This window comes from Actinomadura violacea, assembly GCF_017573465.1.
GTDB lineage: Bacteria > Actinomycetota > Actinomycetes > Streptosporangiales > Streptosporangiaceae > Spirillospora > Spirillospora violacea.
Map to the genome: position 1 here is coordinate 1 of NZ_JAGEPF010000038.1, position 56838 is coordinate 56838.

At 73.9% G+C, this 56838-nt stretch carries 52 protein-coding genes, 3 tRNA genes and 1 riboswitch (1 of these 56 only partly in view); of the genes, 26 read left to right on the forward strand and 29 right to left on the reverse strand.

The window, feature by feature from the left end; translation table 11 throughout:
• From J4709_RS44850 to J4709_RS44870, 5 genes are all read right to left on the reverse strand, one after another.
• The coding region (locus J4709_RS44850) for a serine/threonine-protein kinase (RefSeq protein ID WP_208251496.1) at window positions 1-950 on the reverse strand (950 nt) is incomplete at its 3' end.
• On the reverse strand, window positions 951-2993 hold the full coding sequence (locus J4709_RS44855; RefSeq protein WP_208251497.1) for a serine/threonine-protein kinase: 2043 nt from the start codon (window positions 2991-2993) through the stop codon (window positions 951-953).
• 126 nt (window positions 2994-3119) lie between these two features.
• Window positions 3120-3404: a DUF6295 family protein gene (locus tag J4709_RS44860; RefSeq protein ID WP_208251498.1), complete on the reverse strand. Its 285-nt coding sequence runs from the start codon at window positions 3402-3404 to the stop codon at window positions 3120-3122.
• A 14-nt stretch (window positions 3405-3418) separates the two neighbouring features.
• Window positions 3419-4162: a dienelactone hydrolase family protein gene (locus J4709_RS44865; RefSeq protein WP_208251499.1), complete on the reverse strand. Its 744-nt coding sequence runs from the start codon at window positions 4160-4162 to the stop codon at window positions 3419-3421.
• 163 nt (window positions 4163-4325) lie between these two features.
• Entirely contained in the window at window positions 4326-5156 is an 831-nt protein-coding gene (locus tag J4709_RS44870) for an undecaprenyl-diphosphate phosphatase (RefSeq protein WP_307802085.1), read from the reverse strand.
• A 151-nt stretch (window positions 5157-5307) separates the two neighbouring features.
• On the opposite strand from J4709_RS44870, the gene J4709_RS44875 reads away from it, so the two are divergent.
• The 8 genes from J4709_RS44875 (at window position 5308) to J4709_RS44910 (ending at window position 14048) form a co-directional block, all read left to right on the forward strand.
• Window positions 5308-5469 (forward strand): hypothetical protein, encoded by a 162-nt coding sequence (locus tag J4709_RS44875; RefSeq protein ID WP_208251502.1) that lies wholly within the window; start codon window positions 5308-5310, stop codon window positions 5467-5469.
• Window positions 5466-5555: a K(+)-transporting ATPase subunit F gene (kdpF, locus tag J4709_RS54205; RefSeq protein ID WP_208251503.1), complete on the forward strand. Its 90-nt coding sequence runs from the start codon at window positions 5466-5468 to the stop codon at window positions 5553-5555. The genes J4709_RS44875 and kdpF overlap by 4 nt, the downstream gene beginning before the upstream one ends.
• Entirely contained in the window at window positions 5555-7216 is a 1662-nt protein-coding gene (gene kdpA / locus J4709_RS44885; protein ID WP_208251504.1) for a potassium-transporting ATPase subunit KdpA, read from the forward strand. The genes kdpF and kdpA overlap by 1 nt, the downstream gene beginning before the upstream one ends.
• Window positions 7216-9312 carry a potassium-transporting ATPase subunit KdpB gene (gene kdpB, locus J4709_RS44890; RefSeq protein WP_208251508.1) on the forward strand — a complete coding sequence of 699 codons (2097 nt, stop codon included), beginning with the start codon at window positions 7216-7218 and terminating at the stop codon, window positions 9310-9312. The genes kdpA and kdpB overlap by 1 nt, the downstream gene beginning before the upstream one ends.
• Window positions 9312-10184: a potassium-transporting ATPase subunit C gene (locus J4709_RS44895; protein WP_208251509.1), complete on the forward strand. Its 873-nt coding sequence runs from the start codon at window positions 9312-9314 to the stop codon at window positions 10182-10184. The genes kdpB and J4709_RS44895 overlap by 1 nt, the downstream gene beginning before the upstream one ends.
• A 16-nt stretch (window positions 10185-10200) precedes the next feature.
• On the forward strand, window positions 10201-12726 hold the full coding sequence (locus J4709_RS44900) for a DUF4118 domain-containing protein (RefSeq protein WP_208251511.1): 2526 nt from the start codon (window positions 10201-10203) through the stop codon (window positions 12724-12726).
• Window positions 12723-13400, forward strand: coding sequence for a response regulator (locus J4709_RS44905; protein ID WP_208251513.1), 678 nt, complete (start codon window positions 12723-12725; stop codon window positions 13398-13400). The genes J4709_RS44900 and J4709_RS44905 overlap by 4 nt, the downstream gene beginning before the upstream one ends.
• Before the next feature lie 114 nt (window positions 13401-13514).
• Complete coding sequence (locus tag J4709_RS44910; RefSeq protein ID WP_208251515.1) at window positions 13515-14048, forward strand: HU family DNA-binding protein; 534 nt, start codon at window positions 13515-13517, stop codon at window positions 14046-14048.
• 10 nt (window positions 14049-14058) lie between these two features.
• On the opposite strand, the gene J4709_RS44915 is transcribed toward J4709_RS44910, so the two are convergent.
• Window positions 14059-14574, reverse strand: coding sequence for a cupin domain-containing protein (locus tag J4709_RS44915; RefSeq protein ID WP_208251516.1), 516 nt, complete (start codon window positions 14572-14574; stop codon window positions 14059-14061).
• A 149-nt stretch (window positions 14575-14723) separates the two neighbouring features.
• Between J4709_RS44915 and J4709_RS44920 the strand changes: the two genes are divergently transcribed.
• From J4709_RS44920 to J4709_RS44935, 4 genes are all read left to right on the forward strand, one after another.
• The gene (locus tag J4709_RS44920) at window positions 14724-15227 is read left to right on the forward strand and encodes a SigE family RNA polymerase sigma factor (RefSeq protein WP_208251517.1); all 504 of its coding nucleotides are present in this window, start codon (window positions 14724-14726) and stop codon (window positions 15225-15227) included.
• Window positions 15228-15229: 2 nt separating this feature from the next.
• The gene (locus tag J4709_RS44925; RefSeq protein ID WP_208251519.1) at window positions 15230-16255 is read left to right on the forward strand and encodes a hypothetical protein; all 1026 of its coding nucleotides are present in this window, start codon (window positions 15230-15232) and stop codon (window positions 16253-16255) included.
• An 88-nt stretch (window positions 16256-16343) separates the two neighbouring features.
• A complete protein-coding gene (locus J4709_RS44930; RefSeq protein ID WP_307802081.1) occupies window positions 16344-17834 on the forward strand; it encodes an alkaline phosphatase family protein in 1491 nt (496 codons plus the stop codon).
• Window positions 17835-17862: 28 nt separating this feature from the next.
• A complete protein-coding gene (locus J4709_RS44935) occupies window positions 17863-19059 on the forward strand; it encodes a YncE family protein (protein ID WP_208251524.1) in 1197 nt (398 codons plus the stop codon).
• Window positions 19060-19125: 66 nt separating this feature from the next.
• Here J4709_RS44935 and nhaA read toward each other — a convergent pair whose 3' ends face one another.
• From nhaA to J4709_RS44965, 6 genes are all read right to left on the reverse strand, one after another.
• Window positions 19126-21030 carry a Na+/H+ antiporter NhaA gene (nhaA, locus tag J4709_RS44940; protein WP_208251527.1) on the reverse strand — a complete coding sequence of 635 codons (1905 nt, stop codon included), beginning with the start codon at window positions 21028-21030 and terminating at the stop codon, window positions 19126-19128.
• A gap of 112 nt (window positions 21031-21142) precedes the next feature.
• The gene (locus J4709_RS44945; protein WP_208251529.1) at window positions 21143-21739 is read right to left on the reverse strand and encodes an Rv1733c family protein; all 597 of its coding nucleotides are present in this window, start codon (window positions 21737-21739) and stop codon (window positions 21143-21145) included.
• 27 nt (window positions 21740-21766) lie between these two features.
• Window positions 21767-22396, reverse strand: coding sequence for a CBS domain-containing protein (locus J4709_RS44950; protein WP_208251539.1), 630 nt, complete (start codon window positions 22394-22396; stop codon window positions 21767-21769).
• A gap of 74 nt (window positions 22397-22470) precedes the next feature.
• On the reverse strand, window positions 22471-24072 hold the full coding sequence (locus tag J4709_RS44955; protein WP_208251541.1) for an ArnT family glycosyltransferase: 1602 nt from the start codon (window positions 24070-24072) through the stop codon (window positions 22471-22473).
• Window positions 24073-24103: 31 nt separating this feature from the next.
• Window positions 24104-25813, reverse strand: coding sequence for an alkaline phosphatase family protein (locus tag J4709_RS44960; RefSeq protein ID WP_208251543.1), 1710 nt, complete (start codon window positions 25811-25813; stop codon window positions 24104-24106).
• Between the two features lie 281 nt (window positions 25814-26094).
• Window positions 26095-27243, reverse strand: coding sequence for an NDMA-dependent alcohol dehydrogenase (locus J4709_RS44965; RefSeq protein WP_173094754.1), 1149 nt, complete (start codon window positions 27241-27243; stop codon window positions 26095-26097).
• 299 nt (window positions 27244-27542) lie between these two features.
• Here J4709_RS44965 and J4709_RS44970 point away from each other — a divergent pair, with 299 nt between their 5' ends.
• Window positions 27543-28091 carry an ATP-binding protein gene (locus J4709_RS44970; RefSeq protein WP_208251545.1) on the forward strand — a complete coding sequence of 183 codons (549 nt, stop codon included), beginning with the start codon at window positions 27543-27545 and terminating at the stop codon, window positions 28089-28091.
• Here J4709_RS44970 and J4709_RS44975 read toward each other — a convergent pair.
• The 6 genes from J4709_RS44975 to J4709_RS45000 form a co-directional block, all read right to left on the reverse strand.
• Window positions 28088-28726: a DsbA family oxidoreductase gene (locus J4709_RS44975; protein ID WP_208251548.1), complete on the reverse strand. Its 639-nt coding sequence runs from the start codon at window positions 28724-28726 to the stop codon at window positions 28088-28090. The genes J4709_RS44970 and J4709_RS44975 overlap by 4 nt on opposite strands.
• A gap of 62 nt (window positions 28727-28788) precedes the next feature.
• Window positions 28789-29847, reverse strand: a complete 1059-nt coding sequence (locus J4709_RS44980; RefSeq protein ID WP_208251555.1) for an alcohol dehydrogenase catalytic domain-containing protein — start codon at window positions 29845-29847, stop codon at window positions 28789-28791.
• A 64-nt stretch (window positions 29848-29911) separates the two neighbouring features.
• A complete protein-coding gene (locus J4709_RS44985; RefSeq protein WP_208251557.1) occupies window positions 29912-30676 on the reverse strand; it encodes a PhnE/PtxC family ABC transporter permease in 765 nt (254 codons plus the stop codon).
• Window positions 30673-31434 carry a phosphonate ABC transporter ATP-binding protein gene (locus J4709_RS44990; protein WP_208251564.1) on the reverse strand — a complete coding sequence of 254 codons (762 nt, stop codon included), beginning with the start codon at window positions 31432-31434 and terminating at the stop codon, window positions 30673-30675. The genes J4709_RS44985 and J4709_RS44990 overlap by 4 nt, the downstream gene beginning before the upstream one ends.
• Before the next feature lie 5 nt (window positions 31435-31439).
• Window positions 31440-32354, reverse strand: a complete 915-nt coding sequence (locus tag J4709_RS44995) for a phosphate/phosphite/phosphonate ABC transporter substrate-binding protein (RefSeq protein WP_208251565.1) — start codon at window positions 32352-32354, stop codon at window positions 31440-31442.
• Complete coding sequence (locus J4709_RS45000) at window positions 32351-33475, reverse strand: TIGR03364 family FAD-dependent oxidoreductase (RefSeq protein ID WP_208251566.1); 1125 nt, start codon at window positions 33473-33475, stop codon at window positions 32351-32353. Before J4709_RS45000 ends, J4709_RS44995 begins: the two co-directional genes overlap by 4 nt.
• A gap of 144 nt (window positions 33476-33619) precedes the next feature.
• Here J4709_RS45000 and J4709_RS45005 point away from each other — a divergent pair, with 144 nt between their 5' ends.
• Both J4709_RS45005 and J4709_RS45010 read left to right on the forward strand, forming a co-directional pair.
• Window positions 33620-34381, forward strand: coding sequence for a GntR family transcriptional regulator (locus J4709_RS45005; protein ID WP_208251567.1), 762 nt, complete (start codon window positions 33620-33622; stop codon window positions 34379-34381).
• Window positions 34378-35049, forward strand: coding sequence for a phosphonatase-like hydrolase (locus tag J4709_RS45010; RefSeq protein WP_208251569.1), 672 nt, complete (start codon window positions 34378-34380; stop codon window positions 35047-35049). The genes J4709_RS45005 and J4709_RS45010 overlap by 4 nt, the downstream gene beginning before the upstream one ends.
• Here the strand turns inward: J4709_RS45010 and J4709_RS45015 are convergent, their stop codons facing one another.
• From J4709_RS45015 to J4709_RS45040, 6 genes are all read right to left on the reverse strand, one after another.
• Entirely contained in the window at window positions 35050-35367 is a 318-nt protein-coding gene (locus J4709_RS45015) for a DMT family transporter (protein WP_208251571.1), read from the reverse strand.
• A 412-nt stretch (window positions 35368-35779) separates the two neighbouring features.
• Window positions 35780-35851: transfer RNA gene (locus J4709_RS45020), tRNA-Val, on the reverse strand.
• 14 nt (window positions 35852-35865) lie between these two features.
• Window positions 35866-35936 (reverse strand) — tRNA-Cys (locus J4709_RS45025).
• A gap of 25 nt (window positions 35937-35961) precedes the next feature.
• Window positions 35962-36034, reverse strand: a tRNA-Gly gene (locus J4709_RS45030).
• Between the two features lie 40 nt (window positions 36035-36074).
• Window positions 36075-37049 carry a CHAP domain-containing protein gene (locus J4709_RS55220; RefSeq protein WP_208251573.1) on the reverse strand — a complete coding sequence of 325 codons (975 nt, stop codon included), beginning with the start codon at window positions 37047-37049 and terminating at the stop codon, window positions 36075-36077.
• A 169-nt stretch (window positions 37050-37218) separates the two neighbouring features.
• A complete protein-coding gene (locus J4709_RS45040; protein ID WP_208251575.1) occupies window positions 37219-38022 on the reverse strand; it encodes a universal stress protein in 804 nt (267 codons plus the stop codon).
• 102 nt (window positions 38023-38124) lie between these two features.
• Here J4709_RS45040 and J4709_RS45045 point away from each other — a divergent pair, with 102 nt between their 5' ends.
• Window positions 38125-38691, forward strand: coding sequence for a YceI family protein (locus tag J4709_RS45045; protein ID WP_208251577.1), 567 nt, complete (start codon window positions 38125-38127; stop codon window positions 38689-38691).
• 4 nt (window positions 38692-38695) lie between these two features.
• Here the strand turns inward: J4709_RS45045 and J4709_RS45050 are convergent, their stop codons facing one another.
• The 4 genes from J4709_RS45050 to J4709_RS45065 form a co-directional block, all read right to left on the reverse strand.
• Window positions 38696-39604 carry a hypothetical protein gene (locus J4709_RS45050; RefSeq protein ID WP_208251580.1) on the reverse strand — a complete coding sequence of 303 codons (909 nt, stop codon included), beginning with the start codon at window positions 39602-39604 and terminating at the stop codon, window positions 38696-38698.
• Window positions 39605-39760: 156 nt separating this feature from the next.
• Window positions 39761-40981: a M20 metallopeptidase family protein gene (locus tag J4709_RS45055; protein WP_232385036.1), complete on the reverse strand. Its 1221-nt coding sequence runs from the start codon at window positions 40979-40981 to the stop codon at window positions 39761-39763.
• Between the two features lie 86 nt (window positions 40982-41067).
• Window positions 41068-41787: a hypothetical protein gene (locus tag J4709_RS45060; RefSeq protein ID WP_208251581.1), complete on the reverse strand. Its 720-nt coding sequence runs from the start codon at window positions 41785-41787 to the stop codon at window positions 41068-41070.
• A 16-nt stretch (window positions 41788-41803) separates the two neighbouring features.
• On the reverse strand, window positions 41804-42574 hold the full coding sequence (locus J4709_RS45065) for a maleylpyruvate isomerase family mycothiol-dependent enzyme (RefSeq protein ID WP_208251582.1): 771 nt from the start codon (window positions 42572-42574) through the stop codon (window positions 41804-41806).
• A gap of 222 nt (window positions 42575-42796) precedes the next feature.
• Between J4709_RS45065 and J4709_RS45070 the strand changes: the two genes are divergently transcribed.
• From J4709_RS45070 to hypF, 8 genes are all read left to right on the forward strand, one after another.
• Window positions 42797-43675, forward strand: coding sequence for an RNA-guided endonuclease TnpB family protein (locus tag J4709_RS45070; RefSeq protein ID WP_443608762.1), 879 nt, complete (start codon window positions 42797-42799; stop codon window positions 43673-43675).
• Window position 43676: 1 nt separating this feature from the next.
• Window positions 43677-44600 (forward strand): MerR family transcriptional regulator, encoded by a 924-nt coding sequence (locus tag J4709_RS45075; RefSeq protein WP_208251583.1) that lies wholly within the window; start codon window positions 43677-43679, stop codon window positions 44598-44600.
• A gap of 80 nt (window positions 44601-44680) precedes the next feature.
• The gene (locus J4709_RS45080) at window positions 44681-45805 is read left to right on the forward strand and encodes an LLM class flavin-dependent oxidoreductase (protein ID WP_208251585.1); all 1125 of its coding nucleotides are present in this window, start codon (window positions 44681-44683) and stop codon (window positions 45803-45805) included.
• Window positions 45802-46395, forward strand: a complete 594-nt coding sequence (locus tag J4709_RS45085) for a CE1759 family FMN reductase (RefSeq protein ID WP_208251587.1) — start codon at window positions 45802-45804, stop codon at window positions 46393-46395. Before J4709_RS45080 ends, J4709_RS45085 begins: the two co-directional genes overlap by 4 nt.
• Before the next feature lie 50 nt (window positions 46396-46445).
• On the forward strand, window positions 46446-46787 hold the full coding sequence (locus J4709_RS45090; RefSeq protein ID WP_173094737.1) for an ArsR/SmtB family transcription factor: 342 nt from the start codon (window positions 46446-46448) through the stop codon (window positions 46785-46787).
• On the forward strand, window positions 46784-47416 hold the full coding sequence (locus J4709_RS45095) for an SRPBCC family protein (RefSeq protein WP_208251589.1): 633 nt from the start codon (window positions 46784-46786) through the stop codon (window positions 47414-47416). Before J4709_RS45090 ends, J4709_RS45095 begins: the two co-directional genes overlap by 4 nt.
• A gap of 10 nt (window positions 47417-47426) precedes the next feature.
• Window positions 47427-49352, forward strand: coding sequence for a HEAT repeat domain-containing protein (locus J4709_RS45100; protein WP_208251591.1), 1926 nt, complete (start codon window positions 47427-47429; stop codon window positions 49350-49352).
• Between the two features lie 27 nt (window positions 49353-49379).
• Window positions 49380-51614: a carbamoyltransferase HypF gene (gene hypF, locus J4709_RS45105; RefSeq protein ID WP_307802082.1), complete on the forward strand. Its 2235-nt coding sequence runs from the start codon at window positions 49380-49382 to the stop codon at window positions 51612-51614.
• Here the strand turns inward: hypF and cobN are convergent.
• Complete coding sequence (gene cobN / locus J4709_RS45110; protein WP_307802083.1) at window positions 51575-55126, reverse strand: cobaltochelatase subunit CobN; 3552 nt, start codon at window positions 55124-55126, stop codon at window positions 51575-51577. The genes hypF and cobN overlap by 40 nt on opposite strands.
• 63 nt (window positions 55127-55189) lie before the next feature.
• Window positions 55190-55307: riboswitch (cobalamin riboswitch) on the reverse strand.
• Between the two features lie 93 nt (window positions 55308-55400).
• Between cobN and J4709_RS45115 the strand changes: the two genes are divergently transcribed.
• Together J4709_RS45115 and J4709_RS45120 are read left to right on the forward strand one after the other, a co-directional pair.
• Window positions 55401-56486 carry a hypothetical protein gene (locus J4709_RS45115; protein WP_208251592.1) on the forward strand — a complete coding sequence of 362 codons (1086 nt, stop codon included), beginning with the start codon at window positions 55401-55403 and terminating at the stop codon, window positions 56484-56486.
• A 61-nt stretch (window positions 56487-56547) separates the two neighbouring features.
• Window positions 56548-56838: the start of a ferredoxin-like domain-containing protein gene (locus J4709_RS45120; RefSeq protein ID WP_208251593.1), read on the forward strand. Its footprint extends 858 nt past the window's final position; only the first 291 of its 1149 coding nucleotides appear in the window; the start codon lies at window positions 56548-56550; its stop codon lies beyond the right edge, outside the window.

A 56838-nucleotide genomic window follows, 5' to 3' on the forward strand; every position in this document is an offset into this window, starting at 1 on the left:
GCGCCGCCGGCGAGCAGGCGCCGCCGCGCCGGCGAGGCGGGCCCGCCGCCCGCCGCGTCCCGGGTCTCGGCCGGCATCGGGACCGGGCGGGTGATGTAGGACGCGACCGGCGGCGGCAGCCACGCCACCCCGTGCGGCGCGGCCGGCGCCAGCGCCGCCAGCCGCTCCAGCACGGCCGCGGCGGACGGCCGCAGCTCCGGGTCCTTCGCCAGGCAGGCGGCGATCGCGGCGTGCAGGTCCGGGTCGGTGACGCCGTCCAGCCGCGGCGGCTCGTGGACCACCCGGTAGACCAGCTCGTGCACCGCGCCGCGCCCGAACGGCCCGGTCCCGGTCGCGGCGAACGCCAGCACCGCGCCGAGCGCGAACACGTCCCCGGCGGGCCCCGCCCCCGGCCCGGCGGCCTGCTCGGGCGGCATGTAGCCGGGCGAGCCGACGGCGGTGCCGGTCCGGGTCACCGTCGCCGCCTCCGCCGCCCGCGCGATGCCGAAGTCGATGACGCGGGCGCCGTCCGGCGTCAGCATCACGTTGGACGGCTTGAGGTCGCGGTGCACCACCCCGGCCCGGTGGATCGCCACGAGCGCCTCGGCCAGGCCCGCGCCGAGCGCCCGCACCGACGCCGGCGGCAGCGGCCCGTGCCCGTCCACCGCCTCCTGCAGCGACCGGCCCGGCAGGTACGCCGTCACCAGCCAGGGGCGCGCCGCGCCGGTGTCCGCGTCGATCAGCGGCGCGGTGAACGCGCCGCCGACCGCGCGCGCCGCCGCGACCTCCCGCGCGAACCGCGCCCGGAACCCCGGGTCGCCGGCGAGGTCGGGGTGCACCACCTTCACCGCGACGGGCCGTCCCGCCGCCGACCGGCCGAGGAACACCTGCCCCATGCCGCCCGTCCCGAGCCGGGCCAGCAGCCGGATCCCGCCGATCCGCGACGGATCGCCCGCGCGCAGCGGATCCATTCACTTCCCCTTCACGGCGAGCGTCATGATCTGACCGCTCTCGAACCCGATGTGGTACAGCCCGCCCGCGGCCACGTCGGCGCGGACGCCGTTGCCGACGGCCGTCTTCCACAGCGCCCTGCCGGACGCGGCGTCCACCCCGAACCCCCAGTTCTTGGTGAGGAAGCAGAGCACCCCGCCGTCGACGGACGGCTCTCCGACGTTCTCGTCGCCGGTCGCGAACCGCCAGCGCGTGGCGCCGGTCCGCGCGTCGAGCGCGTTCATGTTGCCGCTGCCGTCCCCCACGAACACCGCGCCTCCGGCGACGGCGGGGTCGCCTACCGCGGTGCCGCCGAGGAAGTGCCAGCGCTCCGCGCCCGACGCCGCGTCCAGCGCGACGAGCGTCGCGTCGCCCGACCCGCAGAACACCATGCCGCCGGACGCCACGGGGCTGTTCCGCGCGTACTGGTCGCCGCCCGAGCCGATGTGGTGGCGCCACCGGACGTGCCCGTCGCCGGCGTCGAGCGCGTACACCGTGCTCGCGTCGGCGGTGAACACCGCGCCGCCGGCGACGGCCGGGGTGACGTCCTGGACGTTCCCGACGTTCCGGTGCCACCGCCGGGACCCGTCCGAGGCGCGCAGCGCGACGAGGTCACCCGCGTCGACCACGACCAGCCCGCCGCCGGCGCCCGGTTCGCGCGGGTCGCCGGGCAGGACGGTCCGCCACCTCTCCTTGCCGGTCTTCACGTCGTAGGCGTAGAGCGTTCCATCGGTGTCGGGCCACCCGACGTACAGGACGCCGCCGGACGCGACGGGCGTGCGCCAGCCCGCGGCGCCGCCGTCCCGCCCGGACTTCTTGTGCTGCCACCTCTGCTTGCCGGTCCGCGCGTCCAGTGCGATCAGCCGGCCGTCGTCGGCGCTGATGAGCAGCATCCCGTCCGCCACGGCGATGCCGCCGAACGGGTCGGTGCCGATGTCGTGCTGCCACACCTGCACGGCGTCCGGCGGCGTGGCCGGCGTCGAGGCGGCGGACGGCGACGTCCCCGCGGCGGCCTTCTTCGGGGAGCCGTGCCCGCGGGCCAGCACCGTGCCGGCGGCGGCGGCGCCGGCGAGCACCGCGACCGCGCCCGCCGCCGCGCCCGCCTTGAGGAACGCGCGCCGGTCCCGGCCGAGCCCCGCGAGGGACCGCTCCGCCGCGCCGATCTCGTCGGCGACCGGCGCGGGCAGCCAGCTCGTGCCCTGCAGCACCTCGACGGCGGGCGCCCGCGCCGCGAACCGGGGCACCAGGTCCGCCGCGGCCGGCCGCAGCTCCGGGCGCTTGGCCAGGCAGCCGGCGACCAGCTCGCGCAGCCCGGCGTCGGGCACCGCGTCCAGCCGGGGCGGGTCGTGCACCACCCGGTAGATCAGCACCTCCGCGCGGCTGCGCCCGAACGGCCCCTCGCCCGTCGCCGCGAACGCCAGCACGGCGCCGAGCGCGAACACGTCCGCGGCCGGGCCCGTCCCGTCGCCGACGGCCTGCTCGGGCGCCAGGTAGCCGGGCGAGCCGACCATGTGCCCGGTGCGGGTGACCACCGCCTCGCCCGCCGCGTGCGCGATGCCGAAGTCGATCAGCCGCGGGCCGTCCGGCGCCAGCATCACGTTCGCCGGCTTCAGGTCGCGGTGCACGACCCCGGCGCGGTGCACCGACACCAGCGCCTCGGCGAGGCTCGCGCCGAGGCCGAACACCGCCGGCACCGGCAGCGGCCCGTGCTCGGCGACCGCCTGCTGCAGCGACATCCCCGGAAGGTAGGCGGTGACGAGCCACGGGTCCTCCGCCGCCGGGTCCGCGTCGATCACCGGCGCGGTGAACGCGCCGCTGACCGCGCGGGCCGCGGTCACCTCGCGGGCGAACCGGGCCCGGAAGGCCGCCTCGCCCGACCGGCCGGCGTGGATCACCTTGATCGCCACCGGCAGCCCGGACGCGGACCGGCCGAGGTACACCGTCCCCATGCCGCCGGCGCCGAGCCGCTCGACCACCGTGTACCCGCCGATCCGCCGGGGGTCCTCCGCAAGCAGCGGCGCCATCCCGCTCCCTTCCGCGTCGCGCGTCCGGGCCCGTCCCGCACTGGGCACAGACCCGGTCGGCGATCATCCCGCATCGGGGTACACGTTCGGTATACGCCCCCGGGCGGGAAGCCGCGGCGCGAAGGGTCAGGCGCTGCGCGGCCCGGCGGCGGAGGCCATGCCGGGCGGCGCCGACGCGAGGGCCTTCTGGATGGCCTCGACGAGCGCGAGCGCCGCCTCCTCCGTCAGCTCCACCGCGACCCGCGCGGACGGCCCCTCGGACGGGTTCGTGAAGTCGATGTTCAGCGTGTGCTCGTGCGTGGAGTGGAACGGGTGGTCGACGTAGACCGCGCCGTCCGTCAGCGTGAACCAGCCGGACGCGCCCTTGGCGGCCCCGGCCAGCTCGACCTTGTGGGTCTGATAGGTGCACATGCGAGGGTCTCCCTTCAGGACGCGAGGTGCCGGCCGTAGAAGTCGAAGATGCGCTTCCAGCCGTCGACCGCCGCCTCGGGCCGGTAGGCGGTGCGCTCGACGGAGAAGAACGCGTGCCCGGCGCCCGGGTAGCTGTGGAACTCGTGCTCCTTGCCGAGCCTGGTCAGCTCCGCGTCCAGCTCGGCGACCTCGTCCGGCGCGGGGAACTGGTCGTCCTCGCCGAACAGGCCGAGCAGCGGGCAGGACAGGTCGGCGGCCCGCGACACCAGCGGCCCCGCCTTCAGCGGGAACTCCGCCGGCGGCTCCTTCACCACGAACGCGCCGTAGCAGTCGACGGCCGCGTCGAGGTCCAGCGACACCGCGGCGAGGAACGACTGCCGCCCGCCCGAGCAGTACCCGATGACGCCGACCCTGCCGTTGGCGCCCTCCAGCGAGTTGAGGTGCGCGGCGGCGCCCGCGACATCGCCGACGAGCTGCTCGTCGGGGACGCCGCCCTTGGCGCGGGCGGCGGCGGCCTGGTCGTCGGGGCTGACGCCCTTGCCCTCCCGCGAGTACAGGTTCGGGAGGATCGCGGCGTAGCCGCGGGCGGCGAACGTGCGGGTGATCTGCTTGGTGCCCTCGTCGTAGCCGGGCAGGTGGTGGATCACGACGACGCCGCCGCGCGGCCGGTCGCCGAGCGGGCGGGCCAGGTACGCCTCGAGCTCGGCGCCCTCGTGGCCGGTGATCGCGACGGTCCCGGCCTGCATCTGGTCTGTCATGGGTGCGCAACGCTCCGTATGCGGATGGGGACACGGTCGGGCGCGCGGTCCGCGAGCCGGCCGTGCGGACCGTGCCAGTCTGCCCCACGCCCGTCCCGCCGCACCGGCCGCCCCGCCGCGACCCGCTCAGCGTCCATCTGCGGGGACGCCCCCGGACTCCCTGTCAGCCGTTCAGCGTTCCGGCTCCGAGCAGGCCGAACAGCAGGAGGCCGACGGCGACCCGGTACACCACGAACGCGGTGAAGGTGTGGCGCGCGACGTAGCGCAGCAGCCAGGCGATCGAGGCGTAGGCGACGACGAACGACACCGCCGTGCCGACCGCGAGCGGCAGCACGTCCGCGCCGGACCCGAGCGCGCCGGGCAGCTCGTACAGGCCGGCGCCGGTCAGCGCGGGGATGCCCATGAAGAACGACAGGCGGGTGGCGGCGAGGCGGTCGAGGTTCAGCAGCAGCCCCGTCGAGATCGTCGCGCCGGACCGGGAGAACCCGGGGAACAGCAGCGCGAGGATCTGCGAGGAGCCGACGAGCATCGCGTCCCAGAAGCCGGTGTCGTCCTCGCCGCGCTTGTTGCGGCCGAACCGGTCGGCGAGCCACATCACGACGCTGCCGACGATCAGCGAGCCGGCCACCACCCACAGCGACGCGAGCGGGCCCTCGATGAGCGGTTTGGCGGCGACCCCGACGACGACGACGGGGATCGTCGCGAAGATGACCCACCACGCGAAATTGTAGTCGTGGTGGTACCGCTCCTCCTTGTTCGCCAGGCCCTTGAACCAGGCGCCGACGATCCGGACGATGTCGGAGAAGAAGTAGACCAGGACGGCGGCGATGGCGCCGACCTGGATGACGGCGGTGAACCCGACGACGCCCTTGTCGTCCACCGGGACGTCCATCAGCCCTTCGGCGATCTTCAGGTGCCCGGTCGAGGAGACCGGGAGGAACTCGGTCAGGCCCTCGACGATGCCGAGGACGATCGACTGGCCGACGTTGATCACGCTCAATGGACCGTTCCCTCACGCCTCGTCACCGGCTCGGTGACGCGAGCCTACCTCCGGCGGCGCCGCCGGAGGCGGGTCTGGCCGGACCCGGCGCGCCGTCCACCGGGGCTCGCGGGCGGGGCCCGCGGGCGAGGCGCGTAGGGAACACGTGAAGATCGGCGGCGGCGGCGTAGGGAACGCGTCAAGACGCCGTATTTGCCCAGGTAGCGGGTGTTTTCTGAGCTCCATGACTGATCTGCTGCTCGTGGCGCTGACCGTCGCGGTCTTCGCGCTGCTCGGCCTGGCCGCGAAGGCGGTGGGGCGGCTGTGACCGTCGACAACGCCGTCGGCCTGGTGCTGGCCGTGCTCCTGGTGGTCTTCCTCGTCGTGGCCCTGCTCTTCCCGGAGCGGTTCTGATGGGCGCCACGACCGCCGGGGTCGTGTTCATCGGCTCCCTGCTGCTCGCGCTGGCCGCCGTCCACGTGCCGCTGGGCGACCACATGTACCGCGTCTACTCGTCCACGAGGCATCGCCGGGTGGAGCGGGCCCTCTACCGGACGATGGGCGTGGACCCCGACGCCGAGCAGGGATGGGGCGCCTACGCGCGCAGCGTCCTGGCGTTCTCCCTCGTCTCGGTGCTCCTGCTCTACGGGCTGCAGCGGTTGCAGAGCCACCTGCTGCTGAGCCTCGGCATGAAGAACGTCCCGGACCACGTCGCGTGGAACACCGCCGTCAGCTTCGTGACGAACACGAACTGGCAGTCGTACTCGGGCGAGTCCACGATGGGCCACCTGGTGCAGATGGCCGGCCTGGCCGTGCAGAACTTCGTGTCGGCGGCCGTCGGGATGGCCGTCGCGATGGCGTTCGTGCGCGGCCTCGCCCGCAAGCGCACCGGGGACCTCGGCAACTTCTGGGTGGACCTGACCCGCGGCGTCCTGCGGATCCTGCTGCCGATCGCCGTCGTCGCGGCGGTAGTGCTGGTCGCGGGCGGCGCCGTGCAGAACTTCGCCGGCCCGCACACCGTCGGGACGCTCGCGGGACACCCCCAGACCCTCACCGGCGGACCGGTCGCGTCCCAGGAGGCCATCAAGGAGCTCGGCACCAACGGCGGCGGCTTCTACAACGCCAACTCCGCCCACCCGTTCGAGAACCCGACCGCCTGGACGAACTGGATCGAGATCTTCCTGCTGGTGGTCATCGCGTCCGCGCTGCCCCGCACGTTCGGCCGGATGGCCGGGCAGAAGCGGCAGGGTTACGCGATCGTCGCGGTGATGGGGGTGCTCGCGGTGCTGAGCATCTGCGCCACCACCGCCGCGCAGGTCGCGCACCACGGCACCGTCCCGCAGGCCGTCGGATCGGCGGCCGAGGGCACCGAGGCGCGGTTCGGGATCGTCGACTCGGCGATGTTCGCCACCGCCACCACGCTCACCTCGACGGGGGCCGTCGACTCCTTCCACGACTCCTACACCAGCCTCGGCGGCGGCATGGCGATGCTGAACATGATGCTCGGCGAGGTCGCGCCGGGCGGCGTCGGCTCCGGCCTCTACGGGATGCTGATCCTCGCGATCATCACGGTGTTCGTCGCGGGGCTGATGGTCGGCCGGACGCCGGAGTACCTCGGCAAGAAGATCGGCGCCCGGGAGATGAAGCTCGCGTCGCTGTACTTCCTGGTCACCCCGGGGCTCGTCCTGACCGGGACGGCGATCGCGATGGCGTTCCCCGGGCCGCGCGCGTCCATGCTGAACGGCGGCCCGCACGGCTTCTCCGAGGTGCTGTACGCGTTCACCTCCGCCTCCAACAACAACGGGTCCGCGTTCGCGGGCCTCACCGTGAACACCCCGTTCTACGACGTCGCGCTCGGGCTCGCGATGCTGCTCGGCCGCTTCCTGCCGATCGTCCTGGTGCTGGCCCTCGCCGGCTCGCTCGCCCGGCAGACGCCCGTCCCGGTGTCCGCCGGGACGCTGCCGACGCACCGCCTCCAGTTCGTCGGCATGGTCGCCGGCGTGACGCTCGTCCTCGTCGCGCTCACGTTCTTCCCGGCGCTGGCCCTCGGCCCGCTGGCAGAAGGGATCCGCTGATGTCCGCCCCCGTACGTTCCGGCAGCGTGCCGCCCGCCGTCCGGGCCGCGCTCCCGGACGCGTTCCGCAAGCTCGACCCGCGGGCCATGTGGCGCAACCCCGTGATGCTGATCGTGGAGATCGGCGCGGTCTGGACGACGGTCCTCGCCGTCCGCGACGTCTCGGTGTTCGCCGTGGCCACCGCGGTGTGGCTGTGGCTGACCGTGCTGTTCGCCAACATGGCCGAGGCGGTCGCCGAGGGCCGCGGCAAGGCGCAGGCCGACTCGCTGCGCCGCACCCGCCAGGACACCACGGCCCGCCGGCTCACCGGCTGGAGGCCCGGCTCCGCCGGTACCGAGGAGGAGGTCGCGGCCACCGAGCTGCGGCAGGGCGACGTCGTCGTGGTGGAGGCCGGGCAGACCGTCCCCGGCGACGGTGACGTCGTCGAGGGCATCGCCAGCGTGGACGAGTCGGCGATCACCGGCGAGTCGGCGCCGGTCATCCGCGAGTCCGGCGGCGACCGCAGCGCCGTCACCGGCGGCACCCGGGTGCTGTCCGACCGGATCGTCGTGAAGATCACGCAGCGGCCCGGCGAGTCGTTCGTGGACCGGATGATCGCGCTCGTCGAGGGCGCGTCGCGGCGCAGGACGCCGAACGAGATCGCGCTGAACATCCTGCTCGCGGCGCTGACCATCGCGTTCCTCATCGCCACCGCGACGCTCCAACCCTTCGCGATCTTCGCGTGGGCGCAGCACCCCGGCTCGTCCGCCGGCGCCGCCCTCGGCCCGCACGGCGTCACCGGGATCGTGCTGGTGTCGCTGCTGGTCTGCCTGATCCCGACCACGATCGGGGCGCTGCTGTCGGCGATCGGCATCGCGGGCATGGACCGGCTGGTGCGGCGCAATGTCCTCGCCATGTCCGGACGCGCCGTCGAGGCCGCCGGCGACGTCAACACGCTGCTGCTCGACAAGACCGGCACGATCACCCTCGGCGACCGGCAGGCGTCGGAGTTCATCCCCGTCGGCGGTGTGACCGCCGCCGAGCTGGCCGACGCGGCGCAGCTGTCGAGCCTGGCGGACGAGACGCCGGAGGGCCGCTCGGTCGTCGTGCACGCCAAGACCGCCTACGGGCTGCGCGAGCGGCACCCGGGGGAGCCAGCGCACGCCGAGTGGATCCCGTTCGCCGCGCAGACCCGGATGTCCGGCGTGGACGTCGGCGGGCGGCGGCTCCGCAAGGGCGCGGCGAGCGCGGTGTCCGCGTGGATCCGCGAGCACGGCGGCACCGTCCCGCCCGAGCTGGGCGGCGTCGTCGACGGCATCTCCGCGGCGGGCGGCACCCCGCTCGTCGTCGGCGAGTCCGAACGGGGCGGCAAGGCGCGCGTGCTCGGCGTCGTCCACCTCAAGGACGTCGTCAAGCAGGGCATGCGCGAGCGGTTCGACCGGATGCGCGCCATGGGCATCCGCACGGTCATGGTCACCGGCGACAACCCGCTGACGGCCAAGGCCATCGCCGACGAGGCCGGGGTGGACGACTTCCTCGCCGAGGCCAAGCCGGAGGACAAGATGGCCCTGATCAGGCGGGAGCAGGCCGGCGGCCGGATGGTCGCGATGACCGGCGACGGTACCAACGACGCGCCCGCGCTCGCGCAGGCCGACGTCGGCGTCGCGATGAACACCGGCACCTCGGCCGCCAAGGAGGCCGGGAACATGGTCGACCTGGACTCCGACCCGACCAAGCTCATCGAGATCGTGGAGATCGGCAAGCAGCTGCTCATCACCCGCGGCGCGCTGACGACCTTCTCGATCTCCAACGACATCGCCAAGTACTTCGCGATCATCCCGGCGCTGTTCGCCGGGCTCTACCCCGGCCTGGACGCGCTCAACGTCATGCGGCTGCACAGCCCGCAGTCGGCGATCCTGTCCGCCGTCGTGTTCAACGCGCTGGTGATCGTCGCGCTGATCCCCCTCGCCCTGCGCGGCGTCCGGTACCGGCCCGGCTCGGCGTCCAAGCTCCTCAACCGCAACCTGCTCGTCTACGGGCTCGGCGGCGTCCTGGCCCCGTTCGCCGGGATCAAGGCCGTCGACCTGCTCGTCCAACTCGTTCCGGGGATCTCCTGATGGGCATGTTCCAGAACCTGCTGCGCCGGCACGCCGCCGCGCTGCGGGCCCTCCTCGTCCTCACCGCCGTCTGCGGCGTCCTGTACCCGCTGGCCGTCACCGCGGTCGCGCAGCTGCCCGGCCTGAAGGCCAAGGCCGACGGCTCCTACGTCAGCGCGGACGGCCGCCGGGCCGGCAGCGCGCTGATCGGGCAGTCGTTCACCGACGCGCAGGGACGGCCGCTGAAGCAGTACTTCCAGAGCCGCCCGTCCGCGGCGGGCGACGGCTACGACCCGGCCTCGTCCGGCGCGAGCAACCTCGGCCCGGAGAACGTCGTCGATACCAAGGACGGCCCGAGCCTGCTGTCCCAGGTGTGCGCGCGGAGCAAGGCCGTCGGCGAACTCGAAGGCGTGGACGGCCGCCGCCCCTACTGCACGCCCGGCGGCGCGGGCGCCGTGCTCGCGGTCTTCGGCCCCCGCGACACCGCCGGGACCGTCGTCCACCCGACCCGTGTGATCAGCGTCAACGAGCCCTGCCCGGCGGCGCCGTTCCGGTCCGAATACCGTGGTGCCAGGGTCGAATGCGCCGCCGGTGGACAGGATTACCGCGACGGCGTGATCGTGCCCGTGCGGGGGGACGCCCCCGCGCGGCCGGCCGTCCCGTCCGACGCCGTCACCGCCAGTGGCAGCGGACTGGACCCGGACATCTCGCCCGCCTACGCGCGGTTGCAGGCCCCGCGCATCGCCCGCGAGCGCGGCCTGCCCGCCGCGCAGGTGGAACGGCTGATCCGCGCGAACACCACCGGGCGCGCCGCCGGGTTCATGGGGGACCCGGTGGTCAACGTCCTGAAGCTCAACATCGCGCTCGATAAGGCCGCCCCGTTCCGGGGCTGAGAGGGGAGACGACGCCATGGCCAGGGGGCAGCTCCGCGTCTACCTCGGGGCCGCCCCCGGCGTGGGCAAGACCTACGCGATGCTCTGCGAGGGCCGGCGCCGGCTGGAGCGCGGCACCGACGTCGTCGTCGGCTACGTCGAGACGCACGGGCGGCCGCGCACCGCCGCGCTCCTGGACGGCCTGGAGGTCGTCCCGCGCCGCACCCTGACCCACCGCGGCGCGTCCTTCACCGAGCTGGACGCGCAGGCCGTCATCGACCGGGCGCCCGCGGTCGCGCTGGTCGACGAGCTGGCGCACACCAACGTCCCGGGCAGCCGCGACGCCAAGCGCTGGCAGGACGTCCAGCGGATCCTCGACGCCGGCATCGACGTGATCTCCACCGTCAACGTCCAGCACCTGGAGTCGGTCAACGACGTCGTGGAGGAGATCACCGGGATCGCGCAGCGCGAGACGCTGCCGGACGAGGTGGTCCGCCGCGCCGACCAGGTCGAGCTGGTCGACATGGCGCCGGAGGCGCTGCGCCGCCGGATGGCGCACGGCAACGTCTACGCGCCGGAGAAGGTCGACGCGGCGCTGTCGAACTACTTCCGCGTCGGGAACCTCACCGCGCTGCGCGAGCTGGCGCTGCTGTGGCTGGCGGGCAAGGTCGACGAGCAGCTCGACCGGTACCGCGCCGACCACGGCATCGCCCGGACGTGGGAGGCGCGCGAGCGCGTCGTCGTCGCGCTCACCGGCGGCCCGGAGGGCGACACCCTCATCCGCCGCGCCGCCCGGATCGCCGACCGCACCAAGGGCACCGACCTGCTGGCCGTGCACGTCACCCGCGGCGACGGCCTCGCCGGCGCCGGACCGGCGCTGCTCGCCCGCCAGCGCAACCTCGTCGAGGGCCTCGGCGGCACCTACCACCAGGTCGTCGGCGACGACGTGCCGCGCGCGCTCCTGGAGTTCGCGACCGCGGTGAACGCGACGCAGCTGGTCATGGGCGTGTCGCGGCGCAGCCGGCTGTCGCGGGCGCTGCTGCCCGGCGTCGGCGTCACCACGACCGCGCTGTCCGGGCCGATCGACGTGCACATGGTCACCCACGAGCACGCGCACCGCAGCCTGCGCCGCCCGAAGGACGGCGGCCCGAACCTGCCGCTGCGGCGCCGCCTCGCCGGGTACGCGCTCGCCGTGTTCGGGCTGCCGCTGCTCACCTTCGTGCTCACCGAGCTGCGCGGCTCGTTCTCCCTGCCCACGCAGATCATGTTCTTCCTCGCGACGGTCGTCGCGGTCGCGCTCGCCGGCGGGCTGTGGCCCGCGCTGCTCGCCGCCGTCGCGGGCTCGCTGCTGCTCAACTTCTTCTTCGCGCCGCCGCTGCACACCCTCACCATCGCCCAGCACGAGAACCTCATCGCGCTCGCGGTGTTCCTGCTGGTCGCGGCCGGTGTCAGCGGGGTCGTCGACCTCGCCGCGCGGCGCTCGCGGGAGGCCGCCCGGTTCGGCGCCGACGCCGAGGTGCTGTCCACCCTCGCCGGCAACGTGCTGCGCGGCGAGCGCGCCCTCGACGCGCTGCTCGGCCGGCTCCGCGAGACGTTCGGCCTCGACTCGGTGACCCTGCTGGAGCGCACCGCCGGACGCGGCGGCGACCCGCCGCGCTGGCAGGTCGTCACGACCGTCGGCGGGCGGCCCTGCACCGTCCCCGAGGAGGGCGACACCGAGATCCCCGTCGGCGACGACCTCGCGCTCGCGCTGCGCGGCCGCCCGCTGCCCGCCGGGGACCGGCGGATCCTCGAGGCGTTCGCCGCGCAGGCCGCCGCCGCGCTGCGGCGCCGCCGGCTGGAGGCCGAGGCCGAGCGGGCCCGCCCGCTGGAGGCCGTCGACCGGATGCGCACCGCGCTGCTCAGCGCCGTCAGCCACGACCTGCGCACCCCGCTGTCGTCCGCCAAGGCCGCCGTCGAGAGCCTGCGCAACACCGAGATCGACTGGACGGCCGGGGAGCGCGCCGAGCTCGCCGACACCGCGGGGGAGTCCCTCGACCGGCTCGACCGGCTCGTCGCCAACCTGCTCGACATGAGCCGGCTGCAGGCGGGCGTGCTCGGCATGGCCGCCCGCCCGCTCGCGCTCGACGAGGTCGTCCCGCGCGCCCTGGACGAGATCGGCGCCGCCGCCCGGCACGTCAGCGTCGCGATCCCCGGCGACCTGCCGGAGATCGAGGCGGACCCGGCGCTGCTGGAGCGGGTGCTCGTCAACCTGATCTCCAACGCGCTGCGCTACAACCCGCCGGGCCCGCCCGTCCTGATCACGGCGGGCGCGCTGCGCGACCGGGTCGAGCTGCGCATCGCCGACCGCGGCCCCGGCATCCCCGCCGCCGACCGCGACCGCGTCTTCCAGCCGTTCCAGCGGCTCGACGACCGCGACAACCACACCGGCGTGGGGCTCGGCCTCGCCCTCGCGCGGGGCCTGACCGAGGCGATGGGCGGGGAGCTGATCCCCGAGGACACCCCCGGCGGCGGCCTGACGATGATCGTCGTGCTGCCCGCCGGACGGAAGGGAGCGCCATGACGCGCGTGCTGGTGGTCGACGACGAGCCGCAGATCCTGCGGGCGCTGCGCATCAACCTGCGCGCCCGGCACTACGAGGTGGAGACCGCCGCGGACGGCACCACCGCGCTGCGCCGCGCCGGCGACTGGCATCCCGACCTGATCGTCCTGGACCTCGGGCTCCCCGACATCGAGGGACTGGAGGTGATCCACGGGCTGCGCGGCTGGACCCGCACCCCGATCATCGTGCTGTCCGGGCGCGCCGGCAGCCAGGACAAGGTGGAGGCCCTGGAGGCGGGCGCCGACGACTACGTCACCAAGCCGTTCACCATCGAGGAGCTGATCGCCCGGATCCGCGCCGTCGGCCGCCGCGCCGCGCCCGGCGAGGACGCGCCCACCGCCGCCGTCGGCGCGCACACCGTCGACCTCGCCGCCAAGACCATCACCGCGGCGGACGGCACCCCGGTCCGCCTCACCCCGACCGAATGGCACCTGCTGGAGATCCTGCTGCGCAACCCCGGCAAGCTCATCAGCCAGGGCCAGCTGCTCACCGAGGTGTGGGGCCCGTCGTACACCCGCGAGACGCACTACCTGCGGCAGTACATGGCGCAGCTGCGCCGCAAGCTGGAGCCCGATCCGACCCGTCCCCGGCATCTGCTCACCGAGCCCGGCATGGGGTACCGCTACCAACCGTGACGCGCCGCCGCATCCGGCCCGCCGTCCAGCACGGAATCCGGCCGTATCCAGGGATTTCAGCCATCACGCTGGGCTAGCCTGAGCGCACGAAACGCCGCAATGGAGGCAGGGCGCATGAATCGCAGCGAGTTGGTCAAGGCCGTGGCGGAGCGGGCGGACGGCGACGAGGCGGTCGCGCGCCGGCACGTCGACGCCGTGTTCGAGGCGGTCATGGACGCGGTGTCCGCCGGGGAGCGCGTCGTCGTCACCGGCTTCGGCGCGTTCGACCGGTCCTCCCGCGCGGCCCGCAGCGCCCGCAACCCGCGCACCGGCGCGCCCGTCGAGGTGCCCGCCGCGCTCGTCCCGACGTTCCGGTTCGGCCAGACGTTCCGCAACCGCGTCGCCGGGACCACCGCCGCCGAGTCCGCCACCCCCGCCGAGGCCGCGGCCCCGGTCGAGGCCGCGCCGGCGGTCGAGGACGCCCCCGCCCGGCCCAAGAAGCCGAAGAAGGGCAAGAAGGCCGCCGCCAAGAAGGAGGCGGCGAAGAAGGCGGTAGCGAAGGAGACGGCGGTGAAGGCCCCGAAGAAGGGCAAGAAGGCCGCGGCGGCCGAGGCCGCGCCGAAGAAGAAGAGCGGAAAGGCCAAGGCGCGGGCCAAGAGCGGGAAGTGAAGCCGTCCCGCTAGACCATGTACTGGTCGTGGCGGTGGTAGAGCTCCGTCCACTCCTCGTCGCTGAGCCGGCGGCCGGTGGCGGCGATCTCGGCGAGTTCCTCGAAGTACCCCTCGCGCGGCGCGCCCGGCGTGAACAGCAGCAGCATCGACGCGGGCTCGCCCGACTCGTTGCGGAAGCCGTGCACGCCGCCTTCGGGGACGAACAGGAAGTCGCCCGGCGAGGTGTCCCGCCAGCCCGTCCCGTCATGCAGCCGGACCGTCCCGGACAGGATGTAGAACGACTCGGTCATCGTGCGGTGGAAGTGCGGGTCCGGGCCGGACGGCCGCGGGCCCATCTCCCACCGGTACAGCCCGAACGCCCCGTTGGTGGAGCCGCCGGTGCCGAGGTAGTGGACCTGTGTCCCGGTGGGGACGCCCTGCGCGTCGAGCGGCCCCATGCGCAGGTCGGGCGGGGCGTCGCCGGGCCGCAGCGTCGCGCTGTTCTCGCCGGCGTCGGCGAAGTAGCGGGGCTCGGGGTAGGACATCGTCGCTCCTGTTCCTCGCACGGCGGCCGGCCTGCTCGCACGCGCTCGACCTGCCACGACCCTAACCGAGAAAAGATCATGGCCCGGCCGGGCAACCATCGCGGCCGGCCGGCCGGTAGATGTCGGCGGAAGATCTACTGGGAGGTCGGATGCCGGAGCGACCGGACTACGCGGCGTACGTGACGGAGCGGTCGCCGCGGCTGCTCAGAACGGCGTACCTGCTGTGCCGCGACTGGGCGCAGGCCGAGGACCTGCTGCAGACCGCGCTGGTCAAGGCGTGGCGGGCGTGGCGGCGGGTCGGCGACAACCCCGACCCGTACGTGTACCGGATCCTCGTCAACACGCACGCGTCGTGGGCGAAGCGCCGCTGGCGCGGCGAGCGGCCCACCGAGCGGCCGCCGGACGGGCCCGACCCGGCCGACGGCATCCGCGCCGCCGAGGACAAGGCCGTGCTGTGGGACGCGCTCGGCCGGCTCCCGCAGCGCCAGCGCGCCACCGTGGTGCTGCGCTTCTTCGAGGACCTGTCCGAGCCGCAGGTCGCCGCGATCCTCGGCTGCTCGGTCGGGACGGTGAAGAGCCAGACCAGCAAGGCCCTCGCCAAGCTCCGGATCGATCCCGGCGTGCTGGCCGCCGCACCGCAGGGAGGGGAGTGACCATGGCGTACGACCTGAAGGACCTCACGGAGGTCATGGAGGCCGAGACCGAGCGCGGCGTCCCCTCCCCGGATCTGCTGGCCACCGTCCGGCGCCGCGTCCGGCGCGGCAACCGGCTGCGCGCCGCGGCCGCGGCCTTCGGCGTGGTGCTGGCCGCCGGGACGGCCTTCGGGGTCGTCCAGGGGCAGGACGGCTCCGGCGCGCAGAAGCGGGAGGTGCTGGCGCCGACGATGGCGGGCGTCACCAACGACGCCTTCCCGAAGAGCCGCTCGGTGGAGGGGCTGAAGCCGTTGAAGGAGGTGCGGTTCTCCGAGTTCGGACCGATCGCGCGCGTCACCTTCACCCCGACCGGCGTCTTCACCATGTACACGGCCCGCTGCGACCGTGACGCCACGTGGTACGACATCGCGCCCCAGGGCCCGGGGAGCGGCGGCTGCGGTTCCGAGGGGTACCTGACCACCACGCCGGGCGTCCCGGTCACCCTCGAGACGACCGTGCTGCCGGCGGCCGCCGCGCAGGCTCTGGGCGACCGGGTCACGAAGGGCTCCCTTGAGCGGTACCTGTCCGCGCACGGCACGATGTCCGGCGCCTGGAGCCTCCGGGTGTACAGCGGGCCGTGCGTCAACGAGTGCCAGGTGATGAGGCGGATGAGGACCGAGCCGGAGCAGCCGCCTCTGTCGGGGCTGAAGCAGCTGGGCCACGCGACGGGCATCGCCGACGGCCGCGACCGCCCGGTGCCACTCAAGGAGCGGGGCAAGGCGCTGCGGCTGCGGGTGACGTGCCTGGACGGCGCGGCGACCGCCGTGGTCCGGATCGGCGGACGGGCGAAGGTCGTCGACTGCGAGGTCGGCGAGTCCCAGGGCGTCACCTGGGACCAGGACGCGGCGTACGTGACGGACGCGATCGGCATCGCCGTGCTGCCTGCGGAGGCGGGCGCGGTGAACAACACGGACGGCGCGGCCCTGGCGAGGCAGATGAGGGGCGCGAAGCCGGCCGGGAGATGGACGCTGGACGTCTACGCCCGCTGAACGCTGAACGCCGGGCGCCCGGGCCGGCGGCTCGCCGAGGGCCGCGCGGATCCGCGGGCGCCCAGGTCACGCGGGTTACGCTCGCGAAGTGATCTTGAAAGGCGAGCGGCGGGGCGCCCGGCGCCCGGCGGCGCGGGGCGCGCCGCTGACGCGGCGGCGGCTGCTGTCGGCGGCGGGCGCCGCGACCGCCGCGGCGTTCGCCGCCGAGTTCCTGCCGCCGAACGTGCGCCGCGCGCTGGCCGCCGAGCCGGCGCGCGGCCCCGGGCGGCTCAAGGACGTCGAGCACGTCGTGATCCTCATGCAGGAGAACCGGAGCTTCGACCACTACTTCGGGACGCTGCCCGGCGTCGCCGGCTTCTCCGACCCGAACGCGATCACGCTGGGCACCGGCCGGCCGGTGTTCTACCAGCCCGACGACGTCAACGAGGCCGGCTACGTGCTGCCGTTCCACCTCGACACGGCGAAGAGCAGCGCGCAGGCGATCCCGTCCACCAGCCACGCGTGGAGCGTCCAGCACGCGGCCTGGAACAACGGGAGGATGGACGGCTGGCTGGCCGCGCACCGCGCCGCCGACGGGGACAACGCCCCCTACGTCATGGGCTACTACACGCGCGAGGACATCCCGTTCCACTACGCGCTGGCCGAGCAGTTCACCGTCTGCGACCGGTACCACTGCTCGGTGCTCGGCCCGACGTGGCCGAACCGGCTCTACCTGATGAGCGCGAGCATCGACCCGGACGGCGACGACGGCGGCCCCATCACCGGCAACGTCGACCCGGAGCCCTACACGTGGGACACCTACCCCGAGGCGCTGACCGACGCGGGCGTGAGCTGGAGGGTGTACCAGGAGGCCGACAACTACGGCTGCAACATCCTGGAGCCGTTCGCCGCCTACCAGGACGCGCCGACGAGCTCGCCGCTCTACCGGAACGGGATGCGGACGTACTCGGCGGGCCGGTTCGAGTACGACGCGGCGCACGACCGGCTGCCGACGGTGTCGTGGATCATCCCGACCAGCTACCAGTCCGAGCATCCCGACTACACGCCCGCGGCGGGCGCCGACTACGTCGCGAGCAAGATCGACGCGATCGCGTCGAACCCGGACGTGTGGGCGAAGACCGTCTTCATCCTGAACTATGACGAGAACGACGGGCTGTTCGACCACGTCCCGCCGCCGACGCCGCCGTCCGGCACCGACGGCGAGTTCGTCGGCGGCGTGCCGATCGGCGCCGGGTTCCGCGTCCCGTGCGTCATCGTGTCGCCGTGGACGCGCGGCGGGTGGATCGCCAGTGAGCCGTTCGACCACACCTCGACGCTGCGCTTCCTCGAGCGGCTCACCGGCGTGGAGATCCCGAACATCAGCGACTGGCGCCGCGCCGCGTTCGGCGACCTGACGTCGGCGTTCGACTTCGGGGGCCGCTCCGGCGGGCAGGACGCGTTCCCGGCGCTGCCCGGCACCAAGAAGCCCCTCGCCGACGCGGTCACCGGCGTCACGTCCCTCCCCGCGCCCGCGCTGCCCGGCGCGGACCAGACCCCGCCCGTCCAGGAGCACGGCCCGCGGCCCCGCCCGCGGCGCTGATCCGCGCCGACAGCGACAGGAGACCGACATGGTGCGAAGACTGCGACGACTCGGCCTCACCGCCGCCGCGGGTACCGCGCTGGCGGCTCCGCACGCCGCCGCGCACGCCGCCGTGTACGCGCCGCACGCCGCCGTGTACGCGCCGCCCGGCCCGGGCCCGGACGCCGGGGCGTCCGACGAGCAGGGCGTGCAGCCGGGCGCGCCGTCCTGGGTGCCGTTCGTCCCGCCCGTGCCGCCGCTTCCGGCCCGCCCGTCCGCTCCGCCCGTGCCGTCGCCGTGGGGGCGCAGCCAGCCCGCGAAGGCCGGCGGCACCGCCTACATCGCGCTGGCCGGCAGCGGCCGGGTCGCCCGCGTGGACGTCGCCACCCACACCGTGACCTCGACCGCGATCCGCGCCGACACCGCCGAGGGCGTCGCCGTCACCCCGGACGCGCGGAAGGTGTACGTCGCGGCCACCGGCCAGTACCAGGTGATCGCGGTGGACGCGGCGACGCTGCGGGCGACGCCGATCACGGTCGGCGCCCACCCGCAGGACGTCGCCGTCTCGCCGGACGGCGCGCAGGCGTACGCGGCCGTCACCGGCGGCGACACCGGCGCCGGCGGGTCCAGCGAGGTCGCGGTCATCGACACCCGCACCGACACCGTCGCGCGCCGCATCGACGTCGGCGCGGCGCCGCGCAGGATCGCGTTCGCGCCGGACGGCAGGTCCGCCTACGTCACGACGGCGCGCGGCCTCACCGTCCTCGACACCGCCAACGGCGAGGTGGCGGGCACGGTCCCCGGGATCCCGGACGCGCAGGGCCTCGCCGTCGCCCCCGACGGGTCCCGCGTGTACGCGACGCAGCCCGACGCGGACCTGCTGTTCGTGGTGGACGCGGCGAGCCGCACGGTGACCCGCCAGGTGAAGGCGGGCGCGGAGCCGTGGGCGGTCACCGCCACCCCGGACGGCCGGAAGGTCTACGTCGCGGACATGAACTCCGACTCGGCCGGCGTCTACGACGCGTCCGGCCGCCGGCACCTCGCGGACGTGCCGGTGGGCCGGCGTCCCGCGTCCGTCGCGGCGACGCCCGACGGCTCGGAGGTGTGGGCCGGCAACGGCATGACGGGCACCGTCTCGGTCATCGACACCTCCTCCGACGAGGTCGCCACGACGATCCGCGGCGGCTCGCCGAGCGCGACGCTCGGCGCGAGCCCGCTCGACATCGCCTTCGTCCGCGACTCCTGACGCCTCCTCGTCGACTTGCGGCGTGTCGGCCTCTGGAGCGCTCCCATAAGGCCGACACGCCGCAAGTCAACGGGGCGGGGCGTCGATGGCGGCGCGTTTGCGGGCGATGCGGACCGCGTACTGGAGGCTCTCCAGGTCGTAGGCGCCCTGGTGCCGGCGCCCGTTGACGAAGAAGGTCGGGGTGCCGGACACGCCGCTGAGGTCGGCGGAGTCGACGTCCTCGGCGATCCGGGCCGAGCCCGCGGAGCGGCGCAGATCGTCGCGGAACCGCGGCACGTCCAGGCCGAGGTCGCCCGCGTAGCGGACGAGGTCCTTGGGCTGCAGCGCGTCCTGGTGCCGGAACAGCAGGTCGTGCATGTCCCAGAACGCGTCCTGCTCGGCGGCGGCCTCGGCGGCCTGCGCCGCGAGCCGCGCCTGCGGGTGGACGTCGGTGAGCGGCAGGTGCCGCCACACGTACCGGACGTCGCCCTGCCCGGCGAGCAGCTCGCGGATCACCGGCTCGGCCTGCCCGCAGTACGGGCACTCGAAGTCGCCGTACTCGACCACGGTGACCGGCGCGCGCTCCGGGCCGCGGACGTGGTCGCGCTCCGCGTCGACCGGCGCGGCCAGGTCGATCACGCTCTGCGCGGTGCCGAGCAGCGCCACCACCCGCGGCCGCGCCGGCAGCAGCGCCGTCACCCGGACGACCAGCCAGGTCAGCACCGAGGCCAGCAGCGCCGCGGACAGGATGCCGACCTTGGCCTCGGCGAGCCGGTCGCCGGTGAACGCCAGCGTCGCGATCAGCAGCGCCGCGGTGAAGCCGATCCCGGCGATGGCGCCGCCGCCCGCGACCGCCGCCCACCCGACCGGCGGCCGCAGCCGGCCCCGGCTCACCACCGTCACCAGCCACGACAGCCCGAGGATGCCGACCGGCTTGCCGGCGACGTAGCCGATCACGATGCCGAGGGTCACCGGCGAGGCGAACGCGTGCCGCAGGAACCCGGCGCTGACCGGGATGCCCGCGTTGGCCAGCGCGAACAGCGGGACGACCACGTAGCTCGTCCACGGGTGGTACAGCTGCTGCAGCCGCTCGTTCGGCGAGATCGCCGCCGCGACGCCGACCCGCGCCGACCGGGCCAGCTCCGGCGTCGGCTGCTCGCGGAACAGCCGGAACACCTCGCTGGCGCGTTCCAGGTCGGTGCGGGCGGCCGGGTAGGCGTAGGTCAGCAGCCCCATGGCCAGGCCGATGACGACCGGCTCGACGCCGGAGGCGTCCAGCGCCACCCACGCCGCCGTGCCGAGCGCCGCGTACACCGGGACGAGGGAGACGCCCGCCGCGCGGACCAGCAGCGTCACGCCGAGGAGGCCGACGGCGACCAGGAGCGGCCCGGCCGAGACGTCCTTGCTGTACACGGTCGCGATCACCAGCAGCGCGACCAGGTCGTCGACCACGGTGACGGTGAGCAGGTAGGCGTGCAGCCGGCCCGGGAACCGCTTGCCGACGAGCGTCAGCACGCCGAGCGCGAACGCCGTGTCGGTCGACATCGCGGTGCCCCAGCCGTGCATCGCGGGCCCGCCCGCGTTCACCGCCAGATAGATCGCCACCGGGACGACCATGCCGCCGATCCCGGCGGCGAGCGGCAGCGCGAGCCGGCTGCGCTCGCGCAACTCGCCCATGTCGAACTCGCGGCGCGCCTCCAGCCCGACGATGAAGAAGAACAGCGTCATCAGCCCGCTGTTGACCCACCCCCGCAGGTCCATCGCCAGGACGTGGCGGCCGGCGCGCAGCGACGCCTCCGTCCCCCAGAACGCGTCGTAGGACGACAGGGAGGTGTTGGCCCAGACGAGCGCCGCGATCGTCGCGGCGAGCAGCACGACGGCGCCGCCGGTCTCGGTGCGCAGGAACTCGCGCAGCGGCGTCTGCACGCTGCGGGCCCACGCCGTCACCTCCGGCGGCGGCCCGCCGGACGCCTCCTCGCGGCGCTCCGTCATCGCAGCATCGTCACCCGATCGCCCCGGCCCGTCAGGCGGACCCGCCGACCGGGCCCCCGACCTGCGCATACCCCATGATCACCGGGCTGGAACCGGCGGCCGCGCACCGGGGTCAGCCGATGTGCGGGCGGTCCAGCCGGGCCCACGCCGCGTCCCACAGCGCCGCGCGGTCGCGGTCGCAGCGCCGCCGGACGAGCAGGTAGACCGCCAGCGGCGGCAGGGCCGCGGCGCCGGCGGCGCCCGCCCCGGCGAAGACGGCGCCCGCCACGGTGTCGGTGCGGCCCTGCGGCCGCCGGGACATCGCGCCGCGCTCGTCCACCCAGATCGGCACCGTCGCGCCGAGCCGGGTCGTCCGCCCGGCGGCGATCACCGCCGAGCGCGTCGCGCCGTCGGGGGCGGTCCACGACAGGCGGGCGTAGGTGTAGCGCTGCTCGCCGTCGTCCTGCTTCTCGATGCCCGAGACATGGGCCGTGAGCCGGTGGTGCCCGGCCGACTCGGCGTGCTCGGCCCGCACCCCGGCCGCGTACGCGGCGCACACCACGCCCGCGCAGGCGGGCGGCGCGAGCACCGCGAACACCGCGGCCGCGCCGACCCCGACCGCGCGCTGCCGCCGGTCGACCTCCCGCCGCAGCGCGTTGGGCTCGAAGCCGAGCCGGCGGCGCACCCGCAGCAGGGCCGCCCGGGCACGGCGCGGACGCAGGCTGATCATGGCTCCCTCCCCGACGGGTCCATGGTCTCAGCCGGTCCCGCCGGGCGCCGCGCCGGGCTCGGGGGTGCGCACCGACACGCGGGTGACGCCGGGCACCGTGCGGGCCAGCACGTCCGCGACGCGCTGCGCGGCCTCGTCGGCCGGGCCCGTCAGCACCACCACCCCGTCGCGCACCGACACCTCCCAGGCGTGCCCGCCGGGACCGTACTCGGTGATCGCGGCGAGCACGTCGTCGCGGATCCGGGCGTCGCCGCGGGCGAGCAGCGCGATCAGGTCGCGGCGGCTGACGATGCCGACGAGCACGGCGCCGTCCAGCACCGGGACGCTCTTGTGCCGGGTCCGCATCATCGTCTCGGCGAGCTCGGCGACGTCGGTGGTGGGCCGCGCCGTCTCCACCTCCCGCGTCATGACCTCCTCGACGTGCCGCGGCCCGGGCTCCGCGGGGGTCGCGACGGGGCGGGAGAACGCCCGCGGGTCGGCCTCGAACGCGCCGCGCAGCAGGTCCATCTCGCTGACGATCCCGATGAGCCGCCCGTTGCCGTCGACGACGGGCAGCGCGGTGATGTCGTGCTCGTGCAGGACGCGGACGGCCTGGCGGACCGTGGCCGTCCGCGGGATCGTCACGACGGGCGAGGTCATCGCCTCTCGGACCAGCATGGGCGCCCTCTCCTTCAGCGTGTCGTCCTGTCTACATCTCCAGCACCGCGCGGCGCATGCGCCGCGCGGTACGCCTACCGCGAGCCGGGTGCGGGCCGCCGGTAGATGGTGATGGAGTGGCCGACCTCGTCGATCGGTTCGCTCGTTCTGATGAGGGCGAGTATGCGGGGATCGGCCTTGTCGATCCAGCTGTCGGAGACCGCGAGTATCCCGTGGACCCGGTCGGGCGGGACGGCGAGCGGGTCGGACGCGGCGATCCCGTAGCCGGCCGGAACGCCGCTGCCCTTGTAGGCGAGCCAGACGGGCTGCCCGGCGTACCGGTCGCGGAGGCGGTCGGCGAGGCGTCCGAGGTCCTGGCCCCAGTCCGCGTTGGAGTCGTGCAGACGCAGGTGCGTCTTGGAGGGCCCGCCGAACGCCTCGTTCGAGTAGGGCAGGTAGTAGGGGAACGTCCGGGCCGAGCTGACCGCGACGAACAGCGCCAGCCCGGCCGCGGCCGCGGGCGCCCACCGCCACCGGAGCGTGACGGGGCAGCCCGCGGCGACCGCGAGGAAGAGCGGGACGAAGATGGCGTACCGGACGCCCAGGTCGCGGGACCCGGCCATCGCGGCGGCCAGCAGCACCGCCGCCGGAAGGAGGACGTACGCGGCGGCGGGCCGCAGGCGCCGTACCGACAGCATGGCCGCCGCGCCCGCGAGCCACAGCGCGAGCATCCCCAGCGGCGTCTTCACCAGCAGCGCGGCCGGCAGGTAGTACCAGAGCGACCCCTGGTAGTGGCGGCCGAACAGGAACCCGGTCCACGTCGCGTCCTCGAAGCCGAACTGGATGCGCATCCCGTCCCGGTAGGGCCGGGGGAAGGGTGCGAGGTCGGCGGCGGCGCCGCGGAGGCCGCCGATGGACGGCAGGTCCGGCGGCGCCGTCCACCGCAGCCGCGGATCGACGGCCAGGTAGCTCGCCCACACCACCGCGACCGCGATCGCCACGACCCCGGCCGCCGCCGCGGCGCCGCGCAGCAGTGCCTTGCGTCGCTGCGCCGACCAGAACGGCACGGCCGCGAGGACGAGCAGCACCGGGACGGCCGGGAGCGTGTTCATCTTGGTGGCGAGCGCAGCCCCGAGCGCGACCGCTGCGAGCGGCAGGTACGGCAATGCCCGATGCCGCGCCCGCCACAGCAGCCACGCCGCCGTCAGGACGAAACCGGCCGCCGGCACGTCGAGCGTTGCCAGCGACCCGTGCGCGATGACGTCCGGCGAGAACGCGAACAAAGCCAGCGCCAGCAGCCCGCCCGCCGTGCCCGCGACGTCGCGGGCGAAGGCGAACACGACCAGCCCGAACAGCAGCGTCAACACGATCACCGGGAGCCGGGCGGCGAGCATCACCCGCCCCGGATCGTTGCCCGACCCGTACAGCAGGTGCTGCCCGACCGCCTCGTCCGGGCCGGTGTACGCCCGGTCGAGGCGCACGCCCGCGACCTCCGGCCCGATCCCGATGAGCAGCTTGCCCAGCGGCGGATGCTCCGGGTTGTCCCGCAGGTCGTGCTCGCGAAGGTAGAGCACGGACGCACCCACGTACACCGGCTCGTCGATGGTCGGCGTCTGCTGCACGGCGGTCGTGACCATCGCCGCCGCCATGGCGGCCAGCAGCGCGACCACGGCGGCCATCACCGCCACCGACCTCATGACCCCAACCTCCCACCACCGGGGCCGGAGGTCACCTGTGCGACGCCGCCGCGGCCGGCGTACCGGACGGCGTGGAGCCGAACGCGGCCAGGAACCGGTCGCGGAACGTGCTCATCGGCCAGACCGGTGAGTTGGACGCGGGCCGCAGGCCGTCCTGCCAGCCCCATCCGGAGATCCGGTCCAGCACGGCCGGGTCGCGCGCCACGACCGTGACGGGGACGTCCCGGCTCGCGTTCTGCCCGGCGATCGACGGCGCGGGCTGGTGGTCGCCGAGGAAGACCAGCACGGTGTTCTTCGTCCCGTAGGTCAGCATGTAGGAGACCAGGGTGTTCAGCGTGTACTCGATGGACTTGCGGTACTCGCCGCGGATCTTCCCCGACGACGGCCACGCCGCGTTCTCGCCCTTGCCCATCCCGTCGAACACCGACCCGTCGCCGACCGCGTTCCAGGGGACCGGGCTCGGGATGGACGCCCACGGCGCGTGGCTCGACACCAGCGCGATCTCCGCCATCACCGGCTTCCGCCCGGACGCGGCGAGCTCGTCGCGCTGCAGCGTGTTCAGCGTGTACTGGTCCGGCATGGTCGCGTAGCTGAACCGGGGGCCCTTGTAGCCGAGGTTGCGGTCGTCGTAGACCTTGTCGTAGCCGTAGAACGACGCCTCCGGCCACGCCCGGGTGATAGCCGGCTGGACGGTGAGCGTGCGCCAGCCCGCCTCGCCGAACGCGCGGGTGAGCGTGAACCGGCTGCTCGACGTCAGCGTCCGGTACCGCTGCTGGTTGTCGATCCACAGCCCGGACAGCAGCGTCGAATGCGCGAGCCAGCTGCCGCCGCCCGCCGTCGAGGAGGTGAGGTACCCGCTGCGGGCGCCGAACCCGGCCGCCTTCAGCTGCCGGGTGCCCGCGTCCAGCACCGCGTCCACCTGCGGCGCGTACTCGGGGTGCTCGACCGCCGAACGCCCGTAGCTCTCCACGAACGCCAGGATCACGTCCTTGCCGCGCAGGCCCGTCAGCATCCGGCTCGGCGGCGTGTTCCGGAAGGCGTCCACGGCCGCCTGCTTCGCGAACACCCCGCGGTCCTTCAGGCTCGTCCGCACCTGCCTGGCGTGGTCGTAGGCGAGCCCGGCCGTGCCGCCCGACGCGAGCGGCACGCCGGGCACGGCCTGCACGCCCAGCGCCGCCGACGCGACCCACACCGTCCCGAGGACCGCGACCGACCGGGCCGTCCCCGTCCGGTGCCGGACGGCCAGCCTGGTCAGCCGCAGCACCGCCAGCGCCATCAGCACCGGCAAGGCGACCATCAGCAGGACGATGAGCACGGCGGCCCCGATCGCGGCCGTCCGGCCCACCGAGGTGTCGACGAACTCGAAGCCCGGCCGCAGGAAGCTCACGTCGAACACCGGGTTGAACGGCCGCACCAGGACCGCGTCGAACCCCATGTCCAGGCCCTTAAAGATGACGAGGACGCCGAGGAGCGCGCCTGCCGGAGCCGCGACCCACCGCCGTGCTCGCCCCGGCAGCACCAGCACCAGCGCCGTGACGACCAGCGCCTCCACCGGGATCCGCACCAGCTGCCCGGCCGACAGCCGGCTCAGCCGATCCGGTGCGTCCAGCGCGACGAGCACGAACAGGCACGCGAGCACCGTCGCCGCCCGCCCCGCGATCCGCCGCGCCCGCCCTCGCTCAGGCGCATCCCCGCTCTCCCGCTGCGCGTCCGCCGAACGGAACGCATGAAACACCGACATGTCGGTTCTCCCAGCCTGGCCCGTGACCGCCCGTGCCCTTGCGAGCCGCTGCGGCCGGACGCGGGCGCGGCGGGGGCACGTCCGGTAGTACGGCCTCCGCCGCCCACCGGTTCAGCCGCAACCCGGAAACCGGGGGGTGTGGGGGGGCGGAGCCCCCCACCGGGGGGCGTGGGGGGCTGGCCCCCCGCCGGGGGTGGACGGTTCCCGGAGCGGAGCGCCAGCGGAGCGCAGGGAACCGGCCGCCCCCGCAGCCGGGGGGGTGGGGGGTCGCCCCCCCCACCTCAATAAGTGATCAGGCCGCGGATGTTCTTGCCGTCCCGCATGTCCTGGTAGCCCTGGTTGACCTCGTCCAGGGTGTAGGTGTTGGTGATCAGCTCGTCGAGCTTGAGCTTGCCCTCCTCGTACAGGCGCAGGAGGCGGGTGACGTCGCGGCGCGGGTTGGCGTTGCCGAAGATGCAGCCGACCAGCTCCTTGCGCTGCATCGCCATGTCGAACAGGTTGAGCTTGACGTCCTCCTGCATGACCGGCGCGACCGCCGTGACGACGCCGCGGCCGCCCTTGGTGACCATGCCCATCATCGGGCCGATGAGGTCGCCGGTGGCGGTGCCGACGGTCAGGATGACCTTGTCGGCGTTGGCGCCCCAGGTCATCTCGGCGACCATCGCCTGCGCCTCCTCGATGGAGGCGGCGCCGTGCGTGGCGCCGAAGGTGCTGATGGCCTTCTCGCGCTTCCACTCGACCGGGTCGACCGCGATGACGTGCCGGGCGCCGGCCATCGCCGCGCCCTGCACCGCGTTCATGCCGATGCCGCCGATCCCGATCACCACGACGGTGTCGCCGGCCTGCACGCCGGCGGCGTTGACCGCCGAGCCCCAGCCGGTGGTGACGCCGCAGCCGACCAGCGCGGCCTTGTCCAGCGGGATCCAGTCGTCGATCTTGATCACGGACGACTCGTTGACCACCGTGTACGGCTCGAACGTCCCCGTGCAGCACATGGTGCCGAGGTCCTCGCCGTTCTTGGAGTGGTGCCGCGAGGTCATGTCGCTGATCTGCCGGCCCGACAGCAGGAAGGCGCCGAGGTCGCAGATGTGCTGGCGGCCCTGCGCGCAGGAGGGGCAGCGGCCGCACGCGGGGATGAACGACAGGACGACGTGGTCGCCCTCCTTCACCGAGGTGACGCCGGGGCCGACCTCGACGATCTCGCCGGCGCCCTCGTGCCCGCCGATGACCGGGAACTGCTTCCAGCCCATCAGGTCGGCGATCTCCTGGTCGATCACCATGTCGCCGGTGACCATGTGCTCGTCGGAGTGGCACAGGCCGGATGCCGCGAGCTTGACCTTGACCTCACCCGCCTTGGGATCGTCGAGTTCGATGTCCTCGACGCTCCACTCGGAGTTCTTTTCCCACAGGATCGCCGCTCGAGTCTGCACAGGGCCCCCTCGCTGGTTCGGGCTGAAGATTCGTCAAAAATAGACGTTTCCGGGCCCGCCTGTCGACATCCGAATCGGATTATGTTTACGCCCGAGTACCCGGTTCCGGGCCGGGCGTCCGGGCCTCCGTCCGTGCCCGTGGCCTGCGCGAAGAGCGCGAGCGCTCCGTGTGCGGGAGGTGACGGAGCGAAGGCCATGGTCCCCTGATGGGCGACCGCATCGCGGCATTCTCAGAACCTTCTGAGAAGCCCGGTCCACCGTCTGCGGCGTTCGATCGGCGACCCGACGGAGGCGGCACGGTGGACGGAATCCGGGACTACCTCGTTATCGGCGCGGGACCGGCGGGCCTGCAGCTCGGCCATCTGCTGCAGCGCGCGGGCCGCGACCACGTCATCCTGGAGAGCGGCCCCGGCCCGGGCACGTTCTACCGCACGTTCCCCCGGCACCGCCGGATGATCTTCATCAACAAGCCGCACACCGGGTGGGACGACCCCGAGCTGAACCTGCGGATGGACTGGAACTCCGGCGGGCGCGTCGCGGTGGTGCTCGCCCGCGACGGCGACCGGGTCGAGCTGGCCGTCCGCGACGACGGCGTCGGCTTCGACCCCGCCGACGCCGAACGGATCTTCCAGCGGTTCACCCGGGGCGCGCAGGGCCGGGGCCGCCGCTTCGGGCTGGGCCTGGCGCTCGTCCGCGAGGTCGTGGAGAGCCACGGCGGGACGATCGACGCGGTGGGGCGCCCGGGCGCGGGCGCGTCGTTCACGGTCCGGCTGCCCGCCGCGTCGCCGGGCGCCAAGCCGCGCCCGGCGCTGCGCCGCCGCCGCGTGGACACCGCCCCGGCGCGCTAGCGGGGCTCGTTCCAGGCGCGGTCGAGGGCCTGCGCGAACGCCTCCGCGGGCTGCGCGCCGGACACCCCGTAGCGGCGGTCGATGACGAAGAACGGCACGCCGGTCGCGCCGAGCCGCTGGGCCTCGCGCTGGTCGGCCTCCACCTCGGCGGTGAACCTGCCCGACGCGAGCACCTCATGGGCGGACGCCGCGTCCAGCCCGGCCTCCGCGGCGACGCCGACCAGCGAGTCCCGGTCGAACACCGAGCGCCGGTCGGTGAAATGCGCCTTGAAGAGCGCCTCCACGACCTCGCCCTGCACACCCTGCTCGCCCGCGAGGTGGACGAGCCGGTGGGCGTCGGCGGTGTTGCCCGCCTGCCCGCCTTCCAGGTGGTATTCGAGGCCGACCCCCGCGGCGCGCTCCACCATCTGCCGGTTCATGTCCACGGCCTGCTCGCGCGTCATCCCGTACTTGGCGGACAGCATCTCGGCCACGTCCTCCGTCTTCCCGGCCGGGTAGGACGGGTCGAGCTGGAACGCCCGGTAGGCGATCTCGACCTGGTCGCGGTGCTCGAAACCGCCGAGGGCCTGCTCGAACTGGCGCTTCCCGATGTAGCACCAGGGGCAGATGACGTCGGACCAGATCTCGACACGCATGGGACACCTTTCTCAGGGACGGCTGTCGGTAGGCAAACGCCCGGCGGCCCCGATCGATTTCCTCACGCCCCCGGGACGACCCCGACGCGGACCGCGGCCGAGCGCGCCGCGTCCGCCAGCGCGGCGTCCAGGTCGTCCAGCGGGTGGACGGCGCCCAGCAGCGCGCCGGCCGGGAGGCGGGCGGCGGCGGACTCGGTCCACGCGGCGGCCTCGGCGAGGTGCGCGGGCGTGTAGTTGTGGACGCCCCGCACCGTGAGCAGGCCCCGCACCAGGTCCTGCGCCTCCCAATCCAGTGGGGCGCCGGGCGAGACGGTCCCGGCGAGCACGATCGTCCCGCCCGTCGCGGTGCGGGCCACCGCGTCCCGGGCCGCGGCGGGCGCCCCGGACAGCTCGATGTAGAGATCGGCGGGTGGTGTCTGCGCGGCGGGGTCGACGGCGTCCCGGGCGCCCATCAGCAGCGCGGTCGCGCGGCGTCCGGGATCGGGGTCGACGACCGTGACGGCGGCGCCCCGGCCGGCGAGGATCGCCGTCGCCAGCAGGCCGAGCAGGCCCGCGCCGCAGACGGTGACGTCCCGCGCCCCGGCGCCCCCTGCCGAGACGGCCGCGACCGCCGTCGCCGTCGCGCAGCCGAGCGGCGCCGCCAGCGCGCCGGGCAGATCCTCGGGTACCACCGCTAGCGGAGTACCGGCGCGGACGAGCACATGGCTGGCATAACCGCCTGACAGCGGTCCGGCCTCCGCCAGCGCCGCGTGACCGTACTTGAACAGCCGCTCGCACTTCTGCGGCAGGCCGCGGCGGCAGCGCGGGCATTCGCCGCACGCCGCGTAGATCCCGACCGCGACCCGGTCCCCGGCGGCGATGGTGCGGCCTCGGACGTCGCACGGAGCTGGACCGCTCCCGAGAGAGACGACCCGCCCGACGGTCTCGTGCCCGAGCACACCGGGCGCGGGCCCGGGCCGGCGCCCGGAGACGGTGTGCAGGTCCGAACCGCAGACCGTCGCGAGCTCCACCTCGACCAGCGCCTCGCCCGGCGCCGGCTCCGGCGGATCCACCGCGACCGCGCGGTGGCGCCCGCCCACGCCCGGCCACACCATGGCGACCGGGCCCCGGCGCGCGGTCACGGCGCCAGCCTGCGCCGGACGAGCGAGCTGAGCAGGTCCACCGCCACCACCAGCACGAGCACCATCAGGATGTAGGTGAGCATCTGGTCGAACCGGAACTCCTGGATCGACTGGTTGATGAGGAACCCGATGCCCCCGGGGCGAACAGGCCGAGCACCAGCGACGCCCGCACGTTGACGTCCAGCCGGTACAGCACCAGCCCGACCAGCTGCGGCACGCACGCCGGCAGCACCGCGTGCGCGACCAGCTGCGCGCGGCCCGCGCCGGCGATCCGCAGCGCCTGCGCCGGGCCGTCGTCGACCTCCTCCATCGCCTCCGACCACAGCTTGCCCATAACCCCGGTGTTGTTGCAGATCAGCGCCAGCACGCCCGCGAACGGGCCGAGCCCGACCGCCGTGACGAAGATCAGCGCGAACACCACGTCCGGGACGGCGCGCAGGAACGACATGACGCCCCGCGCCGCCTGGTAGACGACGGCGTTCCCGTTCACGGCGCGCGACCCGAGCGCGCACAGCACGATCGTGAACGGGATGGACAGCGTCGTCCCGAGCAGCCCGATCCAGAGCGTCACCAGGCAGGCGTGCAGGCCGTCCTTGACGACCGGATCCCACGAGAGGTCCGGCGGGAACGCCTCGGAGACGAACCGGACCATGCCGTGCCAGCCGTCGGCCAGCATCGCGAGGTCCATGCCGGTGCCGAGCCACGCGGCGACGTGCAGCGCCACGAGGACGGCGATGACGGCGCCGCCGGCCGCCAGCGCGCGCGGGCTGCGCCGCCTCGGCGGGACCGGCAGCCGCTCCGGCGCGCGGTCGGTCACGAGAACGCTCATGCGGGGACCTCCACGTCCACGGCATAGAGAGAGGACACCTGCTCCTGGGACACCTCCGCGGCCGGGCCGGCGAAGGCGATCCGCCCGCCGCGCAGCCCGACCAGCCGGTCGGCGTGACGGCGGGCCAGGTCCGGCTGGTGCAGCACCGCCGCGACCGCGATCGACTCCGTCCGCGCGAGGTCCGTCATCACCGACATGACGTTCTCGGCGGCCGACGGGTCCAGCGCGGAGACCGGTTCGTCGGCCAGCAGCACCCCGGCCCGCTGGCACAGGGTGCGGGCGAGCGCGACCCGCTGCTGCTGCCCGCCGGACAGCGCGGCGACCCGCTCGTGCGCGCGGTCGGCGAGGCCGACCCGGTCCAGGCAGGCCATCGCCTCCTCGCGCAGGTCGCGCGGGAACGCGGCGGGCGCCCAGGACCGGCGCAGCGGCAGCCGGCCGAGCGCGCCCGCGCAGACGTTGTCCAGCGCCGTCCGGCGCCGCACCAGATGGATCTGCTGGAACACCATGGCGACGCGGGTCCGGGCGCGCTCGGCCGCCCGGGAGCCGTCGAGCAGGTCGGCGCCGAACACTCCGGCGCTCCCCGCGTCGGGGCGGACGAGCCCGACCACGCACTTCAGCGCGGTGGACTTGCCCGAGCCGTTGGCCCCGAGGAGCGCCACCACCTCCCCGGGCGCCACGTCGAGGTCGAAACCGGACAGCACCGTGCGGCCGCCGAAGGACTTGCGCAGGCCGCGCACCGTGAGCGCGTTGGCGGTCATGGCCCCTACAGGTTCTTCTCGGTGAGGCCAAGGGTCTTGGCCAGGTCGAACAGCGGCTGGTAGGTCTGCTTCGTCACCGGGACGAGCGGGCCCGGCTCGACGTCGAGGAACGCGCCCGCCTTCGCCACGTCCTGCGGCGACACCGAGGTCAGCGCGGAGACCAGCTTCGCCCGGAACGCCGGGTCGAGGCCCTTGGCTACCGTGATCGGGTCGTTCGGGATCGGGTCGGACGCCCAGATCTGCTTGTACTTCGCCGCGTCGAACTGGTGCTCCGACGTCGACGTCGCCTGCTGCTGGGTGTTGATCTCCGCCGCGTCGGCCTTCCCGTAGGTCAGCGCGAGCAGCGACTGCGGGTGCCCGCCCGCGTACTGGAGCTTGACGTCGGACTCCGACAGCCCCGCCTTCCGGATCGCGTAGCGCGGCAGCGCGTCGCCGGACGTCGACCCCGCGTCCGAGAGCGCGAGCGTGCGCCCCTTGAGGTCGGCGACGGTCGCGATCGGGCTGTCCTTCTTCACCCAGATGCCGGCCTTGTAGGTCGACACCGAGCCGTCCGGGTTGCCGAAGGACGCCACGGGCTGCGCACCGGTGCGCTGCGACGCGAACACGAACCCGAGCGGCCCGAACTGCGCCATGTCGAGCTTCTTGTTCTGCAGCGCGAGCACCTCGGCGGAGTAGCCCTGCACGATCTGCACCTCGACCGGGCAGCCGAGCTTGGCCTCCAGGGCCTTGCCCAGCGTCTTGTACGCGGGCGTCAGCTTGGCGGCGTCCTCGAACGGCTCGACGCCGAAGCGGACCTTGCCGCCGGGGCAGGACCCCTTGGCGGCGCCGGACGATCCGCCGCCGCAGCCCGTCAGGGCGAGCGCGAGCGACGCGGCCAGCGCGAGGGGAAGCCGGAAACGGCGCATGAACAGGCCTTTCATGAGTGCCAGAAGAGGGAGTCCAGGACGGCCGGGGCCAGTCCGTGGGCGATCGTCATCCCGATGCCGGAGGTCACCGACACGGCGCGGACGCCGTCGGCCACCGCCGCGTCGAGCACGCCCGCCGCCGACGAGGCGTACTGGCCGCGCCAGCGGCGCAGCACCCGCAGCGACGGGGCGCCGAACAGCCGCGCGCCCTCGCGCAGCAGCAGCTCCGCCATCGCCTCGTCGTCGAACGGGGCGTGGGTAGGGGAGTAGTGGTGGGTGTCGCCGAGCACGATCGCGCCGCCGGGACGCTGCGTGAACATCAGGTTCATGCCGGCGTCCAGCAGCTCCGGCGCCTCCGCGGCGACGGCGTCGCGCAGACCTTCGGCCGACGGCCGCCCGGCGAACCCGCCATAGCGCAGCAGCGACAACCCGGTCAGCACACCCGGCGCGACCCGCAGGCCGTCCGGCGGCGCGACCTCGAGCATCCGCAGCAGGCAGCGGGTCATCCCCGCCGCCTCGGCGACGTCCGGCAGCAGCCGATCCAGGTCGTGGCCAACGGCGAGAACCGTCCGCGCGGCCCGCACGTCCCCGCGCGACGTGCGGACAAGACCCGGCTCCACCGACAGAACACTGGTCCGCCAGGCGATCGGCACGCCCTGCCCGGCCAGCCAGCCGGCCACGGCCGGGACCGCCGTGGGGGAGTCGAGCCGCAGGTCGAGCGGCAGATGAGCGCCGCCGAGCGCCTCCGGCCCCGGCAGGTGCCGCGCGACAGCCGCCGCATCCAGCAGCCGCACCTGCTCGACGCCCCGCACCGCGGCGAACTCCTCCAGCACGGCCATCTCCTCGGGCCGCCGCGCGACCACCAGCGTGCCGGCCTCGGCGGCGTCGAAGCCCGCCTTGGCGGCCAGCCAGAGCCAGCGCTCGCGCCCGGCCAGCGCGTACCGGAGCGCGTCGCCGTCCTGGGCGGTCACGCAGATGTGGCCGAAGTTGCGGATCGACGCGCCCGCCGCGAAGGCGTCGCGCTCGACGACCGCGACCCTCAGGCCGCGCAGGTGCGCCTCGACGGCGTGCGCCAGCCCGACGACGCCGGCGCCGACCACGAGCAGGTCCACGGGAGTGGCAGGTAGGGGGGACATGACCCCGACACTCGAGCCCGCACGGCAGCCCCGTCAACCGCCCGAAGCGACTTGTACAAACAAGTTAACCGGCCGTTCACCTGGGAAAACAATGGCGTTTCCGCACATTGACAGCGTCGTCTCCGGCCCTTGTATGGTCAGCCCATGACGTCGGGATCACTGCACGCCAAGCTCGCCGACGCGCTGCGCGAACGGATCGTCTCCGGCGCCCTCGCCGTGGGGGAGCCGCTGCCGTCGGAGGCCCGGCTCGTCGAGGAGTTCGGGACCTCCCGCGGCACCGTCCGGCAGGCGCTGTCGGCCCTGCGCAACGAGGGCCTCATCGAGGGCGGCCAGGGCCGCCGCCCCATCGTCCGGCGGCGGCCGATGGGCCAGCCGTTCGAGACGTTCCTGTCGTTCTCCGCGTGGGTCGAGCGGTCCGGGCACCGGCCCGGCCAGCGCACCATCGAGCTGGCCCGCCGCGGCGCCGACCCGGTCGCCGCCGGCGCGCTCGGGCTGGAGCCCGGCGAACCGGTCATCGACGTGCTGCGCCTCCGGCTGCTCGACGACGAGCCCGTCATGCTGGAACGCAGCACCTTCGCCCTCGACATCGGCCTGCTGCTGTTCGAGTTCGACACCGACGCCGGCTCCATCTACGCCGGCCTGCTCGCCCGCGGCGTCCAGATCGTCGCCGCGACCCACACCATCGACGCCGTCGCCGCCCCCGCCGAGGACGCCCGGCTGCTCGGCGTCCCCAAGGGCGGTCCGCTGCTGCGCGAGCGCCGCACCGCGAGCACCACCGACGGCCGTCCCGTCGAGTACGCCGACGACCGCTACCGCCCCGACCGCGCCACCTTCACCATCGCCAACGAGCGGGCGCACCATCTCGCGCTCGTCCGCACCGTGCCCGAAACAGGAGAGGCCCTGTGAACTTCGAACTCGCCGCGCTCGACATGGCCGGCACCACCGTCCAGGAGGGCGGCGCCGTCTACGCCGCCCTCGACCAGGCCGTCGCGTCGCACCTCGGCCGGCCCGTCCCCGCCGACGTCCTGCACCGCTGGACCGGCACCAGCAAGCGCCAGGCCGTCGCCGGCCTGCTGACCGAACTCACCGGCACCGCGCCCGCCGCCGACGTCGACACCGTCTACTCCGACTTCACCGTCCGCCTCACCAAGGCCTACGCGACCGTCCCCCCGAAGCCCCTGCCCGGCGTCACCGAGGCCATCGCGGAACTGCGCGCCGCCGGCGTCAAGGTCGTCCTGCAGACCGGCTACTCGCGCGAGATCGCCGAGTCGATCCTGGACGCGCTGGCCTGGACCGCCCCCGGCACCGTCGACGGCCTCGTCACCAGCGACGACGTCCCCGCGAGCCGTCCCGCCCCCTACATGATCTTCCGCGCGATGGAGCTGGCCGCCGTAACGAGCGTGGACCGCGTCCTCGCCGCAGGCGACACCCCCAACGACCTCGCCGCCGGCCACAACGCGGGCGCCCGCTACGTCGTCGCGGTATCGACCGGCGCCACCCCCGCGGCCGACCTGGGCCGCCACCGCCACACGCACCTCCTGGAGTCCGCCGCAGACCTGCCCGCCCTGCTGTGATCAGGCGGCGATGACGCGCAGTCCCACGACCCCGGCGACGATCAGCAGCAGGCACAGGATCCGCGCGAACGTCACGGGGTCGTTCAGGACCACCATCCCGTAGATGGCGGCGCCGACCGCGCCGATCCCCGTCCACACGGCGTACGCGGTCCCGAGCGGCAGCGTCTGCAGCGCATGCCCGAGCCCGACCATGCTCAACGCCAGCGCCACGAGGAACAGAACCGTCGGCCCGACCCGGGAGAACTGGTGCGACGCCTCGAGCGCCGCCGCCCACACCGTCTCCATCACCCCGGCCCCGATGAGGATCAGCCAGACCACGCCCCCGCCCCCTCCACCAAGATCACGAGAACGGCCTCCCCACCCCCCACCCGTCTACACACCGAACGCAACCCACTGCGCCGGTGAAGTCAGGCGCAGCAACGGAGCCCACGAACGAAGCCGCAATTGATCACTGACCGCAACCCCAGAGAAGCAAGGGGCGAAGCCCCAAAAGCAGGAGCGGCGCTGCTGAGAAAGGTGCCCACGGACCGTAACCACGTGGGGGCGAGGGGCGAAGCCCCAAAAAACAGGAGAGGCGCAGATGAGAAAGGTGCCCACGGACCGCGACCACGCGGGGGGTGTGGGGGGCGGAGCCCCTCACAGCGGGGGTCCGGGGGTCGTCCCCCGGGCCAACACGAAGAGGGAGTGACGGCCCGCGCTTTCCGCGGGCACACCACTCCCAACTCCATCGTGGGCGATACTGGGATTGAACCAGTGACCTCTACCGTGTCAAGGTAGCGCTCTCCCACTGAGCTAATCGCCCTTGCGTGTACTGCGAGGTGGAGACGGGATTTGAACCCGTGTACACGGCTTTGCAGGCCGTTGCCTCGCCTCTCGGCCACTCCACCAGAGCGAGGCCGTCGGGCCTCTCAGAGCGGACGACGGGATTCGAACCCGCGACCCTCACCTTGGCAAGGTGATGCTCTACCAACTGAGCCACGTCCGCTTGTCGGCCCCGGGGTTTCCCCCGGCGCGCATGGACAACTCTAGCGGAATCCGGGAGTGGTTGCGTACTCGTCGGCGGCGGAGTCGGTGGCCTCGGCGTGCAGCGAGTTCCAGAAGGCGAGCTCGTTGTCCTCTTCGAGGTGGGCGATGCGGCCCCAGAACTCGCGGTCCTCGGCCTGGTGGGCGGCGGCGAGGGAGAGGGCGGGCATGACGGTGGTGCCGGCGTCGGCGGCGTCGAGGTCGGCGGGGGTGACGCCGGCCGGGAGGGCGACGGGGGTGGAGGGGCGGTGGTGCTTGCCGCGCTTGCGGACGCGGATGGGCGCCGCGGTGGGGGCCTTGGCGGCGGCGGCGCGGCCGGCGGCGAGGGCGACGGTGCCGCACAGCACGAAGGCGAGGATGCCGCCGAGGACGACGTCCTGGGCGGGGAGCTGCTGCCCGCCGGAGCCGCTGTGCTGCTCCTCGTGGGTGTGCGTGGTGGCGGCGGGGGCGCCGACCTTGTCGACGGTGGTGGCGGGGGCGGCGTGCTTGGGCGCGTACTTGGCCTCGGTGACCTGGATCTTGCCGGGGTAGCCGAAGCCGACGACGTCGTCCATGCTGCGGGTCTTGCGCATGAGCTTGTAGCCGTCGGCGTTGCCCTCGATGGTGTGCAGGGTGTGCCCGTCGACCTTCTCGACGATGCCGACGTGGTCGATCTGGTCGATGTCGCCGGAGCCGGACCAGTCGTAGAAGACGAGGGCGCCGGGCTCGGGGGTGTGGCCCCAGGCGCCGTGGTCCTTGAACCACTTGGCGTGGTCGACGGTGGAGGCGAACTGCCCGGCCTGCTCGGCGACGCCGGCCTTGTCAGCGGCCCAGGCGAGGAACATGTCGCACCAGGGGGCCGTCTTGAAGTAGGAGTCGTGGTCGCCGTCGATGTGCTGGGCGTACCAGTCGCCGAACTTGGTGTAGCCGCTGCCGTGCTCGGTGTATCCGAGCTGCTTCTGAGCAACGTCGAGCAGCTTCTTGCCGATCGGGTCCATCTCGCTCCCTGCCGACTCGCCGACTCGGGCAGGGGGCGCCCGACCGGGTGCCGGTGCGTGCCCCGTTCCAAGGTCACGTTCCGGTCTCGCTGGAATGTAGTCGAGGTAAACCGGGGGCGGCAAGCCGTTCCGGGTAAGCGGTCAAAACGGGCTACCCGGTGGTAGTCCGTCAGAAGTAGCCCCTCGGGAGCACGGTCACCGGGCAGGGGGCGGCGCGCAGCACCTTGACGGAGACCTCGCCGAGGAAGACGCGGTGGGCGGCGGCGTCCTCGCTGGACGCGCAGACCAGCAGCTCGCCCTCGGGCCAGTCGAGGTCGTCGAGGGCGTCGGCGACGTCGTCGCCCTCGGCCAGGTCGGCGGTGACGTCCTCGGGCAGCAGCTCGGAGGACTCGACGGCGAGCCGGATGGCCAGTGCCAGGTCGTCGCGGAGCCGTTCGGCGTCGACGTCGCCGATGGCGAGGGTGACGAGGCGGAGCGGGACGTCGAGCCGGTCGGCGGCCTGGGCGGCGCGGACGACGGCCTCGTCGCACTGGGGGCGGCGGACGTACATGACGGTGATGCGGCCGAGCTCGTCGGGCGGCGCATAGCCGGCGGGGGCGAGCATGACGGCCTCGGTGGCGGAGTGCAGCAGGTGGTCGGCGGCGGCGCCGACGCCGATCCGGCCGCGCGCGCCGCCTTCGGGGGAGCCGACGACGATCAGGTCGGCGCCGATCCGGCCGGCGACGGAGGTCAGGCCGCGGCCGACGCTGCGGCTCTCCTGGACGAGCAGGTCGGCCGGCTGCTCGCCGAGCAGCTCGGCGGCCTGTTCCAGCAGGGTGTGGGCCTCGCCGGCGGCGCCCGCGCGGCCGGGCGGGTGGACGGTGGCCACGCTCAGTTCGCCGCCGGTGAGGGCGACGATGGCGCGCGCGAGGTCCAGGGCCTCGCGGCCGCCCGCGTCGTTGACGTACCCGGCCAGCACGTGTTCGCCGATCATTGGGTGAGCATTCCCCGGGACCGCGCCATCACAACGATCATGACCCAGTTTGAGGTAACTTTTCGTGTTTGAAGCTCGTTGCGCTCTTTAGGGGGATTTGTCATGGGGGACGAGGTTGGGGGCCTCGAACCGGGCCGCTGGACGATCGATCCGGTCCATTCCGAGATCACGTTCACGATCCGGCACCTGATGACCACGGTCCGGGGGTCGTTCCCCGACTTCGGCGGCGAGGTCGTGATCGCTGCGGACCCGATGGAGTCCACCGCCCGCGCCGAGATCAGGATGGCCTCCATCGACACCCGCAGCGCCGAGCGCGACGAGCACGTCCGCTCCGCCGACTTCCTGGACGTCCTGCGGCACCCCGTCATGACGTTCAAGGGGACCGGCGTGGAGCGCGCCGCGATCGGCCGCCGGGCCCGGCAGCCCCGCTACCACCTGGGCGGCGAGCTGACCGTCAAGGACGTCACGCGCCCCGTCCGGCTGCTCACCGAGTTCCACGGCATCGGGTCCGACCCGTGGGGCGGCACCCGCGCCGGGTTCACCGCGACCGCGTCGATCAGCCGCCGCGACTTCGGCATCGAGTTCAACGTGCCGCTGCAGGGCGACAAGGTCATGCTCGGCGACACGATCGCGATCGCCCTGGAGATCCAGGCCGTCCGCGAGGACTGAGCCCTCAGCCGCCGCCGGTCCGGGCCGGCTCCGGCTCGGGGACGCCGGGGACGTGCGGGTTGCCGTACCAGGCGACCGCCACCGCCCCCACGACGGCCAGCACGAACCCGATGGACGCGGGGACCGCCATGCCCGCGCGGGCGGTGTCCCCGAGCCACAGCACGCCGATGATGCCCGGGACGACCGTCTCGCCCGCCACCAGCGCCGCCGTGGCGCCGTTGATCGAGCCGATCTGCAGCGCGAGCGTGTGGAAGTACATGCCGCCGAGGCCGGCGATGGCGATCGCGTAGAGGGCGGGGTCGCCGAGCAGGTCCCGCCAGGCGAACGGGTCGGTGCCGTTGAGGACGCGGACGCCGACGCCGACCGCGCCGAAGCACAGCCCCGACAGCAGGCCGGCGGGGATCGCGGCGCGCGAGCCCATCAGCCGGACGATCGGCAGCGCCGCCAGCACGAGCAGCACCGACACCGCGAGCAGCCCCCAGTGCCAGCCGATCGGGACGTGCCCGCCGCCCTCGTGCCCGGCGGTGCCGGCGAGCAGCACCAGCGCGGCGCACACCACCCCGATGGAGATCCACTCCGGCCGGACGAGCCGGATGCCGAGCACCCAGATGCCGAGCACCGCGGTGATCACCAGGTTCGCGCTGATCACCGTCTGCGACAGGAACAGCGGCACCAGCTTCGCCGACAGTGCGCCGAGCGCGAACCCGGCCGCGTCCAGCACCGTGCCGGCGATGAACTCCCACGTCACGACGGCCTTGGCGGTGGAGGACAGGCTCGGCCCGCCGTACTCGGTGGCCCCGGCGCCCGCCGCGCTCTCGCGCGCGGCCGACCGCCTGGCGCCGAGCGCCTGCAGGACCGATCCCGATCCGTAGCAGGCCGACGCGCCCACCGCCGTCAGCAGCCCGATGAACACCGGCGCACCCTCCGTTTCCGCCGCGGGACCGCCGGTCCCGCCCGACTCCCCGCCCTGCCCGCACCGGGGCGAACCCGTCCCGCCCCCCAGTCTGACGACCGGGCGGGCCGGAATGTTTCGCCAGGTCCGCCCCGGCCGCGTGTCGGTCGCCCCGGGTCAGTTCCCGCGCGCCAGCCGCCGGACGGCCAGCTCGGCGTAGAGCGCGGCACCGTCGGCGAGGACGGCGTCGTCGTAGCGGGCGTCGGGGGAGTGGTTGACGGCCGCCGTCCCCGGGTCGGCGTCGGACGGGCACGCGCCCATCACGACGAACGCCGACGGCACCTCGTCGCACACGAACGAGAAGTCCTCGGAGGCGGGCAGCGGGTTCGGCGACTCGAAGTAGCGGTCCTCGCCGTAGGCCTCGCGGATGGTCTCGGCCATGAACGCGGCCTCGCCGGGGTCGTTGACCGTCACGGGGTAGTCCTGGACGTAACTGACGTCGACGTCCAGCCGGTGCGCCTTCGCCAGGCCCTGCACCAGCTCGACCGTCCGCTCCTTCAGCCTGTCGTGCGAGGTCTGGGAGAACGACCGGACGGTGCCGGAGAAGCTCGCCTCGTCCGGGATGACGTTGTCCATCGTGCCGGAGTGGAACGACCCGATCGTCAGCACGACGGGGTCGAACGGGTCGAACGCGCGGGTCACCATCGTCTGCAGCGCGGTGACCATCTCGCACGCGACGGGCAGCGGGTCCTTCGCCAGGTGCGGCATCGACCCGTGCCCGCCGACGCCGCGGACGGTGACGCGCAGCCGGTCCGCCGCCGCCATGACCGGGCCGCCGCGGCTGACGAACATGCCCTGCGGCAGGCCCGAGGAGAACACGTGCAGCGCGTACGCGGCGACGGGCCGCTCGCCGGACGCCTCCAGCACGCCCTCCTCGATCATGATCTTCGCGCCGCCGAGGCCCTCCTCGCCGGGCTGGAACATGAACACGACGTCGCCCGCCAGCTCGTCGCGGCGGGCCGCGAGCAGCCGCGCCGCGCCCGCCAGCATCGTGGTGTGCAGGTCGTGCCCGCACGCGTGCATGACCCCGTCGACCTGCGAGATCACGCGGGCGTCGCCGCGCTCGGTCACCGGGAGCGCGTCCATGTCGCCGCGCAGCAGCACCGTCGGGCCGGGGCGGGCGCCGCGCAGCACGGCCGTCACCGAGGTCAGCCGCTCGCCCGTGGCGACCTCCAGCGGCAGGCCGTCCAGGGCCGCGAGCACCTTCTCCTGGGTCCGCGGGAGGTCCAGGCCGAGCTCGGGTTCGCGGTGCAGCGCGCCGCGGAGCCGGGCGAGGTCGTCCTGCAGGGCGGCGGCGTCGTCGCGCAGGGACCCGGGGACGGTCGAAGGCAGGCTCAACGGTTCCTCCTCAGGGGGTCTCCGGGGCCGCAAAGGGCGTTCCGGGCGGCCCGTTCCGGCGCCGCCCCTGCACCGTATCGCCGCCGTCACCCGAAATGCCCTACCTCGCGGGCATGAAGATCGCGGAGGAGGAGGTGCGCGTCGCCGAGCCGCGCCGCGCCCTTCAGCGACCGGTAGATCCCCCACTTGGGGACGGTGCCCGCCGCGCCGGGCCGCAGGTCGAGCCCGCCCCGCACGGCCTCGGTCACGGCCGCGCCGCCGGCAGTGACCGTCCAGCGGACGCGCCCGTCCGGCGGCCCGGCGAACCTCGCCTCGATCTCGACGCCGATCCACCGGCTGCGGAGCGGGTCAAGATCGGCGGCGCCCACGACGACGCCGGACCGGATCGCGTTCAGCTCCAGCAGGTCGCGCCCGCCGCGCCGCCTCAGCGACGTCACCAGCACCGGCCCGCCGCCCGGCCCGCCGCCCGGGACGGGGGCGAAGAACTGGTGGACGTGCGTGAACGCCGCCGTCGCGGCCAGCGCCCGCGGCAGGTACCAGGACCACGCGAACCGCCACGTCTCGCCCTCGGCGATGCGGCGCTCCCGCCCGTCCGGCCCCCGCATGCCCCGGACCTCCTGGCGCTGCCGGTCCGTCAGGGTGTCGGCATCGCCGGGGCAGTGGATGTCGAACCGGTACACCGTCCCCAGCGCCCGGATGTGGCGGACGCCCGGATGCGATCCGGCCCGGTCGTCCTCGACCCCCGCGAACGCGGCCAGCCCGTCCCGCCGCGGGTCGGCGCTCCACCCGTCCCGTCCGCCCGCCATCGCCCCATTGTGAAGGTCAGAACGCCGTCCGGGCGAGCCAGTGGTCCAGCAGCGCCCGGTCGCCGGTCACCTTCACGTCCGCGCCGTCCGGGGGCAGGCGCCGGGCGAACACCAGCATCAGGTCGCGGACGGGCCCGGCGACGGTCATGTCGCCGTCCCGGTCCGCGCGCTCGCGGCCGAGCCCGTCCGGCGCGCGGGTGATCACCCACCCGGGGACGGACGGCTCGGACGGGCGCAGGCTCAGCGTCTCGCCCCGCCCGCGCAGTTCGGCGAGCTTCGGCTGGAGCGTCGCGGCGGCGGGCTCGGTCACCAGGCTTAGCCATTCGGTGATCCCGTCGGCGGCGACGTCGGGCGCGATCGCGTAGCCGACGCCGGTGGTGAACGCGGCGTCAGCGTGGTGGACGGCCGTGTCGTGCAGCATCCGGCGCAGCCACATCGCGGCGGGGCGCGGGCCCATGATCGGATGGACGATGGTCTTGTCCGGGGCCGCCTCGAAGGCCCTGACCAGGTCGTCCGCGCCGTCGCGGAGCCACCCGGGCCAGTCCGCGACCGAGCCGGGCGCCGTCCGGGGCACCTGCGTGACGAGGTCGGTCGCGCCGTCCCGGACGAACCCGGCGGCCCACCGGTGCGCTTGGCCGATGTGCCCGACGAGATCGCGCAGGGTCCACTCCGGGCACGTCGGCACCCGCACGTCCGGATCCGCCCCGGCGACGGCCGCGGCCATCCCGCCCGAGTGCTCGCGCAGCGCCTCCACGATCCGATCGGCACCGAGCACGTTGTCGTCCATGGTCGTATTCCCTCCTCGTGGACGTCGTCCCCGTACCGTAGAAACTCCAGCCCGGTGGAGATTCAAGGGGTTTAGCGGGGAATTCCGGTGCGTCAAGGACGGGAAGAATCGCTTCTACTGTGTCGCGGCGCGCCGCGGATGGGGTTCGGCGCACACGTCCCGCGATCGGTCAGGCGCCCATCTCGGCGACGTGGACCGACCACAACACGTAAGATGCGGCCGGTGAAGCTGGTGATGCCGGTGAAACTGCTGCCGACGCCCGAGCAGGCGGCGGCACTGCATGCGACTCTGCGCACCTGCAACGCGTTGGTCGACCGGATATCGGGTCAGGCGTACGAGAAGAAGGTGTTCTCCCGCGCCGGGCTGCAAAAGCTGGTCTATGCGGAGTTGAAGGCGGCCGGATTGTCGGCGCAGCCGGCGTTGCATGTGATCCGCAAGACCGCCGATGCCTACACCACGCTGCGCGCCCAGATCAGGTACCGGCGGGCGCAGGCGCGGCGGCGTGCCGAACTGCAGAAGAAGAAGGCCGCCGGATCCCGCTCGGCGGCCCGCCGCCTGGCACGGCGCAAGGCCCGCGAGGGACGGCACGCCGCGCACGTCAACCACAAGATCGCCAAACGGATCGTGGCCGATGCCCAACGCACCGGACGCGGGATCGCTCTCGAAGAACTGAGCGGAATCCGCGGCCGGGTACGGCTCGGGCGGCACCAGCGGGCCACGCTCTCCACCTGGCTGTTCCACCAACTCGGCACCTATATCGCCTACAAGGCCCGACGGGCCGGGGTGCCGTTCCTGCAAGTCGATCCCGCCTACACCTCGCAGACCTGCCCGCGCTGCGGGCACGTCGCACGAGGCAACCGTCCCCACCGGGACCACTTCTGCTGTCGTCGGTGCGGGCTCGCCGGCCCCGCCGACCACATCGCCGCCGTGAACGTCCGCCGACGGGCGCGCACGGTGTGGGCATTCGTCAGCATGCCCGACCCGCTCCCTGCCCAGGGGAAGGGTGATGCGACCCCAGCGCGGCAGCCGGCCGCGCAGGGGAGCGCGACGAGGTGTGAACGACCGAGCCACGAACTCGCCCGTCCACGACCGAGAAGCTGACGTGACCGTGACCGGCGCCACAGGGGCGGGGGGCCTTGGCATCGGGGACCTGGCGGCGCTGACCGGCGTCCCTGTCCGGACGATCCGGTTCTACTGCGACGAGGGGATCCTCGAACCGGCGCGCAGCGCGGGCGGGCACCGCCGGTTCGACGCGCCCGCCGTCGACCGGCTGCGGCTCGTCCGGCGGCTGCGCGGCCTCGGGCTCGGCCTGCCCGCGATCGCGGACGTGCTGGCCGGCGGCCGGTCGCTCGGCGACGCGGTGGCCGCCGAGCGGGCCGCGCTGGACGCGGAGATGGCGGCGCTGGCCTGGCGCCGCGCGGCGCTGTGCGCGGTGGAGGCGGCGGCGCCGGGCGAGCGGGCGGCGCGGCTGGAGCTGCTCGCCGCCGCGACGGACGGCGGCGCCGCGCGGGCCGCGCTGACGGAGTTCTGGCTGCGCCGGATCATGGCGCCGCTGCCGGCCGGGCGGGTCGAGGAGTTCCTGGCGAGGGTGGTCCCGGCGCCGCCCGCCGATCCGACGCCGCCGCAGGTGGTCGCCTACGCCGAGATGGTCGCGCTGACGGCGGACCGGTCGCTGAACCGGCGGCTGCTGGAGCAGGGGCGGTCGAACGTGCGGGTCGTCGGCGACGAGGAGTCGCTGCTGGCCGGGATGAGCGAGGCGATGGAGCTGGCGGCGCCGCTGGTCCTGGCGGGGGCCGCGCCGGGGCCCGGCGCGGCGCTGGACCGGTTCGTCGACGCCCACGCCGCGGGGAGGAGCGCCAGGGACACGCCGGAGTTCCGGCGCGTGATCCTGCGCGACTCCGAGGTGGAGCGCGATGCCCGCGTCGTCCGGTACTGGGACCTGTTCCACCTGGTCACGGGGGAGCCGGTGACCCTCGGCGCGCTGCACTCCTGGCTGCTGGAGGCGCTCGAGCGGTCCGTGCCGTAGCGCCGGCCGCGGAACGGAATAGCGGGGCGGGGGCCGGGGTTCGGTAGGGTAATTGAAAGTTCTACTACTTGGAGGCCGGCATGCAGTTCGGGATCTTCACGGTCGGCGACGTCACCACCGACCCGACCACCGGCCGGACCCCGTCCGAGGCCGAGCGGATCAAGGCGATGGTCGCGATCGCGCTGAAGGCCGAGGAGGCCGGGCTCGACGTCTTCGCCACCGGCGAGCACCACAACCCGCCGTTCGTGCCGTCCTCCCCGACGACGATGCTCGGCTACATCGCGGCGCGCACCGAGCGGCTGATCCTGTCCACCGCGACCACGCTGATCACCACGAACGACCCGGTGAAGATCGCCGAGGACTTCGCGATGCTGCAGCACCTCGCCGGCGGCCGCGTCGACCTGATGATGGGCCGCGGCAACACCGGGCCCGTCTACCCCTGGTTCGGCAAGGACATCCGCGACGGCATCCCGCTCGCGATCGAGAACTACCACCTGCTGCACCGGCTCTGGCGCGAGGACGTCGTGAACTGGGAGGGCGAGTACCGCACGCCGCTCCAGTCGTTCACCTCGACGCCGCGCCCGCTGGACGGCGCGCCGCCGTTCGTGTGGCACGGCTCGATCCGCAGCCCGGAGATCGCCGAGCAGGCCGCCTACTACGGCGACGGGTTCTTCGCGAACCACATCTTCTGGCCCACCGACCACTTCCAGCGGCTGATCGGCCTGTACCGGCGCCGCTACGAGCACTACGGGCACGGCTCCGCCGACCAGGCGATCGTCGGCCTCGGCGGCCAGGTGTTCATGCGCAAGAACTCCCAGGACGCGGTCCGCGAGTTCCGGCCCTACTTCGACAACGCGCCCGTCTACGGGCACGGCCCGTCGCTGGAGGACTTCACCCGCGAGACGCCGCTGACCGTCGGCAGCCCGCAGCAGGTCATCGACCGGACGCTGACGTTCCGCGACCACTTCGGCGACTACCAGCGGCAGCTGTTCCTGATGGACCACGCGGGACTGCCGCTGAAGACCGTCCTGGAGCAGATCGACATGCTCGGCGAGGAGGTCGTCCCGGTGCTGCGCAAGGAGTTCGAGGCGCTGCGGCCCGCGCACGTCCCGGCGACCGCGCCGACGCACGCGTCGCTCGTCGCCGCCAAGGAGAACGCAGTCAAGGAGAACGCGGCCGAGGAGAACGCGGGGGTGGCGCGATGACGACGCTCGCCGTGGTCTCGGCCGGGCTCGGACGTCCCTCGTCCACGCGGCTGCTGGCCGACCGGCTCGCCGAGTCGGCCGCGCGGGCGCTCGGCGGGGACGTCGCCGTCGAGACGGTCGAGTTGCGCGACCACGCGCACGCGATGGTCGACGCGACGCTCACCGGCTTCCCGTCGGGCGGCTTCCGTGCCGCGGTCCAGGCCGTGACCGGCGCGGACGGCCTCATCGCGGTGACGCCGGTCTTCAACGGGTCCTACAGCGGCCTGTTCAAGACGTTCTTCGACGCCATCGAGCGCGGGGACCTGGAAGGCAGGCCGGTGCTGCTCGGCGCGACCGGCGGCACCGCCCGGCACTCCCTCGCCATCGACTTCGCGCTGCGGCCGCTGTTCGCCTACCTGCGCGCGAACGCGATGCCGACCGGCGTGTTCGCGGCGTCGGAGGACTGGGGGAGCGGCGACACCGCCCTGCCGGACCGCATCGCCCGCGCGGGCGCGGAGCTCGCCGCCGCGATCGACGGCCGCCCGGCCGCCGCCAAGGCCGACCCGTACGACGAACCGGTTCCGTTTGAAGACCTTCTGACCGACCGCTAGCTCGCATTTTAAGGCTTGGCTTATATAAGCCGAGCCTGTATGTTGGGCCCGTGCACGCCTTCGATGTGCTGGGCGACCCGGTCCGGCGCCGCATCCTCGAGCTGCTCGCCGACGGCGAGCGGTCCTCGGGCGAGGTGTCGTCGGTCGTCCGGGAGGAGTTCGGCATCTCGCAGCCCGCCGTCTCGCAGCACCTCAAGGTGCTGCGCGAGGCGGGCTTCGCGGTCGTCCGGCCGGACGGGACGCGGCGGCTCTACAGCATCGGCTCCGCGCCGCTGCAGGAGATCGACGACTGGCTCGGCCGCTTCCGCCGCTACTGGACGCCGCATCTGGACGCCCTGGCCACCGAGATCGCCAGGGGCCGGCGCGCACGCCGGACCGAGGAGGAACCATGATCGAAGTTTCCGGGCAGATCGACGACGTGCGCCGCCGGGTCGGCGACCGCGAGATGGAGGCGGGCACCGCCCGCTCCGTCGTCATCAGCCAGACCTACGGCGCGCCCGTCGAGGACGTGTGGGACGCCGTCACCAACCCCGAGCGGATCCCGCGCTGGTTCATGCCCGTCTCCGGCGACCTGCGCCTCGGCGGCCGGTACCAGCTCCAGGGCAACGCCGGCGGCACCGTCGAGCGCTGCGACCCGCCCAAGAGCTTCTTCGCGACCTGGGAGTTCGCCGGTCAGACCAGCTGGATCGAGGTCCGGCTCACGCCCGAGGACGGCGACCGGACCCGGTTCGAGTTGGAGCACATCACCCACGTCGACGACCACTGGGAGCAGTTCGGCCCCGGCGCCGTCGGCATCGGCTGGGACATGGGCCTGCTCGGCCTGTCCCTCTACCTGTCGGCCCGCGAGGAGAGCCCGGCGGACCTCGGCGTCGAATGGCAGACCTCCCCCGAGGCCCTCGACTTCACCAGGAAGCTCGCGGAACGCTGGTACCAGGCCGACGTCGCGTCCGGCACCCCCGAGGCCGACGCCCGTGCCCGCGCGGACCGCACCCGCGCCGCCTACACCGGAACCGTGGAATGATCTCCTCTTTGTGACGCTTCTCCGGGGTCTGGACGAGATCGACTGGCCCGCTCTGCGGCACGCCTACGGCTCCGCCGCCGACGTCCCCGGCCTCCTGCGCGCCGCAGGGGAGAGCCTCGAAGCGGTGGACGACCTCGATGCCCGGCTCTACCACCAGGGCGGATTCATCTGCGACGCCGCCACCGCCGCGCTTCCGTACCTGGTCGCTCTGGCGTCGTCGCCGGACACGGCCGGCCGGATCGGCCTGCTGGAGCTGCTCCGGGCACTCGTCGACGTGGCGCACACGATCCCGCGCGTCGACGCTGGCTGGCCGGACGCCTGGGCCGCCGCGCTGCCGCGTCTCGTCTCTCTTCTCGACGACTCCGATGCGGAGGTCCGGCGGACACTGCCGCAGATGCTGGCGGCCGCCGTGGGCGACGCCGACATGATCGTTCCGGCGCTGCGTGCCCGGTGGGACGGCGAGGACGACGCGGCGGTGCGGCTCGGGACCGTCATCGCGGTCGGTGAGCTCGCGCCCGGATGCACGGCGCGGGTGCTGCCCGAGGCGCTCATCTGGCTCCGCGACCTGGGGACCTCGGACGATCCGCAGCTGCGGCTCGCCGCCGACGCCGCGCTGGCGGCGGCGGTCGGCGCGCAACGTCCGGACGCCGCCGTCGCCGTCGAGGCTTTGCGCGGTGACGTCGCCGTCTGGCGCGACGTCCCCTGGGGCGGCCGTGACGCGTCCGGCCTGATCGGTTGGGTTGCGGGACGGATCGGGGACGACGTGCCCGCACGTCTCGACCTGTGCGCGGCCTTCATCGCCGACGGCGACGCCGACCGTCGGATCGGCGCGGTCCGGGTCGCCGCGGACCTGCTGACGGAATGGCGGTCCCCGGTGCGACGCCTGCTGCCGGGCCTCGCCGATCTCTCCACCGATGAGTCGTCCGCAGCGCGCTCCTATGCCGTCCACCTGCTCGCGGCGCTGGACGAGGGCGACGCCGACCTGCTCGCGGCCCGGCTCGGCGACGGCGCGCCGGTGTCCGAGTACGGCGACGACCGGATCTCCGACTTCGCCGCCTGGGGCCTGGCGTGGCGCAAGGACACCCGCTGCGTCCCGTACCTGGTGGAGCGCCTCGCCGAGAAACCGCCGCAGAGCGACGCCTACTACGGCTCATCACCGTTCATCAACACTCCGCCGTCGATCCTCTATTCGCTGGCGCCGCTCGGCGACCACGTGAACGACCTTCTCCCCGCCATCCGGGCGCGGATGGACGGGGTCGACTCCGGCCGGATCCTCGCACGGGTGCTGCAGGAGTGGGGACCGTCGGCGGCACCGGCCGTCCCCGAACTCGTCCGGCTGCTCGACACCGAGGCGGCCGCGCAGGCCGCGATCGCGATCGGCTCGATCGGTCCGGCCGCCGCCGAGGCGGTGGACGCGCTCTCCGGTGACGGCGAGCACCCGGACGAGCGGGTCGCGCGGCAGCGGAGGTTCACGCTCCCTTGGGCGTTCTTCAAGGTCACCGGCGATCCGGCGCCGCTGCTCGACGTCGCGGACGCCGTGCTCGACCAGCGGTATCCGGGCAGGGATCTGCGGTTCATCGCCGATCTCGGCGCGCACGGCGTCGCCTGCGCCGACCGTCTCCGGGGGCTCATGGGGCCTGGTGACGAGTGGAGGCAGACCGAGGCCGCCCACGCCTACCACCGTGTCACCGGAGACCTGGACACCGCGGCGGACGTCTTGGGCGGAGCGGTGTACCACCTGGCGAAGGGCGAGTACCTGCCGGCCCGGTGGGCGGCGCTGGGGTATCTGGCGGAGATGGGCCGGGACGCCTCGCCCGGCGACCGGCCACTGCGCGAGATCGTCGACTCCGACCGGCGGCATCGCAACAACGGCGGGTGGCGGGCCTTCGCCGAGGACAGGGAACTGCGCGCGCTCGCCGCACGCCTCCTCGAATGATGCAGCCTGACCTGCGAGGATGCCCGCGTGGACGTGCGGGTCGGGGTGCGGGTCGAGGGGATCGTCCAGGGGGTCGGGTTCCGGCCGTTCGTGCACGGGCTCGCGACCGGGCTCGGCCTGTCCGGGCTGGTCGGCAACGACGCGCGCGGCGTGTTCATCGAGGTCGAGGGCCCGGCCGGCGCGGTCGAGCGGTTCCTGGACGGGCTGCGCGAGCGGCCGCCGCGGCTCGCGGTCATCGACCGCGTCACCACGCGGAAGCTCGCGGTGTCGGGTGCCGCCGGGTTCGTGATCGCGGGCAGCGACGCGTCGGGGGAGCGCCGCGCGCTCGTGTCGTTCGACTCCGCGACCTGCGACGACTGCCTGCGCGAGATGCGCGACCCGGCCGACCGGCGGTACGGGTACCCGTTCATCAACTGCACGAACTGCGGGCCGCGGTTCACGATCGTGCGGGACGTCCCGTACGACCGGCCGAACACGACGATGGCGGGGTTCGCGATGTGCGGGCCGTGCGCCGCCGAGTATGCCGACCCCGCCGACCGGCGCTTCCACGCTCAGCCGGTGTGCTGCCCCGCCTGCGGCCCGACGCTGGAACTGCGTCCGGCGGCGGACGATCCGCTGCACGCCGCGCGGAAGCTCCTCGCGGACGGCGCGGTGGTCGCGGTGAAGGGGCTCGGGGGCTATCACCTGGCGGTGCGGGCGGCGGACGGGGAGGCGGTCGCGGCGCTGCGGGCGCGGAAGCATCGCGAGGACAAGGCGTTCGCCGTGATGGTGCCGGACGTGGCGGCGGCGCGGGCGTTGTGCGAGGTCGGGGAGGCGGAGGAGGCGCTGCTCACCGGTGCGCGGCGTCCGATCGTCCTGCTGCGGCGCCGCCCGGACGCGGCGCTGGCCGAGGCGGTCGCGCCCGGCAACGCCTCCGTGGGGATCATGCTGCCCTACACGCCACTGCATCATCTGCTCGTCACCGAGCCGCTGGTACTGACCAGCGGAAACGTGTCAGACGAGCCGATCGCCTTCCGGGACGCGGACGCCCTTGAGCGGCTGGCCGGGATCGCGGACGCGTTCCTCGTCCACGACCGCCCGATCCATGTCCGCACCGATGACGCGGTGGTCCGCGTCTTCCGAGGCCGGACGCTGCCGGTGCGGCGGTCACGCGGCTACGCGCCGGAGCCCGTGCCGATTCGGAGCGGTCCGCCGGTGCTGGCGTGCGGAGCGGAGTTGAAGAACACGTTCTGCCTGAGCAGGGACGGTCGCGCGTTCGTCTCCCACCACATCGGCGACCTGGAGAACTACGAGACGCTCCGCGCCTTCGAGGAAGGCGTCGAGCATTTCCGGCGACTGTTCGACATCGTTCCCGAGGTCGTCGCCTACGATCCGCATCCCGAATACCTGTCGAGCAAATACGCGCTGGCTCAGGAATTGCCGACGGTCGCCGTCCAGCACCATCACGCGCACATCGCGTCCTGTCTCGCCGACAACGGGACGGACGGCCCGGTGATCGGGGTCGCGTTCGACGGGACCGGATTCGGGACGGACGGCACGCTGTGGGGCGGCGAATTCCTCATCGCGAACCTGCGAGGCTTCGAAAGGGCCGGGCATCTGGCGCCGGTTCCGCTGCCGGGTGGTGCGGCGGCGATCCGCGAGCCGTGGCGGATGGCGGCGGCCTACGGCGTCCCGGACGACCTGCCGGTGGCCGACCGGCCCGCCTGGGACACGGTCAAGGGAATGGCGCGGCGGAACGTCAATTCTCCGCTCACCTCCAGCATGGGCCGGTTGTTCGACGCGGTCGCCGCCGTCCTCGGCGTCCGCGACAAGGTGAACTACGAAGGCCAGGCCGCGATCGAGTTGGAGCAACTCGCCGACCCGACCGAGCAGGCCGCCTATCGGGTCGCCTTCGACGGAACGGAGGCGTTCACGGTGCGCGGCGCCGACCTGGTGAACGCCGCCGTCGATGACGTCCGAGCCGGAGTCCCCGCCCCGATGATCGCGGCCCGGTTCCACAATTCCGTCGCCGCGCTCATCGTCGAAGGCGCACGCCGTATCCGGGAAACGACCGCGATCGGCACGGTCGCGCTGTCGGGCGGTGTTTTCCAGAACATGCTGCTGCTCGAACGCGCGGTGACGGGGCTCGAAGACGCGGGCTTCACCGTGCTGACGCACCACCGCGTCCCGCCGAACGACGGCGGCATCAGCCTCGGGCAGGCCGCCGTCGCGACGGCCCGCTCTCAGTCGCCGTCCTCCAGGTCGCCTTCGACCTGGAGGTAGAGGCGCTTCAACGCTTCGAGGGTGTCCTGCTCGGGGTGCTCCCACATGCCCCGGTCGGCGGCTTCGAGGAGCCGTTCGGTGATGCCGTGCAGCGCCCACGGGTTCGACTCGTTGAAGAACGCCTGGTTCTCGGCGTCCAGCGCGTACGTCTGCGCGAGCTTCTCGTACATCCATTCCGCGACGACGCCGGCGGTCGCGTCGTAGCCGAACAGGTAGTCGACCGTCGCGGCCAGCTCGAACGCGCCCTTGTAGCCGTGCCGCCGCATCGCCGAGAGCCAGCGCGGGTTGACGACGCGGGCCCGGAACACCCGCGAGGTCTCCTCGTCGAGCGTGCGGGTCCGGACGGCGTCGGGCCGGGTGCTGTCGCCGATGTAGGCCTTCGGCGCCTTCCCGGTCTGCGCCCGCACCGTCGCGATCATGCCGCCGTGATACTGGAAGTAGTCGTCGGAGTCGGCGATGTCGTGCTCGCGGGTGTCGGTGTTCTTCGCGGCGACGCTGATCCGCCGGTAGGCGTTCTCCATGTCGCCGCGCGCCGGGACGCCGTCGAGCCCGCGCCCGTAGGCGTAGCCGCCCCACACCGCGTACACCTCGGCGAGGTCGGAGTCGTCGCGCCAGTTGCGGCTGTCGATCAGCGGCAGGATCCCGGCCCCGTAGGCGCCGGGCCGCGACCCGAACACCCGCAGCGTCGCCCGCCGCTCGTCGCCGCCCTCGGCGAGGTCCGCCTTGACGTGCGCGCGGACGAAGTTCATGTCGTCGGGCTCGTCCTGGTTCGCCGCGATCTGGACGGCGTCGTCGAGCATCGCGACGGCGTGCGGGAACGCGTCGCGGAAGAACCCGCTGATGCGGACTGTGACGTCGATGCGCGGACGGCCCAGCTCGTCGAGCGGCACCGCTTCGAGGCCGGTGACGCGGCGGGACGCCTCGTCCCACACCGGGCGGACGCCGAGCAGCGCCAGCACCTCGGCGATGTCGTCGCCGGACGTGCGCATCGCGCTCGTGCCCCACACCGACAGCCCGACCGAGCGCGGCCACTCGCCGGTGTCCTCGCGGTACCGGTCCAGCAGCGAGTCGGCCATCGCGCGGCCGGTGTCGTAGGCGAGCCGGGACGGGACGGCCTTCGGGTCGACGGAGTAGAAGTTCCGGCCGGTCGGCAGCACGTTGATCAGGCCGCGCAGCGGCGACCCGCTCGGCCCGGCCGGCACGTACCCGCCGTCGAGGGCGTGCAGCACCATGCCGATCTCGTCGCTGGTCTTCTCCAGCCGCGGGACGATCTCCGTCGCGGCGAACCGCAGGATGTCGGCGACCTGCCCGTCCGCGACGTCGGACGCGGCGGACGGATCCCAGCCGCGATCCTCCATCGCGGTGACCAGCGCGCGCGCCTGTTCCTCGACGGCGTCGACCTCGTTCCGGGACGCGCCGTCCTCCTTCAGGCCGAGCGCTTCGCGCAGGCCGGGCAGCGTCACCGACCCGCCCCACATCTGCCGCGCCCGCAGCATCGCCAGCACCAGGTCGACGCGGGTCTCCCCGGCCGGGGCGGCGCCGAGGACGTGCAGGCCGTCGCGGATCTGGACGTCCTTCACCTCGCACAGCCAGCCGTCCACGTGCAGCAGGAAGTCGTCGAACTCGGCGTCGTGCGGCCGGTCGTCCAGGCCGAGGTCGTGGTCGAGGCGGGCGGCCTGGATCAGCGTCCAGATCTGCGCGCGGATCGCGGGCAGCTTCGCCGGGTCGAGCGCCGCGATGTTCGCGTGCTCGTCGAGGAGCTGCTCCAGCCGCGCGATGTCGCCGTAGCTCTCCGCCCGCGCCATCGGCGGGATCAGGTGGTCGACGAGCGTGGCGTGCGCGCGCCGCTTGGCCTGCGTGCCCTCGCCCGGGTCGTTCACCAGGAACGGGTAGATGAGCGGCAGGTCGCCGACCGCCGCGTCCGGCCCGCACGACGCCGACATCCCGGCGGACTTGCCGGGCAGCCACTCCAGGTTCCCGTGCTTGCCGACGTGGACGATCGCGTCCGCGCCGAACTCGTCCGCGATCCACCGGTACGCCGCCAGGTAGTGGTGGCTCGGCGGGAGGTCGGGGTCGTGGTAGATCGCGATGGGGTTCTCGCCGAACCCGCGCGGCGGCTGCACCATCACGACGACGTTCCCCGACCGCAGCGCGGCGAGGACGATCTCGCCGTCCGGGTCGCGGGAGTCGTCCACGAACAGCTCGCCGGGCGGCGGGCCCCAGTGCCGCTCGATGCCTTCCCGCAGGTCCGCGGGGAGCGTCGCGTACCAGGCCCGGTACCGCGCCGCCGGGATGCGGACGGGGTTGCCGGTGAGCTGCGCCTCGGTCAGCCAGTCGGGATCCTGGCCGCCCGCCGCGATCAGCGCGTGCATCAGCGCGTCGCCCTCGGCGGGCAGCGCGTCGCCGACGTCGTAGCCGCGTTCGCGCAGCTCGGCGAGCAGTTTCACCACGCTGGCCGGGGTGTCGAGCCCGACCGCGTTCCCGATCCGCGCGTGCTTGGTCGGGTACGCCGACAGCATCAGCGCGACCCGCTTGTCCTTCGCCGGGACGTGCCGCAGCCGCCCGTGCCGGACCGCGATCCCCGCGACCCGCGCGGCGCGCTCCGGGTCGGCGACGTAGACGCTGAGGCCGTCCTCGTCGGTCTCCTTGAACGAGAACGGCACCGTGATGATCCGGCCGTCGAACTCCGGCACCGCCACCTGCGTCGCGGTGTCGAGGGGCGACAGGCCGTCGTCGTTGGCCTCCCAGGCGGCGCGCTCGCTGGTCAGGCACAGGCCCTGCAGGATCGGGACGTCCAGTTCCGCGAGCGCCCCGACGTCCCACGCCTCGTCGTCGCCGCCCGCGCCCGCGAACGCCGGCTTCGTGCCGCCCGCCGCCAGCACGGTGACGACCAGCGCGTCCGCCCGTCCGAGCGTGTCCAGCAGGTCCTCGTCGGCGGTGCGCAGCGACGCGCAGAACACCGGGAGCGCCCGGCCGCCCTTCGCCTCGATCGCCTCGCACAGCGCCTCGACGAACGCGGTGTTCCCGGCGAGGTGATGCGCGCGGTAGTACAGGACGCCGACGACCGGCCCGTCACCCGGCGCCTGCTCGCGCTCCAGCACGCCCCAGGTCGGCGTGGGTGCCGGGGGAGCGAACCCGAAACCGGTGAGCAGCACCGTGTCGGACAGGAAGCCGAACAGCTCGGCGAGGTTGCCGGGACCGCCGTGCGCCAGGTACGCGTGCGCCTCCGCGCTCACCCCGGCCGGGACGGTCGACAGCTCCATCAGCTCGGCGTCCGGCGCCTGCTCGCCGCTGAGCACCACCACGGGACGCGGCCCCGCGAGCAGCGCGTCGAGCCCTTGCTCCCAGGCGCGCCGGCCGCCCAGCAGCCGCACCACCACCAGGTCGGCGCCGGCCACCAGGGCGGGCAGATCGTCCACGGACGTGCGGGCCGGGTTGGCGAGCCGGAAGTCGGCGCCGCTCGCACGCGCACTGAGCAGGTCGGTGTCCGAAGTGGACAGCAGCAGGATCACGCGGATCGCGTCCTCACCCGGGGTCCTCGCCCCGAATCGCAGGTCAAGAGAGCGGCGGCACGGAGTCTCCTGGCTCCCGGATCGGCGCTCGCCCCGGCCTTCCCGCTCGCGCGGTGGCCTTGCGTGGGGTTCGCTCCCCGGTGACAGTGGCGGGACCGCGCCGGATTCGCACCGGCTTCCTCCCTTGTCGCCGCCCACACCCTAACCCGATTCCCCCGGACCGGGCGCGCCCGGGCGCGCCCACGGGGCCGCGGCGCCGTGGGACGATCCTCCGATGCAGCGGGAGAGCGAACCGGTCTCGTGGCGGATCCGGCGCTGGGCGGCGCCCGGCGCGCTGGCGGTCCTGGTGGCCGCCGCGATCGCCGGGGTCGGCGCGACCGTCGGCGGAAAGACCCCGAAGGAGGCCGCGGGTTTCCACTACCGGACGCCGCGCTTCGTCCTCACCGCGGGACACCAGGGGCCGTGGCTCGAAGTGCGCGCGATACCCCGGACGCGCACGCCCGCGCCGGTGGCCGATGTGGTGGCGCCGCCCGCGTCCGCCGGTGCGGTGCAAGAGATCCTCGCCGGGCCGGACGGGAGGTTCGTGGTCGCCGCGTCGCGGAGCGACCCGTGCGAGACGCGCCTCTTCGAGTTCCGGCTGACCGGTGACGGCCACGTCACGGGGCTCGCGCCGATGCGCGGCGGCACCACCCCCGCGCTGGTCGCGGGCCTCACGATGAACCGCCGGGGCGACCGGCTCGCCTACACGACCGCGCCCTGCGCGCCGAACCCGTCGCAGACGCGGGCGGCTGCCAACCCGCCCGCGCCCGCGAACCCGCCGCGCGCCGCGCTGACCGTGCTCGACACCGCGACGGGGAACCGCCGCACCTGGACCGCGGCCGGACCCTCGGTCGTCGGCGAGATCGTCTGGGCCCGCGACGGCCGGACGCTCGGCTACACGACCGGCGACGTCGTCCCTGGAGCAGGGCAGGACGCCGCCATCCGGAACGTCACCGTCCGCGCGACCGACACCCGCCACGGCGGATCGGGCCTGCGCGAGGGACGGATCCTGTTCCGCGCGCCGGACGGTCCGGGAGCGGTCTCGGCCGCCACCATGGGCCCGGACGGCCGCTCCGGCTACGGGACGATGAGCAGGCCGGACGCCACCGTCCTTTTCTCCTTCACGGAAGGGAAGCCGATGCGGGGCACCCAGACCATTTCGCGGAAGCCGGGAATCGCCGTCGGCTTCGTCCTCGTGTCGAGCGGGGGGCCGCGTTATGCCTGCTTGAACGGCATCGACGTGTTCGGGCGCGCCATCGACGGGGCGCTCCGGACGACCTTCTCGGGGTTCGGGCACTGCGACTCGGCGATGGCCTACTGAGCCGCGTCCCCGCCCGGGCTCGCGCCGTCCCCGCCCTCGGGGCGGGCCTTAGGATCCTCGCGTGTCGACTTCGCGTTCGGAGCCGGACCGGTGTCCGGGGGCTCTGCGGGTGCACGCCGCCGCCGACGGGGGGCTGGCGCGCGTCCGGCTGCCCGGCGGCGCGCTGACGCGGCCGCGGCTCGATGCCCTCGCCGCTGCCTCGCGCGACCTGGGCGACGGGTTCCTCGAGCTGACGTCGCGCGCGAACCTGCAGATCAGAGGGCTCGCGGACGGGGCGGAGAACGAGCTGAGCGAGCGGCTGCAGGAGGCAGGGCTGCTGCCGTCCGCCGCACACGAACGCGTCCGCAACATC

Excerpts from the sequence above, each read along its gene's own strand:
- J4709_RS44960 (WP_208251543.1), bottom strand. The coding sequence starts at position 25,813 with ATGTCGGTGTTTCATGCGTTCCGTTCGGCGGACGCGCAGCGGGAGAGC.
- J4709_RS44920 (WP_208251517.1), top strand. The coding sequence starts at position 14,724 with ATGCCGGAGCGACCGGACTACGCGGCGTACGTGACGGAGCGGTCGCCG.
- J4709_RS44895 (WP_208251509.1), top strand. The coding sequence starts at position 9,312 with ATGGGCATGTTCCAGAACCTGCTGCGCCGGCACGCCGCCGCGCTGCGG.
- kdpA (WP_208251504.1), top strand. The coding sequence starts at position 5,555 with ATGGGCGCCACGACCGCCGGGGTCGTGTTCATCGGCTCCCTGCTGCTC.
- J4709_RS44990 (WP_208251564.1), bottom strand. The coding sequence starts at position 31,434 with ATGACCGCCAACGCGCTCACGGTGCGCGGCCTGCGCAAGTCCTTCGGC.
- J4709_RS44860 (WP_208251498.1), bottom strand. The coding sequence starts at position 3,404 with ATGTGCACCTATCAGACCCACAAGGTCGAGCTGGCCGGGGCCGCCAAG.
- J4709_RS44995 (WP_208251565.1), bottom strand. The coding sequence starts at position 32,354 with ATGAAAGGCCTGTTCATGCGCCGTTTCCGGCTTCCCCTCGCGCTGGCC.
- J4709_RS45080 (WP_208251585.1), top strand. The coding sequence starts at position 44,681 with ATGCAGTTCGGGATCTTCACGGTCGGCGACGTCACCACCGACCCGACC.
- J4709_RS44935 (WP_208251524.1), top strand. The coding sequence starts at position 17,863 with ATGGTGCGAAGACTGCGACGACTCGGCCTCACCGCCGCCGCGGGTACC.
- J4709_RS45115 (WP_208251592.1), top strand. The coding sequence starts at position 55,401 with ATGCAGCGGGAGAGCGAACCGGTCTCGTGGCGGATCCGGCGCTGGGCG.
- J4709_RS44945 (WP_208251529.1), bottom strand. The coding sequence starts at position 21,739 with ATGATCAGCCTGCGTCCGCGCCGTGCCCGGGCGGCCCTGCTGCGGGTG.
- J4709_RS44855 (WP_208251497.1), bottom strand. The coding sequence starts at position 2,993 with ATGGCGCCGCTGCTTGCGGAGGACCCCCGGCGGATCGGCGGGTACACG.
- J4709_RS44950 (WP_208251539.1), bottom strand. The coding sequence starts at position 22,396 with ATGCTGGTCCGAGAGGCGATGACCTCGCCCGTCGTGACGATCCCGCGG.
- kdpB (WP_208251508.1), top strand. The coding sequence starts at position 7,216 with ATGTCCGCCCCCGTACGTTCCGGCAGCGTGCCGCCCGCCGTCCGGGCC.
- J4709_RS44915 (WP_208251516.1), bottom strand. The coding sequence starts at position 14,574 with ATGTCCTACCCCGAGCCCCGCTACTTCGCCGACGCCGGCGAGAACAGC.
- J4709_RS44985 (WP_208251557.1), bottom strand. The coding sequence starts at position 30,676 with ATGAGCGTTCTCGTGACCGACCGCGCGCCGGAGCGGCTGCCGGTCCCG.
- J4709_RS45000 (WP_208251566.1), bottom strand. The coding sequence starts at position 33,475 with ATGTCCCCCCTACCTGCCACTCCCGTGGACCTGCTCGTGGTCGGCGCC.
- J4709_RS45045 (WP_208251577.1), top strand. The coding sequence starts at position 38,125 with ATGGGGGACGAGGTTGGGGGCCTCGAACCGGGCCGCTGGACGATCGAT.
- J4709_RS45040 (WP_208251575.1), bottom strand. The coding sequence starts at position 38,022 with ATGATCGGCGAACACGTGCTGGCCGGGTACGTCAACGACGCGGGCGGC.
- J4709_RS45065 (WP_208251582.1), bottom strand. The coding sequence starts at position 42,574 with ATGGACGACAACGTGCTCGGTGCCGATCGGATCGTGGAGGCGCTGCGC.
- nhaA (WP_208251527.1), bottom strand. The coding sequence starts at position 21,030 with ATGACGGAGCGCCGCGAGGAGGCGTCCGGCGGGCCGCCGCCGGAGGTG.
- J4709_RS45005 (WP_208251567.1), top strand. The coding sequence starts at position 33,620 with ATGACGTCGGGATCACTGCACGCCAAGCTCGCCGACGCGCTGCGCGAA.
- J4709_RS45060 (WP_208251581.1), bottom strand. The coding sequence starts at position 41,787 with ATGGCGGGCGGACGGGACGGGTGGAGCGCCGACCCGCGGCGGGACGGG.
- J4709_RS44925 (WP_208251519.1), top strand. The coding sequence starts at position 15,230 with ATGGCGTACGACCTGAAGGACCTCACGGAGGTCATGGAGGCCGAGACC.
- J4709_RS44955 (WP_208251541.1), bottom strand. The coding sequence starts at position 24,072 with ATGAGGTCGGTGGCGGTGATGGCCGCCGTGGTCGCGCTGCTGGCCGCC.
- J4709_RS44865 (WP_208251499.1), bottom strand. The coding sequence starts at position 4,162 with ATGACAGACCAGATGCAGGCCGGGACCGTCGCGATCACCGGCCACGAG.
- J4709_RS44905 (WP_208251513.1), top strand. The coding sequence starts at position 12,723 with ATGACGCGCGTGCTGGTGGTCGACGACGAGCCGCAGATCCTGCGGGCG.
- J4709_RS44975 (WP_208251548.1), bottom strand. The coding sequence starts at position 28,726 with ATGCGTGTCGAGATCTGGTCCGACGTCATCTGCCCCTGGTGCTACATC.
- J4709_RS45085 (WP_208251587.1), top strand. The coding sequence starts at position 45,802 with ATGACGACGCTCGCCGTGGTCTCGGCCGGGCTCGGACGTCCCTCGTCC.
- J4709_RS44900 (WP_208251511.1), top strand. The coding sequence starts at position 10,201 with ATGGCCAGGGGGCAGCTCCGCGTCTACCTCGGGGCCGCCCCCGGCGTG.
- J4709_RS55220 (WP_208251573.1), bottom strand. The coding sequence starts at position 37,049 with ATGGACCCGATCGGCAAGAAGCTGCTCGACGTTGCTCAGAAGCAGCTC.
- J4709_RS44910 (WP_208251515.1), top strand. The coding sequence starts at position 13,515 with ATGAATCGCAGCGAGTTGGTCAAGGCCGTGGCGGAGCGGGCGGACGGC.
- J4709_RS45095 (WP_208251589.1), top strand. The coding sequence starts at position 46,784 with ATGATCGAAGTTTCCGGGCAGATCGACGACGTGCGCCGCCGGGTCGGC.